This is a genomic window from Flavobacterium sp. PL12, from assembly GCF_039123485.1.
Taxonomy (GTDB): Bacteria; Bacteroidota; Bacteroidia; order Flavobacteriales; family Flavobacteriaceae; genus Flavobacterium; species Flavobacterium weaverense.
The window spans coordinates 1-41,647 of sequence record NZ_JBANDI010000029.1 but is presented as its reverse complement, the minus strand read 5'-3'; the positions used below and the strand labels follow the sequence as shown (position 1 = coordinate 41,647).

Annotated in this window: 40 protein-coding genes and 3 tRNA genes; 28 read left to right on the top strand and 15 right to left on the bottom strand. The window is 32.9% G+C overall.

The window, feature by feature from the left end; all coding sequences use genetic code 11:
* The first annotated feature begins 147 nt into the window (after nucleotides 1–147).
* Complete coding sequence (locus RCH19_RS12960; protein ID WP_343023572.1) at nucleotides 148–675, top strand: MepB family protein; 528 nt, start codon at nucleotides 148–150, stop codon at nucleotides 673–675.
* On the opposite strand, the gene RCH19_RS12955 is transcribed toward RCH19_RS12960, so the two are convergent.
* Nucleotides 664–1,335, bottom strand: coding sequence for an RNA methyltransferase (locus RCH19_RS12955; RefSeq protein ID WP_343023571.1), 672 nt, complete (start codon nucleotides 1,333–1,335; stop codon nucleotides 664–666). The genes RCH19_RS12960 and RCH19_RS12955 overlap by 12 nt on opposite strands.
* A gap of 223 nt (nucleotides 1,336–1,558) precedes the next feature.
* Here RCH19_RS12955 and RCH19_RS12950 point away from each other — a divergent pair, with 223 nt between their 5' ends.
* The 5 genes from RCH19_RS12950 to RCH19_RS12930 all read left to right on the top strand — a co-directional run bounded on the left by RCH19_RS12950 (nucleotide 1,559) and on the right by RCH19_RS12930 (nucleotide 8,814).
* The gene (locus tag RCH19_RS12950) at nucleotides 1,559–2,251 is read left to right on the top strand and encodes an NAD-dependent deacylase (protein ID WP_343023570.1); all 693 of its coding nucleotides are present in this window, start codon (nucleotides 1,559–1,561) and stop codon (nucleotides 2,249–2,251) included.
* A 110-nt stretch (nucleotides 2,252–2,361) separates the two neighbouring features.
* A complete protein-coding gene (purB, locus tag RCH19_RS12945; RefSeq protein ID WP_343023569.1) occupies nucleotides 2,362–3,708 on the top strand; it encodes an adenylosuccinate lyase in 1,347 nt (448 codons plus the stop codon).
* A 185-nt stretch (nucleotides 3,709–3,893) separates the two neighbouring features.
* Nucleotides 3,894–6,131 (top strand): cation:proton antiporter, encoded by a 2,238-nt coding sequence (locus tag RCH19_RS12940; protein WP_343023568.1) that lies wholly within the window; start codon nucleotides 3,894–3,896, stop codon nucleotides 6,129–6,131.
* Nucleotides 6,132–6,317: 186 nt separating this feature from the next.
* Nucleotides 6,318–6,923, top strand: coding sequence for an NAD(P)H-dependent oxidoreductase (locus RCH19_RS12935; protein ID WP_343023567.1), 606 nt, complete (start codon nucleotides 6,318–6,320; stop codon nucleotides 6,921–6,923).
* Between the two features lies 1 nt (nucleotide 6,924).
* A complete protein-coding gene (locus tag RCH19_RS12930) occupies nucleotides 6,925–8,814 on the top strand; it encodes a monovalent cation:proton antiporter-2 (CPA2) family protein (RefSeq protein ID WP_343023566.1) in 1,890 nt (629 codons plus the stop codon).
* 85 nt (nucleotides 8,815–8,899) lie between these two features.
* Here the strand turns inward: RCH19_RS12930 and RCH19_RS12925 are convergent, their stop codons facing one another.
* A complete protein-coding gene (locus tag RCH19_RS12925; RefSeq protein ID WP_343023565.1) occupies nucleotides 8,900–10,363 on the bottom strand; it encodes an aminoacyl-histidine dipeptidase in 1,464 nt (487 codons plus the stop codon).
* Between the two features lie 110 nt (nucleotides 10,364–10,473).
* Between RCH19_RS12925 and RCH19_RS12920 the strand changes: the two genes are divergently transcribed.
* The gene (locus RCH19_RS12920) at nucleotides 10,474–11,535 is read left to right on the top strand and encodes a DUF3810 domain-containing protein (protein WP_343023564.1); all 1,062 of its coding nucleotides are present in this window, start codon (nucleotides 10,474–10,476) and stop codon (nucleotides 11,533–11,535) included.
* Between the two features lie 147 nt (nucleotides 11,536–11,682).
* On the opposite strand, the gene RCH19_RS12915 is transcribed toward RCH19_RS12920, so the two are convergent.
* Complete coding sequence (locus RCH19_RS12915; protein WP_343023563.1) at nucleotides 11,683–12,987, bottom strand: NAD(P)/FAD-dependent oxidoreductase; 1,305 nt, start codon at nucleotides 12,985–12,987, stop codon at nucleotides 11,683–11,685.
* Between the two features lie 426 nt (nucleotides 12,988–13,413).
* Between RCH19_RS12915 and RCH19_RS12910 the strand changes: the two genes are divergently transcribed.
* The 11 genes from RCH19_RS12910 to RCH19_RS12860 all read left to right on the top strand — a co-directional run bounded on the left by RCH19_RS12910 (nucleotide 13,414) and on the right by RCH19_RS12860 (nucleotide 23,789).
* Entirely contained in the window at nucleotides 13,414–13,917 is a 504-nt protein-coding gene (locus RCH19_RS12910; protein ID WP_343023562.1) for a sigma-70 family RNA polymerase sigma factor, read from the top strand.
* Nucleotides 13,914–14,513, top strand: coding sequence for a hypothetical protein (locus tag RCH19_RS12905; RefSeq protein WP_121926093.1), 600 nt, complete (start codon nucleotides 13,914–13,916; stop codon nucleotides 14,511–14,513). Before RCH19_RS12910 ends, RCH19_RS12905 begins: the two co-directional genes overlap by 4 nt.
* A gap of 203 nt (nucleotides 14,514–14,716) precedes the next feature.
* Nucleotides 14,717–16,663, top strand: a complete 1,947-nt coding sequence (gene thrS, locus RCH19_RS12900; protein WP_343023561.1) for a threonine--tRNA ligase — start codon at nucleotides 14,717–14,719, stop codon at nucleotides 16,661–16,663.
* Nucleotides 16,664–16,685: 22 nt separating this feature from the next.
* Complete coding sequence (gene infC / locus RCH19_RS12895) at nucleotides 16,686–17,237, top strand: translation initiation factor IF-3 (RefSeq protein WP_072987201.1); 552 nt, start codon at nucleotides 16,686–16,688, stop codon at nucleotides 17,235–17,237.
* Between the two features lie 115 nt (nucleotides 17,238–17,352).
* Nucleotides 17,353–17,550: a 50S ribosomal protein L35 gene (gene rpmI, locus RCH19_RS12890; RefSeq protein WP_121926091.1), complete on the top strand. Its 198-nt coding sequence runs from the start codon at nucleotides 17,353–17,355 to the stop codon at nucleotides 17,548–17,550.
* A 174-nt stretch (nucleotides 17,551–17,724) separates the two neighbouring features.
* Nucleotides 17,725–18,069: a 50S ribosomal protein L20 gene (rplT, locus tag RCH19_RS12885; protein WP_121926090.1), complete on the top strand. Its 345-nt coding sequence runs from the start codon at nucleotides 17,725–17,727 to the stop codon at nucleotides 18,067–18,069.
* A gap of 145 nt (nucleotides 18,070–18,214) precedes the next feature.
* Nucleotides 18,215–19,945 carry an ATP-binding protein gene (locus RCH19_RS12880; protein WP_343023560.1) on the top strand — a complete coding sequence of 577 codons (1,731 nt, stop codon included), beginning with the start codon at nucleotides 18,215–18,217 and terminating at the stop codon, nucleotides 19,943–19,945.
* Between the two features lie 11 nt (nucleotides 19,946–19,956).
* Complete coding sequence (locus tag RCH19_RS12875) at nucleotides 19,957–20,625, top strand: response regulator (RefSeq protein WP_343023559.1); 669 nt, start codon at nucleotides 19,957–19,959, stop codon at nucleotides 20,623–20,625.
* A gap of 728 nt (nucleotides 20,626–21,353) precedes the next feature.
* On the top strand, nucleotides 21,354–21,674 hold the full coding sequence (locus tag RCH19_RS12870) for a hypothetical protein (RefSeq protein ID WP_343023558.1): 321 nt from the start codon (nucleotides 21,354–21,356) through the stop codon (nucleotides 21,672–21,674).
* 587 nt (nucleotides 21,675–22,261) lie between these two features.
* Nucleotides 22,262–22,669 (top strand): hypothetical protein, encoded by a 408-nt coding sequence (locus RCH19_RS12865; protein ID WP_343023557.1) that lies wholly within the window; start codon nucleotides 22,262–22,264, stop codon nucleotides 22,667–22,669.
* Nucleotides 22,670–22,955: 286 nt separating this feature from the next.
* Nucleotides 22,956–23,789: an endonuclease/exonuclease/phosphatase family protein gene (locus RCH19_RS12860; RefSeq protein WP_343023556.1), complete on the top strand. Its 834-nt coding sequence runs from the start codon at nucleotides 22,956–22,958 to the stop codon at nucleotides 23,787–23,789.
* Between the two features lie 67 nt (nucleotides 23,790–23,856).
* Here the strand turns inward: RCH19_RS12860 and RCH19_RS12855 are convergent, their stop codons facing one another.
* The 6 genes from RCH19_RS12855 to tgt form a co-directional block, all read right to left on the bottom strand.
* Complete coding sequence (locus RCH19_RS12855) at nucleotides 23,857–25,119, bottom strand: asparagine synthetase B (protein WP_343023555.1); 1,263 nt, start codon at nucleotides 25,117–25,119, stop codon at nucleotides 23,857–23,859.
* Between the two features lie 109 nt (nucleotides 25,120–25,228).
* Entirely contained in the window at nucleotides 25,229–26,773 is a 1,545-nt protein-coding gene (dnaB, locus tag RCH19_RS12850) for a replicative DNA helicase (protein WP_343023554.1), read from the bottom strand.
* Nucleotides 26,774–26,917: 144 nt separating this feature from the next.
* Nucleotides 26,918–27,871: an acetyl-CoA carboxylase carboxyltransferase subunit alpha gene (locus RCH19_RS12845; RefSeq protein WP_121926142.1), complete on the bottom strand. Its 954-nt coding sequence runs from the start codon at nucleotides 27,869–27,871 to the stop codon at nucleotides 26,918–26,920.
* A gap of 96 nt (nucleotides 27,872–27,967) precedes the next feature.
* The gene (locus RCH19_RS12840; RefSeq protein ID WP_343023553.1) at nucleotides 27,968–28,873 is read right to left on the bottom strand and encodes a DMT family transporter; all 906 of its coding nucleotides are present in this window, start codon (nucleotides 28,871–28,873) and stop codon (nucleotides 27,968–27,970) included.
* Nucleotides 28,860–29,948 carry an LptF/LptG family permease gene (locus RCH19_RS12835; RefSeq protein WP_343023552.1) on the bottom strand — a complete coding sequence of 363 codons (1,089 nt, stop codon included), beginning with the start codon at nucleotides 29,946–29,948 and terminating at the stop codon, nucleotides 28,860–28,862. Before RCH19_RS12835 ends, RCH19_RS12840 begins: the two co-directional genes overlap by 14 nt.
* Before the next feature lie 72 nt (nucleotides 29,949–30,020).
* Complete coding sequence (tgt, locus tag RCH19_RS12830; protein WP_121926081.1) at nucleotides 30,021–31,151, bottom strand: tRNA guanosine(34) transglycosylase Tgt; 1,131 nt, start codon at nucleotides 31,149–31,151, stop codon at nucleotides 30,021–30,023.
* A gap of 419 nt (nucleotides 31,152–31,570) precedes the next feature.
* Here tgt and RCH19_RS12825 point away from each other — a divergent pair, with 419 nt between their 5' ends.
* Entirely contained in the window at nucleotides 31,571–31,984 is a 414-nt protein-coding gene (locus RCH19_RS12825) for a DoxX family protein (protein WP_343023551.1), read from the top strand.
* Between the two features lie 70 nt (nucleotides 31,985–32,054).
* Here RCH19_RS12825 and RCH19_RS12820 read toward each other — a convergent pair whose 3' ends face one another.
* Nucleotides 32,055–32,807 carry an alpha/beta hydrolase gene (locus RCH19_RS12820; RefSeq protein ID WP_343023550.1) on the bottom strand — a complete coding sequence of 251 codons (753 nt, stop codon included), beginning with the start codon at nucleotides 32,805–32,807 and terminating at the stop codon, nucleotides 32,055–32,057.
* A 441-nt stretch (nucleotides 32,808–33,248) separates the two neighbouring features.
* Here RCH19_RS12820 and RCH19_RS12815 point away from each other — a divergent pair, with 441 nt between their 5' ends.
* Together RCH19_RS12815 and RCH19_RS12810 are read left to right on the top strand one after the other, a co-directional pair.
* Nucleotides 33,249–33,533 carry a rhodanese-like domain-containing protein gene (locus tag RCH19_RS12815; RefSeq protein ID WP_343023549.1) on the top strand — a complete coding sequence of 95 codons (285 nt, stop codon included), beginning with the start codon at nucleotides 33,249–33,251 and terminating at the stop codon, nucleotides 33,531–33,533.
* 5 nt (nucleotides 33,534–33,538) lie between these two features.
* Entirely contained in the window at nucleotides 33,539–33,856 is a 318-nt protein-coding gene (locus RCH19_RS12810) for a rhodanese-like domain-containing protein (protein ID WP_343023548.1), read from the top strand.
* Nucleotides 33,857–33,971: 115 nt separating this feature from the next.
* Here RCH19_RS12810 and RCH19_RS12805 read toward each other — a convergent pair whose 3' ends face one another.
* The 3 genes from RCH19_RS12805 to RCH19_RS12795 all read right to left on the bottom strand — a co-directional run bounded on the left by RCH19_RS12805 (nucleotide 33,972) and on the right by RCH19_RS12795 (nucleotide 36,271).
* Nucleotides 33,972–35,066 (bottom strand): alkene reductase, encoded by a 1,095-nt coding sequence (locus tag RCH19_RS12805; protein ID WP_343023547.1) that lies wholly within the window; start codon nucleotides 35,064–35,066, stop codon nucleotides 33,972–33,974.
* A gap of 100 nt (nucleotides 35,067–35,166) precedes the next feature.
* Complete coding sequence (locus tag RCH19_RS12800; protein ID WP_343023546.1) at nucleotides 35,167–35,595, bottom strand: hypothetical protein; 429 nt, start codon at nucleotides 35,593–35,595, stop codon at nucleotides 35,167–35,169.
* 94 nt (nucleotides 35,596–35,689) lie between these two features.
* Nucleotides 35,690–36,271, bottom strand: a complete 582-nt coding sequence (locus RCH19_RS12795) for a Crp/Fnr family transcriptional regulator (protein WP_343023545.1) — start codon at nucleotides 36,269–36,271, stop codon at nucleotides 35,690–35,692.
* A 152-nt stretch (nucleotides 36,272–36,423) separates the two neighbouring features.
* On the opposite strand from RCH19_RS12795, the gene RCH19_RS12790 reads away from it, so the two are divergent.
* On the top strand, nucleotides 36,424–37,278 hold the full coding sequence (locus RCH19_RS12790; protein WP_343023573.1) for a transketolase: 855 nt from the start codon (nucleotides 36,424–36,426) through the stop codon (nucleotides 37,276–37,278).
* A gap of 63 nt (nucleotides 37,279–37,341) precedes the next feature.
* A complete protein-coding gene (locus RCH19_RS12785; RefSeq protein ID WP_343023544.1) occupies nucleotides 37,342–38,295 on the top strand; it encodes a transketolase C-terminal domain-containing protein in 954 nt (317 codons plus the stop codon).
* Between the two features lie 73 nt (nucleotides 38,296–38,368).
* Here the strand turns inward: RCH19_RS12785 and RCH19_RS12780 are convergent, their stop codons facing one another.
* Complete coding sequence (locus tag RCH19_RS12780; protein ID WP_343023543.1) at nucleotides 38,369–39,349, bottom strand: FKBP-type peptidylprolyl isomerase; 981 nt, start codon at nucleotides 39,347–39,349, stop codon at nucleotides 38,369–38,371.
* Nucleotides 39,350–39,429: 80 nt separating this feature from the next.
* Between RCH19_RS12780 and RCH19_RS12775 the strand changes: the two genes are divergently transcribed.
* Nucleotides 39,430–39,816 carry a S4 domain-containing protein gene (locus tag RCH19_RS12775; protein WP_343023542.1) on the top strand — a complete coding sequence of 129 codons (387 nt, stop codon included), beginning with the start codon at nucleotides 39,430–39,432 and terminating at the stop codon, nucleotides 39,814–39,816.
* An 80-nt stretch (nucleotides 39,817–39,896) separates the two neighbouring features.
* The gene (locus RCH19_RS12770) at nucleotides 39,897–40,397 is read left to right on the top strand and encodes a phosphoribosyltransferase family protein (RefSeq protein ID WP_343023541.1); all 501 of its coding nucleotides are present in this window, start codon (nucleotides 39,897–39,899) and stop codon (nucleotides 40,395–40,397) included.
* Here the strand turns inward: RCH19_RS12770 and RCH19_RS12765 are convergent.
* Nucleotides 40,389–40,907 carry a shikimate kinase gene (locus RCH19_RS12765; RefSeq protein ID WP_121926070.1) on the bottom strand — a complete coding sequence of 173 codons (519 nt, stop codon included), beginning with the start codon at nucleotides 40,905–40,907 and terminating at the stop codon, nucleotides 40,389–40,391. The genes RCH19_RS12770 and RCH19_RS12765 overlap by 9 nt on opposite strands.
* 127 nt (nucleotides 40,908–41,034) lie before the next feature.
* Here RCH19_RS12765 and RCH19_RS12760 point away from each other — a divergent pair.
* From RCH19_RS12760 to RCH19_RS12750, 3 genes are all read left to right on the top strand, one after another.
* Nucleotides 41,035–41,107, top strand: a tRNA-Lys gene (locus RCH19_RS12760).
* Nucleotides 41,108–41,146: 39 nt separating this feature from the next.
* A tRNA-Lys gene (locus tag RCH19_RS12755) sits at nucleotides 41,147–41,219 on the top strand.
* Nucleotides 41,220–41,260: 41 nt separating this feature from the next.
* Nucleotides 41,261–41,343 (top strand) — tRNA-Leu (locus RCH19_RS12750).
* Nucleotides 41,344–41,647: the final 304 nt, after the last annotated feature.

Sequence of the window (41,647 nt, the reverse complement as noted above, 5' to 3'; positions counted from 1 at the left end):
GTCTCTAACTATGATTCAATATATTAATAAGTTCATATTTAACAGACCAATAAACAATATTAAAATACAAATCAATTAATTACACCCAACGGGTTTAATTAATATTTCTCCTCGTAATAAAATTGAGACCCTCCTAAAACAAAAAAAATGTCCTGGAAAACTGTTCCTACAATTCAAGCTGATTTGCTTCTTGCTAAAGAACTCCTTTATGACAGCTGTGGTTTTGAATGTTCATTACCTAAAAAGGAAAAAGAAAGCGCAGAATATGGAGCCTATTCATTCCAACTAAAAAATAAATCGATTGTATTTCGAGTTGCTAAAATTACTCCAACAAAAATTGGACAATTTGTAACTTTATGGAAGAGAAATGGTAAAGGACCAATTCAACCACTTGATTTCACAGATACAATTGATTTCATTGTGATTAGCGTTCGGAAAGAAAATTGTGTTGGACAATTTGTATTCCCTAAATCTGTGCTTTGTGAAAAAGGAATTATTTCGACAACTACTAAAGAAGGCAAAAGAGCGATTCGCGTTTATCCGCCTTGGGATGAAGCTATAAATAAACAAGCTCAAAAAACGCAAAAATGGCAACTGGATTATTTTTTAGAAATTCCAAGCGATGAAACAGTTAACATTGAAGATGCGAAAAGGCTTTACGATTTATACAACTGATTTTGGATTATCAATAAAATAACGCTCTTCAATTCTTTTGATATCTTTTATAGAATTTTTAGCCCAAACCAAACGTTTTTCTAAGATTTCTTGTTCGGATAAATGCCAATTAATGTTCGTTTTGCGTAATCGACTCGTTAAGTTTTGAATTATTATTGCGGCAGAAACTGAAATATTTAAACTCTCTGTAAAACCTACCATCGGGATTTTAAGAAAACCATCGGCACGTTCCAAAATTTCTTGTGATAAACCGTCTCTTTCTGTTCCAAAAAACAAGGCACTCGGTTTTGATATATCAAAATCATCCATCAAGCAATCTCCTTCGTGAGGAGTTGTTGCGATAATTTGGTAACCTTTGTTTTTTAAAGTATCTACGCAATTCGTAATACTATCGAATGTATTTATATCCACCCACTTTTGAGCACCCATTGCAATTTCCTTATCGATACTTTTTCCGTAACGTTGTTCGATTACATTTAATTCTTGTATTCCAAAAATCTCACAACTGCGCATAACCGCACTAGTGTTGTGCATTTGGAAAATATCTTCTACTGCAATTGTGAAATGCTTCGTTCTTGTTTCCAGTACTTTTAGAAACTTTTCTTTACGGTTATCAGTCAGAATGTTTTCAAGAAAATTCAAGTAATCGATGTCAATCATAAGGATTAATTTTTTGCAAAAATAGTAAAAAAGAGTAGCTTTATCACTTTGAAATTAGTTTCTACTACTATTAAAATCTTATTTTTGATTTGAAAATGATTTATCAATTTTTAACGAATTTGCGTGAGGGATAGAGGCGGCATCCTTTTCTGGACTTTTTAGGACAGAAAAGATAAAGCCGAAAGCCCGGTCGCTTTTGCGAACACGCCCAAAATAAAACAATATGAAAAAGAAATTAGTTGTCCTTACTGGAGCTGGAATTAGCGCTGAAAGTGGCGTGAAAACATTTCGTGATAGCGGTGGACTCTGGGAAGGGCATAACGTTATGGATGTAGCAACTCCTGAAGGTTGGAATAGAAATCCAGCTTTAGTTCTTGACTTTTATAACCAAAGAAGAAAACAGCTTAAAGAGGTAGAGCCAAACTTAGGACACTTGATTTTAGCTGAATTAGAAAAAGATTTTGACGTTTATATAATCACTCAAAATGTTGACGATTTACATGAACGCGCTGGAAGTACGAATGTTTTGCACCTACATGGGGAACTACTCAAAGTGCGAAGTATTGCAAATCCAAATTACATAATAGACTGGAAAGAGGATTTGAATTTTGGTGATTTCGATGAAGACAAAAATCAGTTACGACCGCATATTGTTTGGTTTGGAGAAGAAGTGCCAGCATTAGAGGAAGCAATTACTATTACAGAAACTGCCGATTTCTTAGCTGTAATCGGGACTTCGTTGCAAGTATATCCTGCGGCGGGAATAATCGATTATGCACCTCGTAAAACTCAACTATTTTATATTGATCCAAAGCCAATAAAGATTCCAAATCTTAGAAATGCTATAGAGGTAATTACAGAGGTGGCCTCGAAAGGAGTAGAAATCATGAGAAATAAGTTGCTTTCTTTTCTTTAAAAAATTAAAATGGACAAAAGCATGGTGTTAAACGGTTCAAATGTCAGAAATCGTAGGTATAATTTCTAATATCTGCTTATATTTGCGGCTTTCGAACAAACAACTAAACGATGACTACTTTAAACGAATTGAACGCTATATCGCCAATTGATGGCAGGTATAGAAATAGGACTATTTCACTTTCTCCATTTTTCTCTGAAGAAGCTTTAATTAAATACCGTGTACTGGTAGAAATTGAATATTTTATCGCTTTGTGCGAAACTCCTTTACCTCAACTAGCAAATGTAAATCCAGAGTTATTCGATAGTTTACGTAATATTTATAAAAACTTTTCTACGGAAGATGCACTTTGGATTAAAGAAACCGAAAAAGTGACAAATCATGACGTAAAAGCAGTTGAATATTTCATAAAAGACGCTTTTGAAAAACTAGGTTTATCAGAATATAAAGAGTTTATCCACTTTGGACTGACTTCTCAAGACATCAATAATACAGCAATTCCACTTTCAACAAAAGATGCTTTTGAAAAAGTGTATATGCCTTCTTTAATTACTTTGACTTCAAAATTAAAGGATTTAAGTATCGAATGGAAGGACATTCCAATGCTTGCTCGTACGCACGGACAACCCGCTTCACCTACTCGTTTAGGTAAAGAAATTGGAGTTTTTGTAGAGCGTCTAGAAGAGCAAATGCGTTTGTTGTTTAATATTCCGTTTGCAGCTAAATTTGGTGGCGCAACTGGAAACTACAATGCACATCATGTAGCGTATCCACAAATTGACTGGAGAAAATTTGGTGGTAAATTTGTTGAAGAAAACCTTGGTTTACACCACTCCTTCCCTACTACACAAATTGAGCATTACGATCACTTTGCAGCATTTTTTGATGCATTAAAAAGGATTAATAGCATCATTATCGATTTAGACAGAGATATTTGGACATATGTTTCAATGGAATATTTCAAACAAAAAATCAAAGCAGGAGAAATAGGATCTTCGGCAATGCCACATAAAGTTAACCCGATTGACTTTGAAAATTCAGAAGGAAATTTAGGGATTGCAAATGCTATTTTCGAACATTTATCTGCTAAATTACCTGTGTCAAGATTGCAGCGTGACTTGACCGATAGTACGGTTTTAAGAAATATTGGAGTTCCAATAGGACATACTTTAATTGCATTTGAAGCAACTTTGAAAGGATTGAACAAATTGCTATTGAACGAGCCTAAATTCCACGAAGATTTAGAGAAGAACTGGGCTGTTGTTGCTGAAGCAATTCAAACAATATTGCGCAGAGAAGCGTATCCAAATCCTTATGAAGCTTTGAAAGGACTGACTCGCACAAATGAGGCGATTGATAAAAAAGCAATTCATGGTTTCATTGCAACACTTGATGTTTCAGATGAAATAAAAGCAGAACTAATGCAAATTACTCCTAGCAATTTCTTGGGAATATAAATACTACATTTTATCTTTAAAATAATCAATTCCCATTAAAAAGAACGAAACACTTCTTTTTAATGGGAATTTTTCATTTTTATCATTCGAAAAGTACTCGTTTTAACAAAATTTACTGTTTATAAAAAAATATTTTATATATCTTACCAAAATACAGAAAATCTTTAAAAAACGACTAAACGCCAATGAATACCGCAGAAACAGTAGCAAATGTATCGCTACACTTAGAACCTTTAATCAGTGATTTAGGATTAATATTAATGACAGCTGCAGTTGCAGTTTTATTATTTAAAAAGATAAAACAGCCACTTGTCTTAGGTTACTTGATAGCTGGTTTTTTAGCTGGAAATCACTTCGATTTTTTTCCTTCTGTAAAAGATTTAAAAAGTGTAGAAGTTTGGGCTGAAATAGGAGTGATATTTTTACTTTTTAGCTTAGGACTCGAATTTAGCTTTAAGAAACTAATGAAGGTTGGCGGATCTGCATCAATTACCGCCGTCACGCAAATAATCGCAATGATCGCAATAGGTTATATGGTTGGACAATGGATAGGCTGGAAACCCATGGATAGTGTATTTCTAGGAGTTATTCTTTCGGTTTCATCCACGACAATTATCCTCAAAACTTTTGAAGAACTCGGTGTAAAAACACAAAAATTTGCTGGAATCGTTATCGGATCATTGATTGTACAAGATATCGTGGCCATTTTAATGATGGTTTTACTTTCAACTATTGCAGTGAGTCAGCAGTTTTCAGGCGCTGAATTATTTATGTCTGTTTTGAAATTAATTTTCTTCTTAACAATTTGGTTTGTAGGAGGAATTTTCTTCATTCCCACATTATTGAAAAAAGCAAAGAACATATTAACAGATGAAATGCTATTAATAGTTTCACTAGCTCTATGTCTAATGATGGTTATTCTAGCGGCTAATGTTGGTTTTTCTCCTGCTTTAGGTGCGTTTATTATGGGTTCTATTATCGCAGAGACAACCCAAGCGGAACATATTGAACATTTAGTAAAGCCTGTTAAAGATCTTTTTGGAGCTGTATTTTTCGTATCTGTTGGAATGTTAATCAACCCAGATACTTTGTATGAATACGCGTTTCCAGTTGCTATATTGACATTTGTTGTAATTATTGGACAATCTATAAGTTCAACAATTGGTGCTTTGCTTTCTGGACTACCACTCAAGCAATCCGTGCAAACAGGAATGAGTTTATCGCAAATAGGGGAATTCTCTTTTATTATTGCTACGCTTGGAATGTCTCTGAATGTAACTAGTGATTTTTTATATCCTATTGTAGTGGCGGTATCAGCAGTGACAACCTTCACCACTCCCTTTATGATTAAATTATCAACTCCGTTTTCTGAATTTATCGAAAGAAAATTACCAAGAAGATGGATTAAAAGAATTGAACGTTACAGTGCCAATGCGCAATCGATAAAGTTAGTGACGAACTGGCAAATTGTGGTTCGCGCTTTCTTAACTCAGGTTATTATACATTCGGTTATTATTGTAGCAATGATATTGCTTTCTTCAAAGTACATTCTGCCACTTGTGGAAGATTCTAAGTTTGCAAACGTATTTGGTGTGCTTATCACTTTAGTTATAATTTCTCCATTTCTATGGGCACTGTCATTACGACGTGTTGCAGTAAAAGAAGTTGCTATTCTTAGGGAAGAGCGCAGGTATCGTGGACCCATTTTGATCATGGTTTTATTGCGAATGGTCTTAGCATTATTTTACATTGGATTGTTACTAAATGTATTTTTCTCTCCAGTTATTGCATTGGTAGCTTTAATATTGGTAGTTCTTGGATACTTTATTTTCCCTAAAAAATTAAATGCACATTACCATAAAATTGAAGATCACTTCCTGAAAAATTTGAATGCCAGAGAAATTAAAAAAGCAATAAGAAGTAGAAGTGAATTAACACCTTGGGACGGACACATGTCTACATTTGAAATTGCAGCTACATCAAACGTCGTTGGTAAAACACTTGAAGAACTGCGTATCAGAGAACAATTAGGTATAAACATCGCTTTCATTAAGCGCGGTGAATTCACTATAAATATTCCTAATAAAAATGAGCGATTATTTCCTAAAGATGAAATATGTATCATTGGTACAGATGAACAAGTGAATGAATTTAAAGCTTATTTGCATCATAACGAAATAGAACTTCCAGAAATTATAGAAACAGATATCGTTTTAAAACAATTAGAAATACAAGACGAAGAATTCATTGGTTCCACTATTAGAGAATCACAATTGCGCGAAAAAACAAATGCGCTAATAGTTGGAATAGAGAGAAGTGGAAAACGAATTCTAAATCCAGAATCCTCAATGATATTAATGAAAAATGATATACTTTGGGTTGTTGGAAGTAAAAAATTAATAAGGACTTTTTTCAAGAATTAATCTCGTTTAAAATCAATTTTTAATCCTGCTTAATTATTTTTTAATTAAGCAGGATTTTATAATTTTAAATTTAAGAATTAATCAATATTTTATATCTTTCAGCAAATGAAATATTCTCAAAAACATTGTCTTTCAAACAATTGTACAAAATACTGGATTTAAAAGGTTTTTTAAAAATAAAATTTAATGTCAAAGAATAAAATCTTAATCTTGTTTTCTCATCCTCTATTCGAAAAATCACATGCGAATAAAGCTCTAGTGGATAATATTCCGCAATCTGACCACATCACCTTTCATGATTTATATGAAGAATATCCTGATTTTGATATTGATGTTAAAAGAGAGCAATTATTGTTGAGTCAGCACGATATTATTATTTGGCACCATCCAATGTATTGGTATAGCTGTCCGCCACTGATGAAACAATGGATTGATATGGTCTTAGAGCACAATTGGGCGTACGGAAAAAAGGGAAAAGCATTACTTGACAAAATTATATTCCAAGTTTTAACCACCGGCGGTGACAAAGAAAATTATTGCGAAACAGGAAGTGATCGCTACAGCATTCTCGAATTATTAGAACCCTTTAATCAAACTGCAAAAGTATGTAATATGATTTATTTGCCTCCTTTTGTAGTGCATGGAACACACAACATGACAGAAAAAGATTATGCGAAAAATGGTTTAGTTTATGGCTACTTTTTAGACTATCTACAAAACACCAATTTGGATACAAATGAAATCTTGCAACATAACTATTTGAACGAATGGTTTGCCACAATACAAGTTTAATATGGAAACTGATTTTTTATTACAAGCAATTATTTATTTAGCAGCAGCTGTAATTTGCGTTCCTATTGCAAAGAAGTTGGGCTTGAGTTCTATTTTGGGTTATCTTATTGCTGGAATTGTTATCGGTCCTTACGTCCTTGGATTTATTGGTCAAGAAGGTCAAGATATAATGCACTTTGCTGAATTTGGCGTTGTAATGATGCTTTTCCTTATTGGTTTAGAACTAGAACCGAGGAAGTTTTGGAAAATGCGAAAATTCATTGTCGGTATGGGTTCTGCTCAATTGATAGGAACTACCGTCATTCTTTTTTTAGGCTTTCTTTTATTTATGGATTGGAGTTGGAAAACAGGATTAGCAATCTCATTGGCTTTAGCTTTATCATCCACTGCAATCGTTCTGCAAACTCTTAAAGAAAAAGGATTATTAAACACTTCGCTCGGGCGCTCCTCTTTTGCTGTTTTACTTTTCCAAGATATAGCTGTGATTCCTATTTTAGCTTTTTTACCTCTTTTATCTTCGGTAAATATAGATGCGGTTAGTGATGGCCCACAATCTTTAATTGCTGGATTTCCTAGTTGGTTACAAACCTTAATTGTACTCGGAATTATCTCAACTATATACTTTGCTGGTCGCTACGTATTCGTTCCTTTATTACATATTATCGCAAAAACGAGATTGCAGGAATTATTTACTGCCTCTGCTTTATTGTTAGTCGTGGGTGTTTCTTATTCTATGCAATTAGTAGGTTTAAGTCCCGCTCTTGGTGCTTTTATGGCTGGAGTCGTTTTAGCAAACTCGGAATTCCGTCATGAGCTAGAAGGAGATATTGCTCCATTTAAAGGGTTGCTTTTAGGACTCTTTTTTCTTGGTGTTGGTGCATCAATAAACTTTAAATTGATCATCGAAAACCCGCTATTCATATTTGTTTTTGGAGCGATCTTAACTTTAGTTAAATTCTTAGTATTATTTTTCATTAGCAGATTCAATAAAAAAAGAGTAGACCAGAATTTTCTATTCGCGTTTGGTTTAAGTCAGGCTGGAGAATTTGGATTTGTAATCATGAGTTTCTGTATGCAACTCAACATAATTCCGAATGTTTTGGCAAACCAAGTTATGGCTGTAATTGCGATGAGTATGGTTGCTACGCCTTTTTTACTGCTTATCAATGAAAGATTAATTTATCCATTTACTAGAGCGAAAGAAAAAGTCAACGAACCCAAAAAAGAAAATGATTTTATCGACGAGCCTACTCCTGTTATTATTGCAGGTTTTGGTCACTTTGGTAGCACCGTGGGACGTTTACTAAAAGCAAATAAAGTAAAGTTAACCATTTTAGATTATGACTCTGAACGGATTGATTTACTTCGAAAAATGGGATTCAAAGTATATTACGGCGATGCAACTAGACTAGAATTACTTAAAGCTGCGGGTTGCGAAAATGCAAAACTCTTTATTGCTGCTATTGACAATCCATCAGTGAATTTACAAGTAATTGAAACTTTAAAAAAACACTTTCCTCATTTGAAAATTCTAACTCGAGCGCGTAATCGAAATGATGCGTATGAACTAATTGATCACAAAGTCAAACATATCTACAGAGAAACTTTATTTAGTGCCGTAAATATGGGTGTTGATGCTTTGGTTGCTTTGGGTCATCGTAAATATTCAGCAACGAGACAAGGTCAGCAATTTATAAAATATGACGAAATTACAACGCGGAAGTTGGCTGAAAAGCGTCATGATAAAATGGCTTATATGATCACTATAAAAGAAGAGGTTGAACTGCAAGAAGAATTATTAAAAACCGATATCTATTCGCAAATTGCTGCAACTAATCATAGTTGGGACAGTGAGCATTTAAAGAATAATTTAGCAGATAATAATGAGTAAGGACTACCGTATTTAAAAAATAAAAAAGCATAATTAAAATCCTCGAGGAAATTAATTATGCTTTTTTATTAATTATTTGAAGAAACTATTTTACTGGAATATTAGCTAAAATTTCCAGAACGAATTTCCAGAATTTCTGAGAAGAAGAAATACTAGCTCTTTCATCTGGTGAATGCGCACCGTGAATAGTTGGTCCAAAAGAAATCATATCCATATCAGGATAATTAGTTCCTAAAATTCCACATTCTAATCCAGCGTGACACGCCACTACTTTTGGTTTCTCACCATTTTGTTTTTCATAAATTGGAACCAATAAATCTAGAATTTCTGATTCTGAATTTGGAGTCCATCCTGGATAAGATCCTGAAAACTCTACTTCACAGCCCATCAATTCAAATGCAGAACGCAAAGCGTTAGCCATATCAAATTTAGAAGTTTCAACAGAAGAACGAGTTAAGCATTGAACTGTAAGTTGTCCTTTGCCTAAAATTACTTTTGCAATGTTATTAGAAGTTTCTACTAGATTATCAAAATCAGCGCTCATTCTATAAACTCCATTATGAGCGGTGTACATGGCTCTTACAAAGTAAAATTGCGCAATAGATGGCATCACTTTAGCGGGAGCTACATCCATTTTTTCAAAAACTACTTCTAAATTTGGCTCCGTAGTACTGAATTCCGTTTTAATCTCGTTTACGATTTGTTGCATATCAAAAACGAAAGCTTCATCATAAACACCCGCAATAATGACTTTAGCCGTGCTTTCTCTCGGAATAGCATTACGCAAACTTCCACCAATAATCTCTGAAATTTGCAGTCCAAAATTATCAAAACCATCAAATAATAAACGGTTCATAATTTTATTAGCGTTACCTAGACCTTTGTGAATGTCCATTCCTGAATGTCCACCATTTAGTCCTTTTACAGTAATCTTATATCCTACAGAACCTTCAGGAGTTTCATCTTCATCATATTCTGCAGTTGCTGTTACATCAATTCCACCAGCACAACCGATATCGATTTCATCATCTTCTTCAGTATCCATATTCAAAAGAATTTCTCCTTGAAGGACACCACCTTTAAGATTCAACGCTCCAGTCATTCCAGTTTCCTCGTCAATAGTAAACAAAGCCTCTATTGCAGGATGCGGAATATCAGTACTTTCTAAAATTGCCATTATCGCAGCGACTCCAAGACCGTTATCAGCACCTAGCGTAGTTCCTCTTGCGCGAACCCAATCCCCATCAACATACATATCAATTCCTTGGGTATCAAAATCAAAAACGGTATCCGAGTTTTTTTGATGTACCATGTCTAAATGTCCTTGAAGCACAATTGCTTTGCGGTTTTCCATTCCTGCCGTTGCCGGTTTACGAATAATTACATTACGGATTTCATCTTCAAAAGTTTCTAATCCAAGGCTTTCGCCAAAATTTTTCATAAACTCAATTACACGATCTTCTTTTTTAGAAGGACGAGGAACAGCATTCAAATCAGCAAACTTATTCCAAAGTGCTTTTGGCTCTAGATTTCTTATTTCTTGACTCATTTATTTTTGTTTCAGGTTTAACATTTTAAGAATCCAAAGTTACAAAGTTTAAATTCTTTTTCAGTACTAATTGATATTGTAATTATATTTACATTTCGAAAAAACATATCGTGAAACGCAAATACATTCTTCCCTTCTTTTTATTGATCCAAATAATATTCCTGAAAATTGTTCCTTACTTTCCCGAAGTTGTGGAACAGTATTACAGTAATGGCCTCTATCCAATAATTTCTAAAGTTGAGCGAATTATTTTAGGGAGTATTCTATTTTCTGTTGGGGACATACTGTATTTTGTTTTGATTGTATTAGGAATCAAATGGGGTATTGAAAAGCGAAAAACTTGGAAATTAGAATGGCAAAACAATATTCTGGCAATTTTAAGCTTCATGTCCGTGTTCTATTTTTGTTTTCATTTGCTGTGGGGTTTGAATTACTACCGCGAACCGCTTTTTGAAAAAATGAATGTCGAACGCGATTATTCTAATGCCGACCTTTTGGCTTTCACCAAAAAGATAATCGCTAAAACAAATGCTGTTCACATTCAGATAACAAAAAATGATAGTTTGAAAGTAGTAGTTCCTTATTCACAAGAACAGGTTTTTAAGATGAGTTTGAATGGATATAAAACTTTATCTAATCAATACTCTTTCTTCAATTATCAAAGACCTAGTATCAAGAAGTCCTTATTCAGTTTACCACTCACCTATATGGGTTTTGGTGGATATTTAAATCCTTTTACAAATGAAGCCCAAGTCAATTACCTCGGACCCATGTATAGTTTTCCAATGACAACCACGCACGAAATGGCACACCAAATAGGGTTTGCCAGCGAAAGTGAATGTAATTTTATAGGATTTCTAGCAGCTGTAAAAAATGAAGATTATTACATTCAATATTCTGGTTACAGTATGGCTTTGCGTTATTGTTTAGGAAACTGGTACTCAAGAGATGAAAAAGTATATGACGAATTATTAAAAACTGTTCATCCAGGAATTTTACAAAATTACCGAGAAAGCGAGCTTTTCTGGAAACAGTATGACACTATTATTGACAAAGGTTTTCATGCTTTTTATGATCAATTCTTGAAGGTAAATCAGCAGCAAGATGGATTAGAGAGCTACAGTAAATATGTGAATTTGCTGGTGAATTTTTATAAGGAAAGAGAGTTTTGATATTTGATTTTTGATTGTAGATTAACGATTTTTGACTTTTGATTTTGGAGCAATTAATAACAAGGTAGACTTTATTTAAATTCCATTCAAAGACTTATTACTAGTTACTAATTACTCTTAACTCACTCCCTCAAAAAATCATACTTTTTATATCTCATCGCTTATAAAAGTCGTAAAACTTTTCTTTTTATATGGTCTAATGATCAATCGGCCTTCACGGTCGAAGCGAATGTAATTGTAAACCCAGTTCAGGAAAACTACTGCTTTATTTTTGAATCCAATTAGTGAAAATAAGTGAACAAACATCCAGACAAACCACGCAAACACACCGCTAAAATTGTAGTTAGGTAAATCAACTACGGCTTTATTCCTACCAATTGTCGCCATTGAACCTTTATCTTTATATTCGAAAGCCTTCATAGGTTTATTTTGAAGTAATCGCGCTAAGTTTTCTCCTAGTAACTTCCCTTGTTGTAAAGCGGGTTGCGCCATCATAGGATGTCCTTGTGGATACAATTCTGACTCCATTGAAGCAATGTCGCCTAAAGCAAAGATATCGCTATAACCTACCACTTGATTGAACTCGTTTACGCGAATACGCTCTACTTTTTCAACTAATGATTTACTATCTAATCCTGCCACTATTGCGCCTTGTACTCCCGCAGTCCAAATTACGGTTGCAGTTTCAAAAGTTAAATCGGAATTTGTCGTTATGGTACGACCGTCGTAATTAGTGACACGAACATTTTTCCAAATTTTCACTCCCAAGTTTTCTAAAAACTTCTCCGCTGCTGCTGAGGATTTCTCACTCATCGTGTTTAGTATTCTGTCTCCACTTTGAATCAGATTAATTTGCATTTTGGCAATATCGAGATCAGGATAATCTTTTTGAAGAATCGCTTTTTTCATTTCTGCCAAAGCACCTGATAGCTCTACTCCTGTTGGTCCACCACCAACGAGGACAAAATTGATCAAACTGTTTTGCTCCGCTACATCTTTAGTTAAAACAGCTTGTTCGAAATTCTCTAATATCAGACTTCGAATGTTTAGTGATTGCGGTATGGTTTTCATAGCCATACTGTTTCGTTCTATTTCTTTGTTACCAAAATAATTAGTCTTCGAACCCGTCGCAATTACTAAATAATCATAACTCAACTCTCCAATTTCGGCGATTACTTTTTTATTGACCGTATCGATTTCTTCAACATTCGTTAGTCTGAAATAAAAATCATCATATTCTTGAATCACTTTCCGAATTGGATATGCAATCGAACCTGCTTCTAGTCCTCCCGTCGCAACTTGGTACATTAAAGGTTGGAAATTATGATAATTGTGCTTGTCTAAAAGAACGACTTGTACTTTTTTAGTTTTTAGTTTTTTAGCTAATGCAATTCCTGCGAAGCCGCCGCCAATAATAACTACTCTAGGTAATGTTGAATGTGGGATATTCATATAGATTCTTGATGCTGAAATTAAGATTTGCTAATATACGACGTAATATCCTCTCCCCCAACCTCTCTTCAAAGTACAGAGGAGCCGAGTATTGAAAAAAATTGAGGAATGATTAAATTGAAAATATTTTTGATTGATGATTAACGTGCCGAAGTTTCGGGATTGATTGTAGATTGAAAACCAAGTGTTAAACGCTAATGACTTTTTAACTAAATTGACTTTGTCACAAGAGTGTAATGAAAATCATACGTGGTCAATTAGCCCTGATTGTAGCGACATCCCTTGATGATTGTGTGCGTAGCGACACAATTAACAAGGATACAGCGCAAAGCAGGACAAAATAACTTTTTGAATTAATATGTATGTGCTCCTAAAAAAAAGCCGCTACTTTGTAACAAAATCCATCAATGGATTACTAACGTATATATGAGTGAAAATTTAGAACATTCTTTTGTCAAGCAGCTGCGTGAAAATCAGAATATAATCCACAAGATTTGTAGGTTATATACTAATGACGACGATGCCCACAAGGATTTGTTCCAAGAAATCACGATTCAGTTGTGGAAAGCATTCCCGAAGTTTAGAGGTGATAGTAAATTCTCCACTTGGGCTTATCGAGTAGCACTGAATACCGCAATTACGCTGTACAGAAAAACAAAGCGCTCCATAAATACAGTAGAATTTGAAGGAAGGCAGCATTTCCTGAATGATGTCGAATATGATTATGAAGAAGAAGAACAATTGAAATTGATGTACAAGGCCGTTTACCAACTAAACGACATTGAGAAAGCGTTGATATTTATGTATCTTGAAGATAAGGATTATCATGAAATATCAGAAACACTAGGGATTAGCGAAGTTAATGCTCGTGTAAAAATGAATAGGATAAAAGGGAAATTAAAAAAAATATTAAATCCATTAGGAATATGAAAGAGCTGGATTTATTAAAAAAGGATTGGCAAAAGATTGATAATTCTTTTGCGCAAGTATCGGAAAATGACATTTATAAAATGATTCATAAAAGATCATCTTCCATTGTGAAGTGGATTTTTATAATTAGTATTTTAGAATTTATAGTATTGAATTCGTTAAGTTATTTAATGCCAACTGAAAAAACGAGTGAATCACCAATAGTTGAGATACTAATTAGCTTTTTAGATTATTTAAGCTATGGAGTGGCATTATTTTTTATGTATTTATTTTATAGAAATTACCGTTCTATTACTGTTACTTCGAATACAAAAAAGTTGATGGAATGCATATTAAATACTAGGAAAACTGTGCGCTATTACATTATTTTCAATCTAATGCTAGTTTTTGTTGTTTCAGTAATAGTATTCTTTAATGAATTCCAAAATGAAGCTGCAAATAGTCCGGGTGGAAAAATGGTTTTAATTTGTGTTCTTATGTTGTTTTTCATTGCATTTTTAATTGGCGCTGTATGGCTTTTTTATCAATTAATTTATGGAATACTTCTAAAAAAACTAAATAGAAACTACATCGAATTAAGAAAAATTGACTTGTAAAATTGATAGTTTTGCAGTTATCAAGAAATACTATTTTTAAATTTTTTATCAGTTAATATCGTTAAAAGAGTGAACTACTACCTTATTAACAGATCATTTTTAAAATACTTCGTTATTTTGTAAAGTTTAGACTAACAAACATCAGCTATTTATTGCTTGTCTTTTCCTAATAATCTATCTTTGCATTCATAAAATTTTAAAAAATGATTAAGATTACTTTACCCGATGGGTCAATTAGAGAGTATGCTTCTGACGTAACTCCGATGGATGTTGCAAAAAGCATTAGTGAAGGATTTGCTAGAAATGTAATTTCAGCTTCTTTTAATGGTACAACTATTGAAACCTCTACTCCATTGACAACGGACGGAAATCTTACATTATTTACTTGGAACGACGAGAATGGTAAGAAAGCTTTTTGGCATTCTACTTCGCACGTTATGGCGCAAGTTTTAGAAGAAATGTATCCAGGAATTAAATTAACTCTTGGGCCAGCAATCTCTAATGGATTTTACTATGATGTAGATTTTGAAGATCATAAAATCACAGATGCTGATTTCAAAAAAATTGAAGACCGCGTTCTTGAAATTTCACGAGGAAAACATGAGTTTAAATTACGCCCTGTAACTAAAGCAGAAGCTTTAGAATTATACAAAGACAACGTTTATAAAACAGAATTAATCACAAATCTTGAGGACGGAACAATTACATTCTGCGATCATGATACTTTTACTGATTTATGTCGTGGTGGTCATATTCCAAACACTGGGATTATCAAAGCGATGAAAATAATGAGTGTTGCTGGTGCATACTGGCGTGGTGATGAGAAAAATAAGCAATTGACTCGTGTTTATGGAACATCATTCCCTAAACAAAAAGATCTGACAGAATACTTAGCGTTACTTGAAGAAGCAAAACGTCGAGATCATAGAAAATTAGGTAAAGAACTTGAATTATTTGCTTTTTCAGCAAAAGTTGGTCAAGGTTTACCTTTATGGTTACCAAAAGGAGCTGCATTGAGAGAGCGTTTAGAGCAATTCTTGAAAAAAGCACAGAAAAAAGCAGGTTACGAGCAAGTGGTTACTCCACATATTGGTCAGAAAGAATTATATGTAACTTCCGGTCACTATGCAAAATACGGAGCTGATAGTTTTCAACCAATAACAACTCCGCATGAAGGTGAAGAGTTTTTATTAAAACCGATGAACTGTCCGCATCACTGCGAAATCTATAATGTAAGACCATGGTCCTACAAAGATTTACCAAAGCGTTATGCTGAGTTTGGAACTGTTTATAGGTACGAACAAAGTGGTGAATTACATGGTTTAACCCGTGTACGTGGTTTTACTCAAGACGATGCACATATTTTTTGTACGCCTGATCAATTAGACGAGGAATTTAAAAAAGTAATTGACTTGGTACTTTATGTATTTGGTTCTTTAGGTTTCGAAAATTTCACAGCTCAGATATCATTGAGAGACAAAGAAAATAGAGAAAAATATATTGGTACTGATGAGAATTGGGAAAAAGCAGAGAATGCGATCATAAGCGCTGCAGCCGATAAAGGATTGAATACAGTTATTGAATATGGCGAAGCTGCTTTCTATGGTCCAAAACTGGATTTCATGGTAAAAGATGCTTTAGGTAGACAATGGCAATTAGGGACAATTCAGGTAGATTATAACTTACCAGAACGTTTTGATTTGACATACAAAGGTTCTGACAATGAATTACATAGACCTGTGATGATTCACAGAGCTCCATTTGGTTCAATGGAACGTTTTATAGCAATATTATTAGAACATACAGCAGGAAATTTCCCACTTTGGTTAATGCCAGAACAGGCTATAATATTGTCTTTGAGCGAGAAATATGAAATATATGCGAAAAAAGTTTTAGATTTGCTAGAAAATCACGAAATTCGCGCCCTCATTGATAACAGAAACGAGACTATAGGTAAGAAAATTAGGGATGCAGAGATGCAAAAAATCCCATTCATGTTAATCGTAGGTGAAGAAGAAGAGAAAAATGGAACAATTTCTATCCGTCGTCACGGTCAGGAAGGGAAAGGAAATATTACAATTACAATCGATGAATTTGCTGCAATTGTAAATGATGAAATCAGCAAAACATTAAAAGTATTTACAGTTTAACTTAAATTATAAAGTCATAGCAATAAGAAGCAACAGAGGTTACCAACCTCGCGTAGAAAAAAAAGATGCCCATAGAATAAACGGCCTTATTCGTGGTATACAAGAAGTACGACTTGTAGGTGAAAATATAGAGCCTGGAGTTTTTAAACTTACAGAAGCGCTAAGATTGGCAGATCAATTCGAATTGGATTTAGTTGAAATTTCACCTAATGCTGAGCCACCAGTTTGTAAAATAATGGACTACAAGAAATTTGTTTACGAACAAAAGAAACGTGATAAAGTCCTAAAAGCAAAATCTACTCAAGTTACTGTTAAAGAAATCCGTTTTGGACCGCAAACAGATGAGCATGATTATGAATTTAAGAGAAAGAACGCAGAGAAATTCTTAAAAGAAGGTGCTAAGTTAAAAGCATTCGTTTTCTTTAAAGGACGTTCTATTATCTATAAAGATCAAGGTCAAATCTTATTATTAAGATTAGCAACAGATCTAGAAGAATTTGGTAAAGTAGAAGCTATGCCAGTTCTAGAAGGAAAGAGAATGATTATGTTCATTGCTCCTAAGAAGAAAAAATAGATAAGTCCAAAGTCGAAAGTTGTAATGTCTAAAGTTTTCACTTTATGACTTTAAGACTTTCTACTTTAAGACTAGAAGATAAGTAAGTAAGAATAAATTAAAACACTAGGAAAAAATGCCTAAAATGAAAACCAAATCTAGCGCCAAGAAACGTTTCAAAGTTACTGGTTCTGGAAAGATTAAAAGAAAGCATGCTTTTAAAAGTCACATCTTGACTAAAAAATCTAAAAAACGTAAATTAGCATTGACACATACTGCGCTAGTTCACAAAACAGATATGAAAAGTATTAAACAACAATTAAGAATTATCTAATAAGTCTAAAGTTATAAAGTCTTAAAGTCTAAAGTTAATTACTTTCGACATTCGACTTTTGACATTTGACTAAAGATTTCTTTAGGTTAAAACAATTTAAAATAACCTTGGAGTATGGCCATTAAGTGCTTTTGATTAAATTCAAGCCGCCTGCTACAAAAAAACAATAAAATTATGCCAAGATCGGTAAATTCAGTTGCAAAAAGAGCAAGAAGAAAAAAAATAATGAAGCAAGCCAAAGGTTTCTTTGGTAGACGTAAAAACGTTTGGACAGTTGCTAAGAACGCGGTAGAGAAAGCAATGTGCTACGCTTACCGTGATAGAAAAGTGAATAAAAGAAATTTCCGTTCATTATGGATTCAGCGTATTAACGCTGGAGCTAGATTAGAAGGAATGTCTTATTCTCAATTCATGGGTCAGGTGAAAAAGAATAATATCGAATTGAACCGTAAAGTTCTTGCAGATTTAGCTATGAATCACCCAGAAGCTTTCAAAGCAATACTTAATAAAGTAAAATAAACGTTTTATCAACATAATTTAGATTACTTACTTATGAGAACCTCATCCGCAATGCGAGATGGGGTTTTTTAATTTATGACAAATTATAAAACTAAAATAATTTAATAGGTGTTCTTTTAAATATTAATTTCAGTAATTTCGTGCAATGAATTCAAAAAACAAATATTCTCTCATTTGTATTAACGTAGTACTAATTCTTACTCTACTGCTGAATTCATGTGCTAAAGAAGTACCTAAATTACCTAAAAAAAGAGATCGGACCACTATAAATAAGTATCTTGAACTTGGTTATAAGAGTAATGATAACAGTAATTTTGATAGTTCTTATTACTATTTTAATAAAGCCAAATATACTGCAGAAATACAAAAAGACACTTCGATAATCATTCACTCATTATCATGGATGGCTGAAATGCAGCGCAAACAGGGAGATTATTCTGGAAGCGAAGATACTAGCGTAGAGGCATTACCGTACCTTGAAAATAACAACAAATATCCTTATGGAGAAACTAATTTATATATAGGCTTAGGAAATAATTACTTAATCACATTGGATAACAAAAATTCCATATTTTATTTAAAAAAAGCTATAAATGCAAAGACAGACGAGCTAGTAAAAGGTGATATTATTAATAATATAAGTTTAGCTTACACTGAAGAAGGTAATTATGAAAAAGCAGTGGAAATTCTCTTGCCGCTACTTGAAAAAAAAGAAATTATAAAACATCCAGAAAATTATGCACGTATTATTGATAATCTGGGAAATAATTATTTCGAATTAGGTGATTCAAAAGCACTCTCACTTTTACAAAAAGGATCAAAAATTAGAGAGGAAATTAAAGATTACTGGGGACTAACAGCGAGCTATTATCATTTAGCAGAATATTACAAAAAGGAAAATCCAAACTTATCTAATACTTATTTACTTCTTGGTTTAGAAAAAGCTACTAAACTAAATGCCATCGAAATGCGCTTAAAATTTTTAAAAAGCTTAATAGAGCAAAATACCGGAGATGATTTAAAAGCATTTTCTTTATCTTACTTGCATTTAAACGATAGTATTCAAAAAGTTAGGCAAAACTCTAAAAATCAATTTGCCAAAATAAAATATGATTCTAAAAAAGAAAAAGAAGAAAATGTTAATCTTAAAACCCAAAAAATAGAGTCTGCACTTCAATTAGAAAAACAAAAAAATAAGAATTTATTACTTTATTTGGTTGTTGGACTTATTACCGTTATCGGTAGTTTTATTTACTATTTTTTATTTCAAAAAAGCAAGAAAGAAAAAATAAGAATATCTTATAAAACCGAAATAAGAATTGCCAAAAAATTACATGATGAATTAGCAAACGATGTATACCAGGCTATGGCTTTTACTGAAACACAAGATTTATCTACCATTGAAAATAAAGAAACTTTACTTACTAATCTAGATACCATTTATTCGAGAACTCGAAACATTTCAAGAGAAAATAGCAGCATTGAAACTGGAGTTTCATTCGTACCAAATCTCAAAGAAATGATGTCTGGATTTAATACGACTTCCTTAAATATTATAATTAATGGATTGGAAGAAGTTAACTGGTTAAATATTGACGAAACTAAAAAGATTACTATTTATCGCGTAATCCAAGAACTATTGGTGAACATGAAAAAGCATAGTAAAAGCTCTTTAGTTGTTTTAACTTTCAAAAAAATAGAAGGTAAATTACATTTGGAGTACAGTGATAATGGCGTTGGATTAGAAGTTGATAAAATAATTTTGAAAAGCGGTCTTCAAAATGTGGAAAACCGTATTCTAGCTATGGAAGGAAAAATTACTTTTGACAGTAAATCCAATAAAGGATTCAAAACGAAAATTGTTCTTCCCATCTAATTGAAAGAGATATGTTTACCAAAGTTTTAATTGCTGAAGATTTAGATACCATTAGTTTTGCCGTAATTCAATTATTGCAAAAGCTAGGTATTAATGAAATCAACCATAGTAAATATTGTGACGACGCGTTTTTAAAAATTAAAAAAGCACTGCATGACGGTTTGCCTTATGATTTAGTCATTAGCGATTTATCATTCAAAAGAGATCATAGAGACGACAAACTTACATCAGGAGAAGAACTTATCGAGGCGATAAAAAAGGTTCAACCAACTATAAAGACAATCATCTTTTCAATTGAAGACAAATCTTTCCGAATTAAATCATTGTACACTAATTTAGGAATAAATGCTTACGTATGCAAAGGACGAGATAGCATTCAAGAACTTGAATCTACAATAAATCGTTTGTGTAATAATGAAGAAATAATAGTTTCAAACGAAATAGAAAGAAACTTACGATCTAACACTCTACTTGAGATTGAGCAGTACGATATTTTACTTTTAAAGTCACTAGCGAAAGGATTAACAATTGAAGATATTTCAACAGAATTCAAAAATTCTAAAATAAAACCTAATGGGAACAGCAGTCTCGAAAAGCGCGTTAATAAACTTAAAATATATTTCAAAGCTACTAATAATGTGCATCTGATTGCTATTACTAAAGATCTTGGTTTAGTATAAATATTTTATATTTAATTGTTAGAACTTTAGCAACACATTGATTCTAAATTATTCAAAGCAACAAGTTTGCTTACTCTTTTCAAACAGTAAAACAATTATAGCATTAGTGCGTCCTATCATATAAATTTACATTTTTTTTACAATGTGTTCGAATCTTTGGACTTATTAGTACATTAACACAAAACTGTAATTAAAAATATTTGATGTTAATCGAATTTTCTATAAATTTTCAACTTAGACAACTTGATTAACTAATTAATGTAAAAGATATTAGCCCGTTTGTCGATATTCTTTAAAATACTGCTAGATTTCAAGCTCTAAAATAATTTTAAAAAATGCTTTTTATTATTATTTCAACTTCTTAAAACAAAAGTCTGTTCCCTTCTCCAAAAGACTAAATAAAAAGCATTTCGGATAATTAAAATCTAATTTATTTCGATGATGGTATGACGCTAATTATATTAATTTAGTTACAAAATTAATTTTTTTTCTCGCTTTACGGTTTCCCGTAAACTTAAACCTTTTGATAGCAGTAGTTTTGATGCGTTCTAAAACCAAAATCAATTTAAGTTCTAAACTATCATATCATACAATCATTTATCATTTCTGTACAAATATTTTTTAACATTTAATATCAGGAAGTTCAGGTAGAAAAGATAATAGCAAATTTAAATTGAGAAAGTTACAATAGAAATAATCCATATCTCAAAAGATAAACCATAAATAAAGTGAAAAAATATATTGTAGTTGGACTAATCTTCGCTTTCATATTGTGCTACAGCATTAAAGTAATTTACAATACTAAATCTATAAAAAAAGACCTTTTGCAAACGACCTACGAAACAGTAGAATCATCCTCAAAAGTTAGCAAAGATGTAAAGACAGAAAAACTAAATAATGAAGGTGAAAAGATTAACTATTTTGAAAAACACAAAAAGAAAAGCAACATCGATTATATACTAGAAAATAAAAATTTTACTGAATCACATTCATTTAGCAGGCATAAAAAGGGGAAAATTTTTTATAGAAAAAATGTTAAAGCAGAATAGTGGTTTTCTATAGACCAATAATTTAACCAGGACCTGATTACCAACGAAAGTAAATTTCTAAACTAAACCAAATGTCATTATTCACTTTCGATCTATTATTTTCTGCTCAAATTTTCATCATCATATTAGGTGCAGTATTCATATTTTGTTTAGTTCACAGCATTTGGAAAAACAGATAAACCAAAATAATTAAAATTAAAAAAAATCCAAGTAAGAAATTAAATCTAAATGCTTTTTAATTACAAATTATAGTTGGAGACACCGTCATTAAAATTGCACTCACAAATTAAATTTATAATTCTACAAAACAATTATTTAATCACATATAATATTTAATAAAATTTGTAAGAATATCACTAAAAGTGGGTATTGCCGACTCACAAAAATTGATGTTAATTTACACTTTCTCTAGAAAACAAAATAGCGTCTAAAAAACTATTAGTGCATTGTGAATAGACCATTTTATAATTACCATTCAACCATTTGATCATAAATAAAAATTTTTACTTTAAAGCTTTACTAAGAATAAAAAGCAGACAAATTAAAGCAGACAGAACCAACATTTAATCCTTATTCATAATTATAAAATGAACCTAACACACACTTTCGAAATTCTGAATATCGAGAAAAACAGATTAATTGCTATTTCTAAGAAAACAGTAAAAAACGAAATAATGTTTTCTGATCTTGATGCGATATACATTACTGTTCGGAAATCATCAAATTTCAATAATGCTATTTTTTTACTTTTATCGGTACTTCTTCTTAGCGTTTTCTTGTTCTTTATATCACATGATATTGCACTTCTTATCCCACCTGGTTTAATCATTCTTACGATAATCAAAATGAATTACTACAAAGGTTACGATTTAAAAATACGTTTGAAAAATGGTACTATTTTTAAAATGAAGTTTCCTGTCGAACTTAAAAATGAAAACATAAACATCGTAAATCTTATACGAAAGCGCGTTTATGATTATAGAATTGCAAATTAATAGCCTTAGATGTTAGTATGAATTATTTTGTTGTCACTTGACCTTTAAACTAATTAGCTATATTATATCAATAATCATTCAAACTGTGAAAGTAATAAAAAAATATAAATATCTAATTACGAACTACTACGCGATTCATGATAACCTGAAATAGTAAAAGTTTCTTCTTAAAAAATAACCAGTCGTGCATTTTTATAACTAGAGACAATTGTTTATTTAGTACTATTGTAATAACTAAAAAAAGTAGAAGTGTTTTAGGCAGTAACTTTAAATTACTAGAGCAGGAATGATATACAGTTTAAAAATCAATTATAGCAAAGCATTTACTGTAATATTATTATTACTTTGCTTTTCTAATACATTATCAGCCCAAGTCAAACTCCTCTCTTGGAACATTGAAAACTTAGGTAAATCAAAATCAGATTCTACAATCATTTACATCGCTGACACAATTAAAAACTATGACATTATCGCCATACAAGAAGTAGTTGCAGGTTATGGTGGTGCACAAGCAGTAGCGAGATTAGCAGATGAACTGAATCTTAAAGGAGCTGAATGGGATTACACGATTAGCGACCCAACAAGCAGTAGCGCTTATAAAACGGAACGCTATGCTTTTATTTGGAAAACGAGCAAAGTGGAAAAAATAGGAAAAGCTTGGCTGGAACAAAAATACCATTTAGAGATTGATAGGGAGCCTTACTTCTGTACTTTTCAATATCAGGGTAAAGAATTTACGGTGGTTAATTTTCATGCGATCACTAAAAATAGACAGCCGGAAACTGAAATAAAATACTTCAAGTTTTTACCATTTGAATATCCTAACTTAAATTTAATTTTTGCTGGGGATTTCAATTGTCCGCAATCGCATACTGTTTTTAATCCATTAAAGAAAATGGGCTATCAATCTATTTTATTCGGACAAAAAACATCACTTAAAAAAGAATGCCGTGAGGATCTATGTTTAGCATCAGAATTTGACAATATGTATTTCAATACTACAAGAATTAGGTACATTAACGCAGGCGTTATTCCCTTTTACAAAAGTTTCAACACCCTAAAAGAAGCAAGAAAAATCTCGGATCACATTCCAATTTGGTTTGAATTCTCCGTAAATTAAAAATGATCATTAGAAAATATCTAAAAGGTAAAAGACGACCAAAATAATTCATACCTCAACCCAAAAATTACGTTTTCATTTTCTTTTTTCTTGCTGCTGGAAATAAAACATTATTTAAAATCAGTCGATAGCCTGGCGAATTTGGATGTAAATCTAAAACTGTAGGAGCATCACCTACTTGGTGTTCGTAATCTTCTGGATCGTGACCTCCATAGAAAGTAAACATTCCTTTTCCTTTTTGTCCATGAATGTAGCGCGCTTCACCGTTTATCTCACAAGTTCCCATAGTTAAAACATTCGACTTGATAAGTGTAGAGTCAAATGCGGTAGTTTGTCCCATAAACCCTTTTACTAACTGTGTATGGTTTTGACAAAGCATGCTCGGAATTGGATCCCATTTTGCAGAAAACTCCATCAACGAAAAATAATCTTTGGCAGCGGGAAGCTTTCGTTTTGATGTCATATCAATATCTGAGAACTCATAAACTTCTGGTCTTCTTTCCAAAGTAAAATCTTTAAAGGCAAAAGAATTACTAAAATTAATTTTCGATTGATAATTTCCTTCGCTTGCATCCCCATCAAACATTGCCTCACAAATATCCAATCCATCAGCTGCTAATGCAATATCAAAACTGTCAGTTGCAGAGCACATAGCAAACATAAATCCACCACCAACAACGAAATCTCTAATTTTTTTGGCTACAGCTCCCTTTTCTTCAGATACTTTCGAATATCCTAATTTTGCAGCTAAATTTTCGGCTTCCTTCTTTTGGTCAATGTACCACGGAACATTTTTGTAGGAACCGTAAAATTTGCCATATTGTCCGGTAAAATCTTCATGATGTAAGTGCAACCAATCGTAAAGCACTAACTGATCACCTAAAACTTCTTCATCATAAACAGCTGTAAAAGGAATTTCAGCGTAGGTAAGTACTAATGTAACGGCATCATCCCACGGTTGCTTTCCTTTTGGAGTGTAAACAGCAATTTTTGGTGCTTTCTCTAATACCACTGATTCCATATTTTGAGAAGGACTTGCAATTTCATTCAAAATAGAAATTTGTTCAGCATCAGAAATAACTTCGAAATTAACGCCTCGTATTTGACATTCCTTTCTAATTTCAACTGCATCTGGAAGTAAGAAAGAGCCACCACGATAATTGAGTAACCAGCTGGCTTTATAATTTTTATCCAAGCACCAAAAAGTTATTCCGTACGCCTTCAAATGATTTTGTTGCGTAGTTTCATCCATTGGAATCAAAATAAAGGAACCTCTAACTGAAAAGGAAACAAGCAAAATTAAGATCCAGAGTAACCGTGATAAAAGCATGGCAGTTTGTTTTTATTTCAAAGATAAACGAATTTACAGAACTTAAAAGATAAAAAAAAATCCGTCTTCTTTATTAAGAAAACGGATTCGATAAATTCTGTGGTATCCCTTAAAAAGGAACATCACTATCATCTTCTGGATCATTAAAATTACTTCCAAAGGCTTCATTTGGCGATGGTAAGTTTTTAGTTATAAAAGGATTGTCATCCTGATTCATACTTGAAGGTAAATCATCATAATTACCGCTGTGATCTTCGAGATTATCAAACTTTCCTAAATGTCCAATAAATTTCAATCTTACATTTTCAATACTACCGTTACGGTGTTTTGCAATCATAATTTCGGCTTGACCTGCAGTAGGAGAAGCTTCGTCATCATCCCACTCATCAATTTTGTAATATTCAGGACGATATAAAAAAGAAACGATATCTGCATCCTGCTCAATCGCTCCAGATTCACGTAAATCTGATAGCAAGGGTCTTTTACTAGATCCACGAGTTTCAACGGCACGCGACAGCTGAGACAGCGCAATTACTGGCACATTCAGTTCTTTTGCTAAAGCTTTTAAGTTTCTAGAAATTGTTGATATCTCTTGCTCTCTATTTCCACCACCTTTTCCGTTTCCTCCAGCGGTCATCAATTGCAAATAATCAACAATAATGATCCTTATTCCATGCTGCGAAACTAATCTTCGCGCTTTTGCACGTAAATCAAAAATTGATAAAGATGGAGTATCATCAATATAAAGAGGTGCTTTTTCTAAATTTTTAACTTTGGTACTTAATTGTTCCCATTCGTGCTTTTCTAATTTACCAGTACGCAGTTTCTCTGATGACAAACCTGTTTCTGATGAAATCAAACGAGTAATTAATTGGACAGATGCCATCTCAAGCGAAAATAATGCGACAGGCATACCATAATCGATTGCCATATTTCTTGCCATCGATAAGACAAAAGCTGTTTTCCCCATTGCTGGTCTCGCAGCAATAATAATTAAATCGCTTGGTTGCCAACCCGAAGTTATCTTGTCTAATTTATCAAATCCAGTAGCTACACCACTCAATCCTTCTTGTCCTGCAATTTCCTCAATACGTTTTTTAGCCTGCAAAACTAAACTTTGAGCTGTTTCAGAACTACGTTTTATATTTCCTTGCGTTACTTCGTATAGTTTTGTTTCTGCACGGTCTAGTAAATCAAAAACATCTGTAGTTTCATCGTAAGAATCTTCGATGATTTCTGTTGAAATCCGAATCAAACTACGTTGTATAAATTTTTGAAGAATAATTCTCGAGTGAAATTCAATATGTGCTGAAGAGGATATCTTTTGCGTAAGCTGAATTAGGTAAAAATCACCACCTGCTAGTTCTAATTTGGCATTTTTCTTTAGTTGTGCCGAAACGGTTAATAAGTCAATAGGTTGCGTCTCCGTAAACAACTGAACGATAGCTTCAAAGATATGTTTGTGTGCTTCTTTATAGAAAGCGTCGGGCTGTAAGATGTCAATTACATCATCAACTCCTTTTTTGTCAATCATCATTGCACCCAACACAGCTTCTTCTAAATCAAGAACTTGCGGTTGCAATTTTCCTTTTTCAAGGCTTATTATAGTTGTTTTATCAACCTTAACTGGACTGATATTTCTAAAGTTTTCCATAGAGCGAAAGTAACAAAAATTAAAAAAAGATAGCCGTAGAGTTATTACTAATAATTGTTGATAACCAACTATTTTTTGTTCATAACCCAAAAAAAATCCGTCTCATTTGCAAACGAGACGGATTATATATTTAATTCGAGTTATTTACTCTCTGTAAACACCCATATCACAGTATTTCTCCATTCGCTTAGCGATTAATTTTTCTGTTGATAAGTCTTTCAACTCATTATACCCTTTCATTATATATTGCTCAACAGTCTTAAAAGCAGTTTCTCTATCATAGTGAGCTCCACCTAAAGGTTCTGGAATGATATCGTCAACTAATTTTTGTTTTTTCATATCTGCAGAAGTCAGTTTCAATGCTTCAGCAGCTTGCTCCTTATATTCCCAGCTTTTCCATAAAATTGAAGAGCAAGATTCTGGAGATATAACAGAATACCAAGTGTTTTCCATCATATAAACTTTATCGCCAACACCTATTCCTAATGCTCCACCAGAAGCACCTTCACCTACTATGACAGTAATGATCGGTACTTTTAAACGAACCATTTCAAATATATTCCTAGCAATTGCTTCTCCTTGACCACGCTCTTCAGCTTCTAATCCTGGATAAGCTCCCGGAGTATCAATTAATGTTAATACAGGAATACCAAATTTCTCTGCCATCTTCATTAATCTTAAGGCTTTTCTATAGCCTTCTGGATTTGCCATACCAAAATTACGGAACTGTCGCGTTTTAGTATTAAAACCTTTTTGTTGACCAACAATCATAAATGACTGTCCATCAATTTTTCCTAAACCACCTATCATGGCTTTATCATCTTTAAAACCTCTGTCTCCAAAAAGCTCTAAGAATGTATCACCACACAAAGCACGTACATGATCCATTGTATATGGACGACTAGGATGCCTTGATAATTGAACTCGCTGCCAAGCAGTCAAGTTTTTATATATACTTCTTTTGGTTTCTTCTAGTTTTTTGTTGATTTGCTTGCAAGTATTTGTTACATCAACATCTGATTCCTGTCCGATTATAAGACATTTATCTAACTGCTCTTCTAGTTCTTTTATTGGAAGCTCAAAATCTAAATATTCCATAGGATTTTTGCGTTTTTATTTTATTTCGATTGGCAAATATAAAATTTTTAATCGGTCAAAATGGCTATTTGTATATTAAAATGTAAAAAATGAATTCTACAAAGTGCTCATATCTTTCTTTAATTTTCCCTTTTGATATTGTTTAATAACACCATTTAGTATAACAGTCAGAACTATAATTATGGCACCAATATAAAACTCAAAACTCATTTTTTCTTTTCCTCCAAGAATAAAATAAGCCAATATAATGCCGTACACTGGTTCTAGGTTTGTAGTTAACATTACCGTGTAAGGCGTCAATTTCTGCATTACTTTTACCGATGCTGTAAAGGCATAAGCGGTACAAACAGATGCTAAAACCAATATCAATATCCAGTTATTAGTCGTTAACACAAAGAAATCAAAAGTGAATTTTTGCTGAAACAGGAAGTAAACTGATATAAAAAAAGCACCTGATAAAAATTCGTAGAATGAAATCACTGATGGATCGTGATCTGCTATTAATTTTCCATTCATTAGCGTGAACAAAACTCCAAGTATAATTGCTGCTAGAGCATATAACATTCCATCAAGATAATTTATTTCGACTTTCATGATCAATGCTAATCCTGCAATAATAATCAATCCGAAAAATACTTCATACCATAAAACCTTTCGACCATAAAAAAGTGGTTCTAAAATGGAAGCGAAAAAAGCACCTAATGAAAAAACCGATAATGTTATGGAGACGTTTGAGACATGAATTGCTTTGAAAAAAAAGATCCAGTGCAGCGCAATTAAAAGTCCAACAAAAATCAATTTAAGAAATGATTTTAATGGAATTCTAAAAGGTTTCTTTTTGTAAACCAAAAATGCACCTAGAAAAACAGCTGCAAAAATCATTCGATACCAAACCAAAGCATCTGCATTAATTGTAATTAAAGCGCCTAAAATGGCCGTGAAACCCCAAATAAAAACAATTAGATGGAGGTTTATGTAACTTTTTAAGTTATCGTTTTGCATTTCGTAATAAATAAATAGCTAAAATTCCAAAGGCAATATTTGGTAACCACACGGCTAACATCGGTGGTATACTTGATTTTTCAGCAAGTACACCAAATATTTTATCAAAGAATACAAAGGCAAAAGCCAGTGCAATTCCAATTGCAAGATTTGTTCCCATTCCTCCTCTTCTTTTCATCGAAGAAACCGCCACCGCGATAATTGTTAGTATAAACGCAGAAATAGGTACACTATATTTTTTATATAAAACAACTAGGTAAACATTGATATTAGACGAGCCGCGTTCTCTTTCCTTTTTTATAAAGGCGTTTAGTTTTCCTAAACTTAAAGTTTCAGCTATGTAGACTACAGGAGTTAAATCTTCCAAGTCAAAATTAAAGACTGCTTTTTTCTCAGCTGCCTTTTCGATTTTATCGTCAAACTCACCAACCGTTCTTTTTGAATAATCATACATAGTATAATTTTTCTCTTTCGGATTCCACTTTATTCTACTAGCCGTAATTTTATGAACTAATTTTTGTTTTTTAAATTTCTCTAATGAAAAATTAAAAGCCGTTTTAGATTCTGTATTAAAGCTATTGACGTAGATAAATTCGTCATCACTGATTTGGCGATACACATCAGTGCTATTCCCTCGCATGGCTTCCTTGCCTCCTCCTTTTAAATAAGTGTATCTAAAATTGTTAAATCCCTCACTAGCAGCTGGAACTACAAAAAATCCCATTAGTAAAACAAAAATAGAAACAATTGAAGCACCTATAATATAAGGCCTTAAAAAGCGAGTGAACGAAATTCCTGAACTTAAAATAGCAATTATCTCAGTATCATTTGCCAGTTTTGAAGTAAACCAAATCACCGATAAAAATAAAAATATAGGAAAAAGTGAACTCGCAAAATAAACGGTGAAGTTGTAATAATAAAATGCAACCTCCATGATTGGCACTTTATTCTCAAGAATTTTATTAATCTTTTCAGCAACATCAACTACAATTCCAATGGGAATAAACAACAATAACATCACCACAAATGTGGCTAAATATCTCTTTAGGATGTATTTATCAATTATTGTAAGCATATTTTGCACCAAGTTTAAAGTTTCAGGTTTTAGATTTCGTTAAGTAGAAATCTAAAACCTGACTCAAATATATTATAATCGCTGATTCATATTTTTAACCATCATTTCTTTCCAAGGCTTGAAATCACCCGCTAATATATGTTTTCTAGCTTCACGAACCAACCACATATAAAAACCAAGATTATGAATAGTTGCAATTTGCTTACCTAAGTATTCATTAGCAGCAAACAAGTGTCTTAAATATGCTTTCGTATATTCCGTATCAACGAATGTCATTCCCATTTCGTCAATTGGAGAGAAATCAGCTTCCCATTTCTTATTTTTGATATTTATGGTTCCGTTAGCTGTAAAAAGCATTCCGTTTCTAGCATTACGCGTTGGCATAACACAATCAAACATATCAATTCCTAAAGCAATATTTTCAAGAATATTGATAGGAGTTCCCACTCCCATTAGATAACGCGGTTTGTCTTCTGGTAGAATTTCGCAAACCACCTCAGTCATGGCGTACATTTCCTCTGCTGGTTCTCCAACAGACAATCCACCAATTGCATTTCCTACTTGATTTGAATTTGCAATGTATTCTGCTGATTGACGGCGTAAATCTTTATAAGTACTTCCTTGAATTATAGGGAAAAATGCTTGGTCATAACCATATTTTACGGGAACTTTATCCAAATGATTGATACAACGATCTAACCAACGATGCGTCATATGCATAGAGCGTTGTGCATAACGATAATCGCAAGGATATGGTGTGCATTCATCAAAAGCCATGATAATATCAGCACCAATAGTACGCTGAATTTCCATAACATTTTCAGGAGTAAAAAAATGATAAGAGCCATCAATATGTGACTTAAACTTCACTCCTTCTTCCTTGATTTTTCTATTTGCTGAAAGCGAATATACTTGGTATCCACCAGAATCAGTTAAAATATTACGATCCCAGTTCATGAATTTATGCAGTCCACCCGCTTTTTCAAGAATTTCAGTTTGCGGACGCAAATATAAATGGTACGTATTTCCTAATATAATATCTGGATTTATATCTTCTTTTAATTCCCTTTGGTGCACTCCTTTTACAGAAGCAACAGTTCCTACAGGCATAAAAATAGGCGTTTCAATAACACCGTGATCAGTAGTAATAGTTCCCGCTCTAGCTTTTGATAACGGGTCTGTTTTCAATAAATCAAATTTCATCTATCTCTCAAATTGTTTCATTATAAAAAGAATTAATCAGCGAGCAGTTACCTTTCTATGTAAGGACTACTAACAAATTTTATAATAAATTCTCTTTTTTCCCGACCATTCGGGTGCGCAAAGATAGGTTAATTCAACAATTTGAAAATTACATAACAGAAAATTTAATTAAGATTTGGGATTTAGTTGTAATCGTTCTATTTCGAAAATTAATAATCGAATTAATTTCACTAAAATTCACACGAATACCTTGTCGCCTTATCTCATCTATCAATGGAATTCAAACTTCCGAAATTATTTCATCATGTGTTAAAATGGCATTTATAAATTCAAACGATGAAATAAAAACAATATTATCTAACAGCACCTGAATCAAAATTATTCTTATGTTTGTTTCGAAAAAAATATAAAATCTTATCATGCGTAATAAACTGTTCTCTCCTACTTCTTGGTCTACCAACGCCACTCATATTGCTTCACTTTTATTAAGATTCTCTTTAGGTCTGTTAATGTTAAGTCACGGTATTCCAAAAATGATGAAATTGATAAATGGAAATATGGAATTTGGCGACCCGCTTGGTATTGGGAGCCCTGCATCATTATTTTTAGCTGTCTTCGCAGAGGTTATCTGCTCGATATTGATAATCATTGGATTTTCAACAAGACTAGCATTAATTCCTTTAATTACGACTATGGTAGTTGCTGCATTTATTGTTCACATAAATGATCCCTTAGGAACTAAAGAATTAGCATTGATTTACTTGTTCGGCTACTTTGCCCTATTTTTACTCGGAAGTGGAAAATATAGTGTAGACTCTAGATTGAAGAAATAATCTATCATAAATTTCGTAAAAGCTTAATCCAAAATCGTAAAACAGCTTTCAATAATCGACAATTATTCTTTTATTTTTTTTGAGCTTTTATGAAAGAAATAGTTTCATCAAATCGATCACTCCAAGGATTGAAGTATTGTAGCACCATTGGCACATGTCTTTTATTTAAACGAATTGTTTGAACCTCAGGCTGAAATGGTTTCAACGCATTTAAAAAACGGCTATTTGCAACTTTTATAGAATTATAGGTTTTATCACCAACATAAATTAGGAAAGGCGGTGTGTTCTTATTTAAAAAATAAATTGGAGAAGCGTCTTTCCATTTTACTGGATCAGAAGTCCATGTTGCCAAATAATCATCTTTTACAGTAGGCGGATTTCCCTCTAAATAGTTTTTCATATCTAATCCAGCGGCATCATTTAAAATAATCCCAGCAATAGTTTTAGGATCAATTCCATATTTTGGATTCATCACAGCTAGCGCTCCCAGATGTCCTCCTGCAGAATGACCAGTTATAAAAATTTGATTTGGATCACCATTATATTCACTAATATTTTTCTGAACCCATTTAATAACGGCAGCTATTTGCTTAGTCATCACATCATAACTCGCATCTGGACTTAAAGTGTAATCTGGAATCACAGTTACTATTCCGTCACTGGCAAAGTTTCTACCCAACAAATCGTAAGTTCCTTTTCTTCCACTATTCCAATTTCCGCCATGAATAAAAATTAGAACGGGAGCTAGTTTAGTAATGGACTTACGAGATGTAAAAACATTCATTTTAGGCGCATTTGGACTATCTTTTGCGCTATTTTCCATGTAGGAAACATTCGAATTTTTTTTTGAACTACAATTTAAAAATAGAAAAGGCATCGCTAAAATGAAAATATAAAAAGTAAAACGCATATTTTTTTTTACGAATATACTATTAAAAAATTTATATTATTCCATTTACGCATACCAGAAGAGCCGTCTAAAATGGAATTTAACTGCGATTTATGATTTGTTAATCTAAAGCAATCGTGGAGTATAAAAATCATATTTTCTTTATTACTAAAAGATTCTTCGAAACGTTTGTTCAAGAAAACCTTAACTTCAAGTCACCATATTTTTTTTCAATTAAAAATTTAAATAAAATTCTCTTGTGTAACAAAAGTTACCCTCGAATACTCTTAGTTGCATTACTTTTGTAATAAATAAATTAACATTGTGAGTTTAAAGCAATCATTCATAATTATAAAAACGGTAATTTAAAAAAATATGAAAATAGAAAATTTGATAAAAGAAAAAGCCTGTACGATTGTCGACGTTCGCACACATGAAGAGTTTATGGGCGGTCACGTTGCAGACTCCATTAATATTCCATTAGGAGAATTACAAGAAAGAATGGAAGAAATAGAGAATCTAAAATCACCTTTAATTCTATGTTGCGCATCAGGAAATAGAAGCGGACAAGCGCAGCACTATCTTTCTCAAAAAGGAATCGACTGTTACAATGGTGGTTCTTGGTTAGATGTAAATTACTATCAATCACAAACAAACTAAAAAAAATGATAGACGCAATTAAAAAATTATTTGGTTTTGGAACAAGTACAAATTATGCTGAATTAGTGAAACAAGGAGCTATAATAGTTGATGTTCGTAGTAAAGGAGAATATTCAGGCGGACATGTTAACGGCTCGATAAATATACCTCTTGATACTTTAAGTAGTAATTTGGGTAAACTAAAAGATAAAAATAAAGCAATTATTACGTGTTGCGCCTCAGGAATGAGAAGTGCATCAGCAAAAGGAATTTTAAAATCAAATGGCTACACTTCCGTTTACAATGGTGGAGGATGGAGCAGCCTAAATAACAAACTTCGATAAAATTAGAAATCGAGCGCTATTAAATATGCTCTTCTTCTCGATTTGTTTTGTATTAAAAAGTAATAAGCCCGCGTTAAGCGGGCTTGTTTATAAAATGTAATTCTTAAAATAATGTTTATTTTGTCATGGATGGATAATCAGTATAACCTTTCTCCGTAGGCGTGTAAAAAGTTGCTTGATCGGGAGCATTCAAAGGAGCATCTGCTGCAAAACGCGCCACTAAATCTGGATTAGCAATAAATGGTACTCCATAAGCTACTAAATCAGCATAACCATCTTCAATAACTTTGATTCCAGTCTCCTTTGTGAAACTTTTATTAATGATTAATGTACCATTATATAAAGGCCTAAAATGTTTTGCAACTTCTGTTACAGCAAAAGGAATATCATCTACTGGCGTAAAAGGCTCTGTTAAATGAATATAAGCTAATCCGTAATCGTTCAAGCGTTTTACAATATATTCGTGTGTCGGGATAGTATCTTTATCAAGCATCATTCCTTGAGCATTATGCAAACTTGGATTTAAACGAACTCCAACTTTAGAGTAGTCAATTACTCCTTTAAAAGCATCTAAAACATCAAATAAGATACGGGATTTATTTTTAATAGAACCACCATATTCGTCTTTGCGATGGTTAGAGTAACCATTAAAAAATTGCTGTAATAGATATCCGTTTGCAGCATGCAACTCCACACCATCAAAACCTGCAGCTAATGCGTTTTTAGCTCCATTTGTAAAATCTAAAACAGTTTGATTAATATCTTCAATCGTCATTTCTTTTGGAACGACGGTATCCACAAAACCATCGTTGGTATATGCTTTTGCAAAAGGATTTAAAGCTGAAGGAGCATGAGGTAATTCACCCGCATGTAAATCAGGATGCGATAATCTTCCTGTGTGCCAAAGTTGAGCATATATTTTTCCTCCTTTATCATGCACCGCTTTTGTAACTAACTTCCAACCTTCTATTTGTGCTTCGCTGTAAATTCCTGGGACATTTATAAAACCAACTGCTTTACTGCTCACAAAAGTTCCTTCTGTAATTATTAGACCTGCGGTAGCTCTTTGCTCATAATATTTAGCAGTTAAGGCCGTCGCAACATTTCCTTCATTATTAGAACGGCTTCTGGTCATCGGTGCCATTACTACTCTATTGTTTAAAACTATATCTCCTAGAGTGTAGGGCTGAAATAAAATTGATTTGCTCATGTTTTTTTTAATTAAAAAGTATTGATTTTAGAAATTATATTGATAAAAATTTAACCTGTTTGTGTATAAAAGTTTGTTCTCACTTCAATCAAGAATCATATTAGCATGCTAACAAAAAATCAAAATTCTCAATTTCTGCTTCAGTGATAGTTCTCACATTCGAATAAGGAAAAAGAGATAGTAGCGATTCCGAATTTTGGAAATTATCTTCTTTTTTCTCGTTATCATCTACGATAATAACAGTTTTACCAGTAGAAACTTTCGTGATTTTCTTTATGGATTCTGCTTTTCGAACAAAAGAATCTGAAATTACAATAATATCGGCTTCCCAACTCGCATCAATTGGACAAGTGGCTATTTCAACTTCTGAATTTGAAACTGCAGTTCTACTTTTTGAAAAAACATCATCAAACAAAGATGAAGTAGCATCAAAAATCAGCGCGTTGTTATTTTGTCCAATTTTAGACAATACAGAAAGGATTCCAAATTTTGAAAGCCCGATTACTGCAAATGTTTTCTTAAGTGACATTGACTTTTATTTACAAGACAAATTTAAGGCTACAGCAGTGCAATTGTTGTTGATGTAAAACAAGAAATTCTGTTGATTTAGGTCAACACAGAAATTAAATGCGATTGCTAATTTGTTTCCTAACTCTACTCAATGTTTCTGGTTTCAAACCCAAGTACGAAGCAATCATGTGTTGAGGAACACGTTTGATTATTCCTGGATAGGCTAAACCAACTTTAATGTATTTTTCTTCGGCTGTCTCAGTAAGCGCTGAATTAATCCTAGCTTGATTAGCAATGTAAGCGTTTTGTAATAGTAGTCGCTGATATCGTTCAAACATTGGGATTATATCAATTAAGTTCTCTCTCGCTTCCATGGTTAATAGTAGGAGTTCACAATCCTCAAGCGCTTCAATAGTATAAATCGAATTACTTTTAGTTAAAAAACTAGACAAATCAGTAATCCACCAACCTTCGATTGCAAATTGAACGATATGTTCATTTCCTTTTTCGTCAGTAAAAAAAGAACGCATAATACCTTTCTCCACAAATGCATTATGAATGCAAATGTCACCTTCCTGCAATAAGGTCTGCTTTTTACGCAACTTTTTAGGAATAAAAAAAGTTTTGCAAATCTCCTTTTCTGCTGGAGTAAGAGTTACTTTTTCTTGAATGCTATCGAATAATTGTTGGAACATTTTGGCAAGGTACTAAATACTCAGTTCTTGCAGAAAATAATATTGTTCAAAAAGTTGGAAATCCTTGATAACTATTGATAAATCAAAAAATGGAAATATCCATAAATCAAAATATCTGTTTATCTTTGCCAAGTCTAATTTTTAACACACAAATGAAACCAAACACACAACAATTAAACGATTTAACTATCCAAGTGCGAAGAGATATTCTTCGAATGGTACACGCAGTAAACTCAGGTCATCCAGGTGGTTCTCTAGGTTGTACTGAATTTCTTGTAGCCTTATACCAAAATATAATGGAACGTAAAGAAGGTTTTGAGATGGACGGAATAGGAGAAGATATTTTCTTCCTTTCTAATGGTCACATTTCTCCTGTGTTTTATAGCGTATTAGCTAGAACAGGATATTTTCCAGTTTCTGAATTGTCGACTTTCCGTTTGATTAATTCAAGATTACAAGGACATCCTACTACTCATGATAGTTTACCAGGAATAAGAATGGCTTCAGGCTCTCTTGGTCAAGGTTTATCTGTTGGTATTGGAGCTGCTCAAGCTAAAAAACTAAACGGTGATAAACACATCATTTACACGTTACATGGTGACGGTGAATTGCAAGAAGGTCAAAACTGGGAAGCAATTATGTATGCTTCTGCTAAGAATGTAGACAACTTAATTGCTACAATCGATTTAAACGGAAAACAAATTGATGGTCCTACTGACGAAGTTCTAGCAATGGGAAGCATTAGAGCAAAATTTGAAGCTTTTGATTGGGATGTTTTAGAAATCGAAAAAGGTAATGATATCGAAGCTATTATTGCTGGGATGAATGATGCAAAGTCACGAACAGGAAAAGGAAAACCAGTTTGTGTATTGTTGCATACTGAAATGGGTAATGGAGTAGATTTCATGATGAATACTCATGCTTGGCATGGTAAAGCACCAAATGATACACAGTTAGAAATTGGATTAGCTCAAAACTATAATGCTGGAGGCAATTCAGACTACTAGGAAGTACTCTTCCACTAAGTAATTAGTGTTCATTTGAATGCTGCTAAAAATCTAAATTAGAAAATGAAAAAATATACAAATACAGGAAGTAAAGATACTCGTTCAGGTTTTGGAGCGGGAATGACAGAATTAGGTCAAAAAAACGAAAATGTTGTCGCACTTTGTGCTGATTTAATTGGATCATTAAAATTTGATGATTTCAAGAAAAATCATCCAGAGCGTTTTTTCCAAATTGGAATTGCTGAAGCAAATATGATTGGAATCGCAGCAGGATTAACTATTGGTGGAAAAATTCCTTTTACGGGAACTTTTGCAAACTTTTCTACTGGAAGAGTTTATGATCAAATCCGTCAGTCAGTTGCTTATTCTGAAAAAAATGTAAAAATTTGTGCATCGCACGCCGGATTAACTTTAGGAGAAGATGGTGCAACTCACCAAATCCTTGAAGATATTGGTTTGATGAAAATGTTACCAGGAATGACTGTAATCAACACCTGTGATTATAATCAAACTAAAGCAGCGACTTTAGCAATTGCAGATCATAAAGGTCCAGTATATTTGCGTTTTGGTCGTCCGGTAGTTCCTAACTTCATGCCAGCTGACGAACCATTCGAAATTGGTAAAGCAATTGTTTTAACTGAAGGAACTGATGTAACTATTGTAGCAACAGGACATTTAGTATGGGAAGCTTTAATTGCAGCTGAAGCTTTAGAGGCGCAAGGTATTTCTGCTGAAGTAATTAACATTCATACTATTAAACCATTAGACGAAGAAGCTATTTTAAAATCTTTGGCAAAAACAAAATGTATCGTTACTGCTGAAGAACATAATATATTAGGAGGACTCGGCGAAAGCATTTCTAGAGTTCTTGCTTTAAACGATCCAGCTCCTCAAGAGTTTGTGGCTGTAAATGATAGTTTTGGAGAGTCTGGAACACCAGAACAGTTAATGGATAAGTACAAACTAAACAATCAAGCTATTGTTGAAGCTGTAGAAAGAGTGATGAAAAGAAAATAATACTTTCCATTTAGAACAAAAAAAAATCCAGTTGGCATTGACCAACTGGATTTTTTTTTTGCTTTTTATAACCTTAATTACATTTAACTAAGTGTCTTTTTTTCCTAGTAGGATCTGTTGTATTTCCATCACATGATGGAATTAAGTCAAACGGTATTAGTTTACCATTTGCATCTGTTACCTCTTTTCTAGTACTTACACCATCTCCGTCATCGTCCGTGTCTAAAAAGTCAGGTATTCCATCACCATCTGTATCATCTGGATTAATTGCTCCTGCTGGTAATAAGCGCATGTAACCATCACCATTTAAATCTTCTTGAAAATCCATTATTCCATCGCCATCTGAATCTACTCTGTTTATTTCATATAATTTAACACTAAAAACTAAAGGCGCATATGCTGGAATAGTAGCACTTCCTGCGTTATAGTAAGCTAGACCTGAAGGAATGAATAATACTCCAGCTCCAAAATTACTGTAAGTAACTGTACCGTCAGCATTTGATACGTATGTTCCAGTTTTAAATTGTGGAAAAAGCTCTTCCCATCCTTTTATAAGCGGAGCATTTGGGTTATACAAGTAAAAAAACTGCTGTGGTGTTTTTGACTCTTCGAAGAAAGTTGCACCTAAATTCTGAACTTCAGCTACTTTAGTTCGCGACAAATACTCACCTTTATATGCTGTAAGAACACCGTCAGTATTAGTTGGTGACAACCCTACTCCTTCTCTAAGCACTAAATAATATAATTTATAAGTAATGTTATGAAAATTTAACTCACGAGATAAAAGCTTCGGGAACGTAGTTTTATTTAAGTATGACATTAGTGAAGGCTGAGTTCCTCCACTAGGTATTTTTGTTATTTTAGTATCAGCGTCTGCAGAAACATCTTCGATATAATAATTATTCAAATATTCCTCAATATCTTTCAAATCAGTTGCATATTGCTCTGCGTAATCTCTTGGTGGAGTAATATCTGCTGTGTCATTATCCTTTGAACATGAAAATAAAGACAGGGTTGTAATTAATAGAATAAAATAATACTTAAATTTGTTCATTATAGCTAATTTTTTTAAGTGCGCAAGATACAATATTGATTGATTTTTGTAAACAATTTAACTCCGATTTTAGAAAATTTATGAGAATAGATAAATATTTATGGTGTGTGAGGTATTACAAAACCCGAAACATGGTTACCGAAGCCTGTAAAAAGAACCACGTGACTGTGAATGGTCTAGTTGCCAAACCTTCAAAGGAGGTATTTCCTACTGATAAAATCACATTTAGAAAAGATCAAATCACCCAAATTATAACGGTTTTAGACATTCCTGATAACCGTGTGGGCGCAAAACTTGTTGACATATATAGAAGGAATGATACTCCAGCTGAAGTCTACCAACACTTAGAACTCTTAAAATTATCGAAGGAACATTATCGAAAAAATGGCACAGGAAGACCAACAAAAAAAGATAGAAGAGATATCGATGAATTTGGCAACGAAATAAAGACAGACGAAGAAGATTGATTTAGCATCGCTTGCTAATTCTTTAGCCGATATTATATTTAAATCTATCAATCTGTTAATAACAACTTACAATACATATAATGAACAAAGATATAATCCTAACCAATCAGGAAATTGAACATAAAATTAGAAGAATTGCGTATCAAATCTATGAAACGTTTGTTGATGAAGAAGAAATTGTAATTGCAGGAATCGCCAATAACGGCTTTATTTTCGCAGAAAAAATAGCTTCTATGTTAGAAACTATTTCTCCAATAAAAGTTTCAATTTGCAAAGTGCAAATCAATAAACAGAATCCACAGTTACAAATCCAAACTTCGTTAGCAAAAGAAGATTATGCGAACAAAGGTTTAATTTTAGTTGATGACGTTCTTAATTCAGGAACTACATTAATATATGCTGTACGTCATTTTATTGATGTTCCATTAAAGAAATTCAAAACTGCAGTACTAGTAGATAGAAATCATAAAAAGTATCCAGTAAAAGCTGACTTTAAAGGAATTTCTCTATCAACGTCGTTATTTGAGCATGTCCAAGTTGTATTTGATGAAGACGGCAGTAGCTACGCTTATTTAAGCTAAGATGCATTCAATATCAAGAACTACCTGATCAATTGTTTTTTCATCAACAGTCACTTTAAATTGTGCTTGATTGTAATAATAACTTCTTTCGAAAAGGTGCGTCGCAATAAACTCCTTCATTTCCACATCATTTTTTTGTGAAATAAGGGGTCTTTTGCTTTTATTGGTAGAAAGTCTTCTAAATAATGTATCAATTGAAGCTTTCAAATAAATAGAAGCAACATTTTCTCCGTTTAATAATTCATGATTATTGGCATAACATGGAGTTCCTCCTCCTAAACCAATTATTTGTTTATCAGGTGAGTTTAACAATTCGACAAAAACTTGATGTTCTAACTTTCTAAAGTATATTTCGCCACGAGTATCGAAAATCTCATTTATAGACAAATTTGCTTTTTCTTCAATTTTTTCATCCAAATCTACGAATGGAATTTTTAGACTTTGCGATAATTTATTTGCAATTGTGGACTTACCACAACCCATATAACCCAATAATATAATTTTTTTCATCTTAATAAAACCTTACAAATTAAGGTGTTGAGAATTTTTGTTTAAAAAAGACAAATTTATAATAAAAATGCTTGGAAAACTCCAAATAAAGTCCTTATATTTGCACCCGCATTCAAGGAAAGAATATGACTCGATAGCTCAGTTGGTAGAGCACATCACTTTTAATGATGGGGTCCTGGGTTCGAGCCCCAGTCGGGTCACAATTTTAGTGATCAACAAATAATTTTCTTGAAAGCATTGACTCGATAGCTCAGTTGGTAGAGCACATCACTTTTAATGATGGGGTCCTGGGTTCGAGCCCCAGTCGGGTCACAAAAGGTCGTTCGCTATGCGAATGACCTTTTTTACTTTTAGGCCACGTGGAGAAACGGTAGACTTGCCAGCTTGAGGGGCTGGTGCTCGCAAGGGCGTGTGGGTTCAAATCCCACCGTGGTCACGAATTAACAAAATCCCGAAATTAAAAAACAAAGCGTGCTTTGACTTTTTAATTTCGGGATTTTATTTTTAAAGCGGAAGTTAATGGCGTCTTGACCACATTAAAGATAAAAATTTAGTTTGTGAATTATTTTCAAGCAAAAAGATAAATCGTCTATACTTTAATCAAAGCTTGATTATCAAAAGTGTTATCGACCTGGACTTAAAATAAAGGGATCATAACGAAAACCTGTGGAGTAGCAAAAATTAGGCATATATGTTCGTTAGTCTAAACAGGAAAAATTCTATGTTTCTCACTCCTCTAA

What these genes read in the sequence shown, in the direction of transcription:
- RCH19_RS12960 (WP_343023572.1), top strand. Translation starts at nt 148, where the DNA reads ATGTCCTGGAAAACTGTTCCTACAATTCAAGCTGATTTGCTTCTTGCT.
- RCH19_RS12955 (WP_343023571.1), bottom strand. Translation starts at nt 1,335, where the DNA reads ATGATTGACATCGATTACTTGAATTTTCTTGAAAACATTCTGACTGAT.
- RCH19_RS12950 (WP_343023570.1), top strand. Translation starts at nt 1,559, where the DNA reads ATGAAAAAGAAATTAGTTGTCCTTACTGGAGCTGGAATTAGCGCTGAA.
- purB (WP_343023569.1), top strand. Translation starts at nt 2,362, where the DNA reads ATGACTACTTTAAACGAATTGAACGCTATATCGCCAATTGATGGCAGG.
- RCH19_RS12940 (WP_343023568.1), top strand. Translation starts at nt 3,894, where the DNA reads ATGAATACCGCAGAAACAGTAGCAAATGTATCGCTACACTTAGAACCT.
- RCH19_RS12935 (WP_343023567.1), top strand. Translation starts at nt 6,318, where the DNA reads ATGTCAAAGAATAAAATCTTAATCTTGTTTTCTCATCCTCTATTCGAA.
- RCH19_RS12930 (WP_343023566.1), top strand. Translation starts at nt 6,925, where the DNA reads ATGGAAACTGATTTTTTATTACAAGCAATTATTTATTTAGCAGCAGCT.
- RCH19_RS12925 (WP_343023565.1), bottom strand. Translation starts at nt 10,363, where the DNA reads ATGAGTCAAGAAATAAGAAATCTAGAGCCAAAAGCACTTTGGAATAAG.
- RCH19_RS12915 (WP_343023563.1), bottom strand. Translation starts at nt 12,987, where the DNA reads ATGAATATCCCACATTCAACATTACCTAGAGTAGTTATTATTGGCGGC.
- RCH19_RS12910 (WP_343023562.1), top strand. Translation starts at nt 13,414, where the DNA reads ATGAGTGAAAATTTAGAACATTCTTTTGTCAAGCAGCTGCGTGAAAAT.
- RCH19_RS12905 (WP_121926093.1), top strand. Translation starts at nt 13,914, where the DNA reads ATGAAAGAGCTGGATTTATTAAAAAAGGATTGGCAAAAGATTGATAAT.
- thrS (WP_343023561.1), top strand. Translation starts at nt 14,717, where the DNA reads ATGATTAAGATTACTTTACCCGATGGGTCAATTAGAGAGTATGCTTCT.
- rpmI (WP_121926091.1), top strand. Translation starts at nt 17,353, where the DNA reads ATGCCTAAAATGAAAACCAAATCTAGCGCCAAGAAACGTTTCAAAGTT.
- rplT (WP_121926090.1), top strand. Translation starts at nt 17,725, where the DNA reads ATGCCAAGATCGGTAAATTCAGTTGCAAAAAGAGCAAGAAGAAAAAAA.
- RCH19_RS12880 (WP_343023560.1), top strand. Translation starts at nt 18,215, where the DNA reads ATGAATTCAAAAAACAAATATTCTCTCATTTGTATTAACGTAGTACTA.
- RCH19_RS12875 (WP_343023559.1), top strand. Translation starts at nt 19,957, where the DNA reads ATGTTTACCAAAGTTTTAATTGCTGAAGATTTAGATACCATTAGTTTT.
- RCH19_RS12865 (WP_343023557.1), top strand. Translation starts at nt 22,262, where the DNA reads ATGAACCTAACACACACTTTCGAAATTCTGAATATCGAGAAAAACAGA.
- RCH19_RS12860 (WP_343023556.1), top strand. Translation starts at nt 22,956, where the DNA reads ATGATATACAGTTTAAAAATCAATTATAGCAAAGCATTTACTGTAATA.
- RCH19_RS12855 (WP_343023555.1), bottom strand. Translation starts at nt 25,119, where the DNA reads ATGCTTTTATCACGGTTACTCTGGATCTTAATTTTGCTTGTTTCCTTT.
- dnaB (WP_343023554.1), bottom strand. Translation starts at nt 26,773, where the DNA reads ATGGAAAACTTTAGAAATATCAGTCCAGTTAAGGTTGATAAAACAACT.
- RCH19_RS12845 (WP_121926142.1), bottom strand. Translation starts at nt 27,871, where the DNA reads ATGGAATATTTAGATTTTGAGCTTCCAATAAAAGAACTAGAAGAGCAG.
- RCH19_RS12840 (WP_343023553.1), bottom strand. Translation starts at nt 28,873, where the DNA reads ATGCAAAACGATAACTTAAAAAGTTACATAAACCTCCATCTAATTGTT.
- RCH19_RS12835 (WP_343023552.1), bottom strand. Translation starts at nt 29,948, where the DNA reads ATGCTTACAATAATTGATAAATACATCCTAAAGAGATATTTAGCCACA.
- tgt (WP_121926081.1), bottom strand. Translation starts at nt 31,151, where the DNA reads ATGAAATTTGATTTATTGAAAACAGACCCGTTATCAAAAGCTAGAGCG.
- RCH19_RS12825 (WP_343023551.1), top strand. Translation starts at nt 31,571, where the DNA reads ATGCGTAATAAACTGTTCTCTCCTACTTCTTGGTCTACCAACGCCACT.
- RCH19_RS12820 (WP_343023550.1), bottom strand. Translation starts at nt 32,807, where the DNA reads ATGGAAAATAGCGCAAAAGATAGTCCAAATGCGCCTAAAATGAATGTT.
- RCH19_RS12815 (WP_343023549.1), top strand. Translation starts at nt 33,249, where the DNA reads ATGAAAATAGAAAATTTGATAAAAGAAAAAGCCTGTACGATTGTCGAC.
- RCH19_RS12810 (WP_343023548.1), top strand. Translation starts at nt 33,539, where the DNA reads ATGATAGACGCAATTAAAAAATTATTTGGTTTTGGAACAAGTACAAAT.
- RCH19_RS12805 (WP_343023547.1), bottom strand. Translation starts at nt 35,066, where the DNA reads ATGAGCAAATCAATTTTATTTCAGCCCTACACTCTAGGAGATATAGTT.
- RCH19_RS12800 (WP_343023546.1), bottom strand. Translation starts at nt 35,595, where the DNA reads ATGTCACTTAAGAAAACATTTGCAGTAATCGGGCTTTCAAAATTTGGA.
- RCH19_RS12795 (WP_343023545.1), bottom strand. Translation starts at nt 36,271, where the DNA reads ATGTTCCAACAATTATTCGATAGCATTCAAGAAAAAGTAACTCTTACT.
- RCH19_RS12790 (WP_343023573.1), top strand. Translation starts at nt 36,424, where the DNA reads ATGAAACCAAACACACAACAATTAAACGATTTAACTATCCAAGTGCGA.
- RCH19_RS12785 (WP_343023544.1), top strand. Translation starts at nt 37,342, where the DNA reads ATGAAAAAATATACAAATACAGGAAGTAAAGATACTCGTTCAGGTTTT.
- RCH19_RS12780 (WP_343023543.1), bottom strand. Translation starts at nt 39,349, where the DNA reads ATGAACAAATTTAAGTATTATTTTATTCTATTAATTACAACCCTGTCT.
- RCH19_RS12775 (WP_343023542.1), top strand. Translation starts at nt 39,430, where the DNA reads ATGAGAATAGATAAATATTTATGGTGTGTGAGGTATTACAAAACCCGA.
- RCH19_RS12770 (WP_343023541.1), top strand. Translation starts at nt 39,897, where the DNA reads ATGAACAAAGATATAATCCTAACCAATCAGGAAATTGAACATAAAATT.
- RCH19_RS12765 (WP_121926070.1), bottom strand. Translation starts at nt 40,907, where the DNA reads ATGAAAAAAATTATATTATTGGGTTATATGGGTTGTGGTAAGTCCACA.